Genomic DNA, 57671 nt, shown 5'->3' with positions numbered 1-57671 from the left:
CTCAGAGCATTGAGGACAACATCCGGGCACTAGCAGCCGCTACGGGTAAGCCAGTGGATGACATGGCCATTGCCGTCCTCGATAGACCACGACACGCGGCGCTCGTCACGCGCATCCGGGAACTTGGCGCCGCCACCCGACTGCTGAGCGATGGCGATGTCGCCGGCGGCATCATCGCCGCCACACCTGGCTCGCGTATCGACATGTGCGTAGGGGTCGGAGGCAGTCCCGAAGGCATCACAACCGCCTGCGCTGTGCGTGCGCTGGGCGGTTTCATGCAGGCGGTACTGGCACCGAGCGATGACTCCGAACGAGAGACCGCGGAATCGGCTGGCCTCGACACCCTGCGCGTCTACGGACTGAGAGACCTCGTCGCGACCGACAACACAATCTTCGTAGCCACAGGGGTGACGGACGGGGACCTGGTCGCCGGAGCAGCCCGTCGGGGAAGCAGGGTCCGCACCGAAAGCATCATCCTGCGAGGCCGGTCAGGCACGCTGCGTCGAGTCATCACCGACCACGCCCTGGACAAGTGGCAATGAGCTTCGGCTGCCCGGTGCCCCCGGTCGTCTTGGCAGACTGGGATGAGCCGCGACGCGGAGTCGACCTGCAACGCACGCGCGGCTTACTTAGCGTGTGAACCGCTCAGGCGCTGAGCGACGGATCACGGAGCGAATCGTTCGTCGATGCAAGGGGGGTTCACCATCCGCTTACGACGCAGCTGGGCCGACGCCTGCTGGACTCCCCCAGACACTCTCCTGCGCCCCACGCTAGGGCTCGCCGACGTCCAGCGGAGCGCTCGGCGGCTGAAGGTCGCCTCGCGGAGGCGCGACGTCGAACAACCACTCATCAATCACGTCAAAAGTCTCATCAACGATCGAGTGCGCCCAGCGTGCTCCGACTCGTTCTCGTCGAATGAGACCGGCCGTCCGCAGCTGCTCAAGGTGGAACGACGCCGCAAATCGGGTGATCTCCAACGCCGCGGCGAGCTGCATCACTCCAGGTGTCGCCTCCGACGCGCGGCGCGCTTCAGCGAGGGTCGCAACGATGCGAAGCCGGATAGGGTTCGCCAACGCACCGAAGACCCTCGTGAGCTCCTCCAGATCCTGCATGTCGCCTTACATGAAGAGAAGAGGTCGCCGGTGTCCACCCACCGGGGGTGCCGATCGAACCCCAGCATCTCTTTCGATCGGCCGATCACGTTCCGGCGAACGCTGGAGCTCACCCACCCGCGTAATCAATGCAGGTCGCCGTCCGCGCGTCGCGCCGTGATCAATTCGGGGTACATGACCTCTACCGCGCGGGACAGGTTCGCCCGAGTCGCGCGGGTGAAGTCGTCACCCAAAACCTCATACACGCCAGCTTCGAGTCCATCGTAAGTCGCCGCAACGATCTCCGAAGGCTTCGCCTTTTGCACGTCCCTTTCATGCTCAACCATCGGTGTATCCACCCACCCCATGAAGAGACTGAGCACGTGAGTGTTTTGCGACGCGAGTTCGAGTCGCAGCGCATTCGACGCGGACCATAGCGCCGCCTTTGACGCCGAATAGGCTCCGTTCGCGGCTCGCCAGCTCGCAGCGGAGTGCACGTTGACGAACGTTCCTCCCCCGTCGGCGGCGAGCACCGATGCCCAGCCGCGCACAACTTCGACCGCACCGAAGAAGTTCGTGTCAAAGATGCGACGGAACTCGTCTTGGTCTCCGTACAGGAGCGAGTCAATGGGCGGGTAGATCGCCGCGTTGTTCACGACGACGGTGGCGTCGGTCGAGTTGGCGACGGCCGCCGCGATCGATTTCCCGTCGAGCACGTCCAGGCTCAATGTTGCGACTCGCGAATCCGCCCACTGGCGAGGATTTCGCGCCGTCGCGTACACCTTCCGCGCGCCTCTCTGCAGGGCCTGCGCGACGAACTGACTTCCGAGGCCGCCATTGGCGCCGGTGACAACGACGGTAGCGCCGCCGAGAGACGTTGCACTCATCTGATGCTCCTTCGGCCCGCGTTAGGCCGCGTCAACCGTCACCTGGTGCAGCAATTTGACGGCCTGCTCCGTGTCGAGAATCTGCGCGACCATGGAGATCGCGTGGTCCAACGCCGCGGAGTGCCATTGAGCATCCATGCTGGAAGTCGCATCGCTGACAACGACGACGCGGAAGCCCTCGTCTGCCGCATGGCGCGCGGTGTGCTCGACAGACATGTTTGTCAGCGCGCCGGTGAGCACCAGACGTTCAACTCCAAGCGCATCAAGATGCGCCTGCAGGCCTGTTCCCGCGAACCCGCTCATTGTGGTCTTCGTGAGGACCAGCTCATCCTCGAGCGGTTCCGCACCGTACGCCGGCGCAGCTCCCCAAGTGCCGGCGATGTAACCGCCCGAGGCGGCGACTGCCTCCAGCAGCGGAGTGTTCAGTGTGGTGGGGTCCGCGTCGGGGTTCGCGAGGAAGTGGATGTGGATCACAGGGATACTCGCGGTGCGAGCCGCCTCGAGAAGTCGGGCGATGTTGAGCAGGAGCTTCTGCTGCACCGCGTGGACGGCGTTGCTTTCGAAGGCGCCGCCCGCTGAGACGGTGTCGTTCTGAACATCAAGAACGATGAGCGCTGTGTTGTTGGTCATGCTATTCACTTCCCGCTTGTCGAAATGGGTGCAGCAGCTGTAATGAATTCGGTCCCGACGCCGGCGATGGCATCGGCAGCATGCAGCGCATGCGCGACGGCGGTCAGCGTCGGATTTCCTGCGTTGGCGGCGCCGAGGACGGCGTTGCCGGCGACATGAATGTTCGTGTACTGCCAGAGGCGTCCCGTGGGGGACACCACACTGGTGCCGTCGTCGGATGGACCCATCCGGCAAGAACCCATGAGGTGCGTCGTGCCACCACGCGGCACCAGGGACGAGCCCCACCCCCACTCGAGTTCACCCAGTTCATCCGCAACGAGGAATTGCTCACCCAGGGCCCGCGCCGCGATCTCGCGATCACGCCGAGAGAACGAAATGGAACCGTCCGCGGTGGGCAACCCGCGATCATCCAGGTGCTGGAAGTCGAAGCGGAGCCTGTTTTCCGGTCGCGGCTCGATCGGGCAGAGTCCGAGGATGTCGGCGGTGTTGCGGGGGTCCACGTTGGGGGGCAGTTCGTCTGTGTACCCAAGGATGTGCCGCGTGAGCTGCGTCTGCCATGGGTGTGCCGCAGACGCCGGAGCCCACAACGCGAACGTCGGTCCGTCAACCTCATGATCAACCCTGAACTCGGGTTTCAGGCTGATCCGGGAACCGAAGATCACGTGCTCGGTCAGATAGGCGCCCAGCGCCTCACCGGCGTCCAGTCTGGATGCGGCAACGAGTTGAGCGCTGCCCACGGTTCCCGTCGCCACCACGATGTGGTCGGCGCTGAACGTCTCCACCTCGTTGGTTGCACTCGCGTATGCCTCGACGGCGACCGCACGGTCACCGTCAGTGACGATGCGTCGCACGATCCGGTTGGTCACGATCTCGACTGCGGCACCAGCACCGACCAGCAGATCGTCGGCACCGGAGAAGTGCAACTGCTTGCCGTCCCACACCGCGGCGATCGGCATGTTCTGGACCTCGCGGCCCTCAGGCAAAGAACCCACGGCACGCCGGAAGCCGTCCCGCAGCGACTCCGATCGCGGATCGCTGTCAGGCACCTCTTGCGAGACGTGCAACAGTCGCTGCGCCCTCGCGACAAGCGGGTTCCACTCTGCGAGATCCAGCCACTCGGGAAGTTCCGAAACGTCGTGAGTGGGAGCGTTGTTGGACCATGCAGTGAAGAGCCCCCCTACTGCGCGAATTGCACCCAGCCCGGGAAGCCCGCTCTGTGCCTGCGCGTCGCCGTTGAATGCGACATAGTTGCGGCTCAGATACTCGACGGCCTCCGGCATGCTCGCATCCATCGGGCGTTCGTTGCGTGAGTGAGTTCCCGCAGCTGTCGTGGCGATGGAGCCCGCCTCGAGCACCTTTACCGTCATGCCGCGACGGCCGAGCTCTCCTGCGACTGCCGCGCCGCCGGCTCCCGAGCCGATCACGATTACATCCGCCGTGAATCGACTCATCGCCGGGCCTCCTTGCATGTGGCCTTGGCCGCTCCCTGGAGCCGGTCGAATTGCTTCTCCACATTGCCTCACTTCGTTGTGTTTCAGACCGCGCTGCCGATTCAGGTGCACGACTCGCAGTGTCTGGCCTGGCACGCCTCGCTGGCTCCGCCTGGCCACCGCGTCACGGCACCGCCCGGGTTGACGGGCCGCGACGCGGCAGTAGGGCTATCAACCCATGCGGAACGGATCTCTGTTGATACCCGACGTCTCGATCCACACGGACTTGGCTTCGGTGTATTCGATGATGGCGTCGGTGCCGTTCTCACGGCCTACGCCGCTGCGCTTGGTGCCACCAAACGGAACACCGGGCGCCGAGACGCGATAGGTGTTTACCCAGACCACGCCGGCCTCGAGCGCCGCTGCAACCCGATGGACCCGACGGACATCGTTGGTCCAGAGACCGGATGCCAGACCATACTCGCTGTCGTTGGCCAAGCGCACCGCTTCCTCCTCGGTGTCGAAGGGCAGCACGATGACGACGGGGCCGAACACCTCTTCGCGAAGGATGTCCATCTCCGAGGTCACCCCGGTCAACACGGTGGGTCGGATGAAATTGCCGTCCAGGCCAGCGTCACGCCCACCGCCGCATTCGAACACTGCGCCCTGGTCGCGCGCGACCGTCAGCAGCTCCAGCACCTTGTCGAACTGCGCCTGAGTGGAGATCGGGCCCACATCAGTGGCGTCATCCTTCGGATTCCCGAGGCGGATGTCATTCGCCCGCTTCGAGAGCCGATCGACCACCTCCGCGTACAGCGGCCGCTCGACGTAGACGCGTGCGCCGGCGTGGCACATCTGCCCCGCTGCCGCGAACACTCCGGCAGTGATGCCGTTGACGACAGCGTCCACGTCGGAATCGGCAAACACCACCTGCGCAGACTTGCCACCAAGTTCGAGCGAAACCTGTGTCACGTTTTCGGCAGCGGCCTGAGCGATCGAGATTCCGGTTTCTGTCGAACCGGTGAACGCGATCCGTGCGATGCCAGGATGCGAGACAAGCGCGTTGCCGGTGGCGCGCTGCGCGCTCGCGACCACGTTGAACACTCCAGGCGGGAAGCCTGCCTCTTCGAACAGTCGCGCAAATGCGATCAGTGATGCGGAAGTGAATCTCGAGGGCTTTGCCACAATCGTGCAACCTGCGGCAAGCGCCGGAGCGAACTTGTACATGCCGAGAATCAGCGGCGCGTTCCACGGCAGGATCGCACCGACGACTCCAAGGGGCTCACGCAGGGTGTAGACGAAGTAGTCCGGATGGGCGTCGGGGATGGTCTGACCGTAGACTTTGTCAGCCAGCCCCGCAAAGTAGCGTAGCCAGACCGGCAGCAGACGGATCTGAGATTCCGCGTCTCGCCTCAGCTTCCCGTTGTCGCTGACTTCGATGTCCGAGATCAGATCGATCTCGCGTTCGACAATGTCAGCGAGCCGATTCATCAGCCTGCCACGCTCCGCCGATGGCATCTGGCCCCAGGCACCGTGGAAGGCGGCGTTCGCCGCGCGGACGGCGCGATCGACATCCTCGGGCTGGGCGTCGGCTACGGTAGCCCAGGGCTTGCCCGTGTACGGATCCTGAGTGAGGAACGTCCCACCACTGGCCGCTTCGACCTGCTGCCCATCAATGTAGAGGGGAAAGTGCGGCAGTTCGGTTGCTTCAACGGCGCTCATGCGTGGGCCGATCCAGCGCCGATGCCACGCACCCCTGCATCATCACTTGGAATGTCCCGGCCATCCAGGAGGAACAGCGGCCCGCTGACGTGGTTGTCGACGAGCTTCACATCGATATCGATGGGCACGTCGATGACGTAGGGGCCCGTAGCCGCCAGTGCACGCTGAATCGCTCCCTCAAGGTCTGACGCCGCCGCCACCCGCTCACCCTCAGCTCCGTATGCGCGCGCGATCGCCGCATAGTCGGGGTTGGTGAACTTAGTCCACGATCCCTTGCCGAACTTGCCGGTCATCATCTGCTCGTTCGCGTCGTAGCTGTCGTTGTTGAAGACCACGATGACAATGGGCAGCTGCTGTTCGACGGCCACACGAAGTTCATTCAGGTGGTACTGCGCGGCGCCATCTCCGGTTGACACGAACACCTTCGAGCCGGGCTCAGCGAGCTTGGCGCCGATGCCCATGGGAACAGCGGATCCCAGGACCGCCTCTCCGAACGAGAGCAGAATCCGCCGCGGCTTCGTCAGCACCGTTCCCTGAAGGTTCCAGCTCGAGTGGTTGCCGATATCGGTGACGAGAATAGAATCCTCGTCCATCACCTGAGTGATCTCCTTCATGATCCGCCACGGGTTGACGGGGAACCGGTCATCCTGGCCCTGCTCCTCGATGAACGAGAGCCATGCAACCTTCCGCTCGCCCACCGTCTCCACATACGCTTCCCGGCTCGCACGCAGACCGTCGGCTTCACCGGTCTCGATGAGAGCCGCGACGACGGCGTCCACGAACTCGCGCACGTCTGCGACGACCGGCACCGTCGGGAAATAGACCTCGCCGAGCCGCTGCACATCGACGTCCACGTGAATCAGCGTCTTGGGGAGCTGGGTGGTGAAGCCCTGCGAGATGCCCCAGTCGGACAGTCGCGATCCCAACACGATCGCGACGTCCGCTTCGGCGAGCGTGTCGTTCGCGCTCGTCCAGCCGGCTTGTCCCGCGGTTCCGATCACAAGCGGATGGGTCTCCGGCACCAGCCCCTGACCAGTGGTCGTCGAGATGACAGGGATGGAAGCCAGCTCGGCCAGCCGCGTGATCGCGTCGCCTGCCTCACTCGAGACAGCACCCCCGCCAACGATGATGACGGGCCGCTTCGCCGCGATGATGGCGTTGACCGACGCGGTGACGTCGTCCGCCGAAGGAACAGTGCGGGCAGGCTTGACCCAACCCTGCGGGATGTTGATCTCCCCGCGGTCCGCCGTCAGATCGAAGGGGATGTCCACGTACACGGCACCTGCGGGCCGGCCCTGCGCTGCCTGGAAGGCCTTGTGCAGCGTCTCACCGATCTTGTCGACCCGTTCGACACGCGCAGACCATCGGGTTACCGGGCCGAAGACACCGACCGGCACCTGCTGCAGCCCGTCGCGGCCGACGAGGTTGCTGTCCGCGTTCAATCCGATGTGCACCGAGGGGATCCTCGAGGAGGTTGCCTCCTGCAGCGCGGGAGGCAGCAGGAGCGAGCCCACCGTGTGCCAGATGCCGACTGCCGCGGGGCGGCCCTTCACGTAGTTGTAGGCGGTGACCATGTAGGCGCCTCCCAGTTCCGTTGCCGGATTCACGGTCGGCAGGCCCGACTCGGACACCGCGTGCGCGATCTCGTGAGTCGAGTGCCCGATGTAGCCGAATACCACCTCCGTCCCATAGCTGCGCAGCGTCTGGACAATAGCCTCAGCACCCGAAATCGACACCTTCATCTCCCTTGTTTCCACATCACGTTTCTTCGACCGCTGGTCAGCGGCCGACAAAATTCGCGTCGCGTTTCTCGCGGAATGCCGCGATGCCTTCCGCGGCGTCCTCGGTACGCCGGAGGATCTCGTTGACAGCCTGCTCCATGCGGAGCCCTGCCGCGAGATCGACATCTCTGGAGCGCACGGCGAGCTCTTTGGTGGCCTGCACTGCTAGCGGTGCGTTGCTCGCCACCCGCGCCGCGAGAGCCATTGCTTCGTCGACCAGAGTGTCCGGCTCGACGATCCGATTGATCAGCCCGTAGCGTTCCGCCTTGTCAGCGCCCCACAGATCACCGGTAAGCAGCAGCTCCATCGCAACCGGGTAAGGCAGCTGATCGAGCGCGCGCTGGGTGCCCCCGTTGCCAGCGATCACTCCTCGCTTGACCTCGCTCAGCCCAAACCGGGCGGAGGGGACGGCGAGGCGGATGTCGGTCGCGAGGAGCAAGGTCATGCCGCCGCCGACGCATATTCCGTTCACCGCGGCAATCACCGGCTTCCAGACCTCGAGGCCACGGTTGAGCAGCTGTCCTCGCTGAGTGGCCCAGAGTTCCGCGATCGGCTCCTCACGTCCGAGGAAGGTCTTGATGTCTGCGCCTGCGCAGAACGCCTTCTCGCCGGCACCGGTGATCACCGCCGCTCGGATCGCATCATCATCGCGAACACGTGTCCACGCCTCAGACAACTGCGCGTAGGCAGCCACGTCCAACGCGTTGAGTGCGTCAGGACGATTGATGGTGATGAGTGCGGTCCCGCCCACAACTTCCAGCTCGATCATGATCGGCTCAGTCTTCGTAGCGGCTCAGGAGCATAGCCAGTCCCTGACCGCCACCGATGCAGAGGGTGACGATTGCGGACTGAAGATCGCGGCGCACGAGGTCCTTGATGGCTCGAACAGTGAGGATCGCGCCGGTGGCCCCAACTGGATGGCCGAGCGCGATCGCGCCGCCGTAAGGATTCGTCTTCTCGGGGTCCAGATCGGCATCGCGGATCACAGCGAGCGCTTGCGACGCGAAGGCCTCGTTCAGCTCGACAACATCGACGTTCGCGGCCGAACGGCCGGTCTTCGCGAACAGTTTGCGCAGCGCGAGGGTGGGCGCATACCCCATGATCTCCGGTTCGAGCGCGGCGGTGGACACAGAATCAATCGCGGCGAGGGGTCGCAGACCATGCTCCTTCGCGTAACCCTCGCTTGTGACGACGAGAGCTGCGGCACCATCGTTGATCCCCGACGAGTTGCCAGCGGTCACCGTGCCGTCTTCTGCGAACGCGGGACGCAGCGTGCCAAGCTTCTCAAGCGTGGTATCCGGCCGCGGGTGCTCGTCAACATCCACGATGTGCGGGCGACGCCCACCAACTTCCACCGGCGTGATCTCCTCAGCGAACGCCGCGCGGGCGGCGTCCGTGGCGGCGCGCCGCTGGCTCTCGATGGCGAACTCATCCTGCGCGGCGCGACTGATGCCAAAACGCGTGGCGACAGCCTCCGCCGTCACTCCCATCAGCGAGTTGGTCCACGGGTCGGTGAGAACCGCTCTCGTCCCGTCAAGCAGGACGCGGTCGGCGAGGCGATAACCGTCTCTCGCGTTCTCGTCGAGGAAGGGCAGACGAGACATGCTCTCGTTCCCACCGGCGACGATGAGCTGAGATTCGCCCCAAGCGATCTGCATAGCAGCCGACCACACCGCCTGCAGACCACTTCCGCACAGTCGGTTCACGTTGAGCGCGGGGGTGTCGATGGGCAGACCCGCCGCGATCGCCACCCGGCGTGCGTTGTAGGCATCCTTCCCGACCTGGCCGACGCATCCCATGATGACCTCGTCGACGTTGTGTCCGACGACCCCGGCGCGCTCGATAGCTGCTCCGACGGCAATCGCGCCAAGCTCGTGCGCCGGTACGTCCTTCAGGCTTCCGCCGAATCCGCCGACTGGCGTTCGGGCACCGTCGACGATAACGACCCGTTCCATTTTGTTTCCTTCCAGCCTGCTCGACCGTTGTCAGGCCGCGCGGTAGTTCTCGATGACATTGGGAACGGCCAGCGGGGCGGCCGTCAGTTCCTGCACCTGTTCCGCCGTCACTCCCGGCACTGTCTCGGTGAGGACGAGCCCCTCTGCGGTGACGTCGATGACGGCGAGGTCGGTGATGATCCGGTCGACGATTCCCCGGCCGGTAAGCGGCAGGGAACACTCTTCGAGAATCTTCGGGCTGCCATTCTTTGTGACATGCTCCATCACGACAATGAGACGGCGCGCTCCCTGCGCGAGGTCCATTGCACCGCCCATGCCCTTCACCATGGCGCCGGGAACCATCCAGTTCGCCAGATCGCCGGCCACCGAGACTTGCATTCCCCCCAGAATTGCGAGATCGATGAGTCCCGCGCGGATCATCCCGAAGCTGAGCGAAGAGTCGCAGATGGAGCCGCCAGGGAGAAGAGTGACAGTCTCCTTCCCAGCGTTCACAATGTCGGCGTCGACCTCATCCGGGAGGGGGTACGGTCCGACGCCGAGGATGCCGTTCTCGGAGTGGAACACCACATCCGTCCCCGGCCGAAGGTAGTTCGGGATCAGTGTGGGAATGCCGACCCCGAGATTGACATACTGGCCAGCGCTGACTTCCAGCGCCGCTCTGGCTGCCATAGACGTTCGCGCGACTCGACGCGAGAGAATTTCGTTCTCCGGAGTGGTAAGTGTCATGGCGTTGCTCCCTCGACTCGACGGACAGTGAGACGCTCGATGCGCTTGTCTTCGCGCTGGACTTCAGTGAGCGGCACCACTCGGTCAACGTAGATACCCGGCAGATGAACCTCATCCGGGTCCAGCTCACCAGGCTCGACGAGTTCCTCAACCTCAGCGATCGTTACGCGACCCGACATCGCCACTGCCGGATTGAAGTTTCGCGCGCTGGAGTGGAACACAAGATTGCCGAGGCGGTCTCCCTTGCGCGCACGCACGAAAGCGAATGCCGCGTCAATCGGCGTTTCGAACACGCAGTCCACTTCTCGACCACGCAGTGCCAGCCGTCGTACTTCTTTCGCCGGCGAACTCACCGCGACAGACCCGTCAGCGGCGTAGCGCCAAGGCATCCCGCCGTCGGCAACCACCGTGCCAGCGCCGGTCGGCGTGAAGAAGCCGGGGATCCCGGCCCCACCCGATCGAAGGCGCTCCGCAAGAGTCCCCTGGGGCGTGAGTTCGACTTCGATCTCGCCGCCCAAGTACTGCCGTTCGAACTCCTTGTTCTCGCCGACATATGACGCGATCATTCTGCGCACGCGTCTGGCTTCGACGAGCAGCCCGAGCCCCCAGTCGATCGTTCCCGGGTTGTTCGAGACGATCTCCAGGTCGCCCGGGCCAGCATCAAGAAGGGCTTTGATCAGCACCGCAGGAATCCCATTGATACCGAAGCCGCCGAAGGCGAGAGTGGCCCCATCTGGTACGTCGGCGACAGCGTCGCCCGCATCCGGGTAGATCTTGTCCATTGGTGCTCCTTGATTCGATGTGTTCGGCTCGCCGCGGCGACGACGAGTTCGAGGCGTCAGATCACTCGGCGATCACTCAGCTGATCGCGTTGAGCCTCGTCGTATCCGAGAAGGTCGCCAAAGACCTCATCGTTGTGGGATCCCGGGTTCCACGGCCCGGACCATCGCACGGATCCGGGAGTGCGGGAGAGCCGCGGCGTGATCCCCTGGGCGATGAAGTCTCCGGTGTCCACCTCGTGGGTGATCAACGCTTCACGCGCGATGATTTGCGGGTCGTTGACGAGTTCGGCAATGGTGTACACCGGACCAGCCGCGATCTGACTGTCCTCGAGCATTTCCTGCAGTTGCGCCGCAGTGTGCTCCCCGGCCCACTCGCCCACGAGGTCTTCCAGCACCACCTGATGGCGCACGCGCGCTTCGTGGGTTCGGAAGCGCTCGTCAGTGATCAACTCCGGTCGGCCCATGGTGTCGCAGAGCCGTTCGAACATGCGCTGTTGGCTGGCAGCGATGACGAACCACAAACCGTCGGAGGTCTTGAACACGTTCGATGGAGCCACCCCGGGGATCCGGGTGCCGGTCGGCTGTCGCACAATCCCCAGGCGGTCGTACTCGGCGACCGCGCCCTCCATCATCGCGAGGCACGCTTCAACGAGTGACACGTCGATTTCTTGCCCGAGTCCACTTCGCTGACGCTCGTGAAGAGCCGCGAGGATCCCCTGTGACGCGAACACGCCCGCGATGGAATCGCCGAGGGACAGCCCGACGCGGGGTGGCGCCTGGTCGGGGTAGCCGTTGATGTAGCGCATCCCGCTCATCGCTTCGGCGACCGCCGCAAACCCGGGACGCCGACGATACGGTCCTGTCTGCCCAAAGCCGGAGATCCGAGCGAGAATGAGCCGAGGATTGATGGCGCTCAGGGTGTCGTAGCCCAGGTTCCAACGTTCGAGGGTCCCGGGGCGGAAGTTCTCCACGATGACATCGCTGGTAGCCGCGAGGTCCCTGAATACGCGTTGGCCTTCATCGCCGTGCAGGTCGAGGGTGACGAGCTTCTTGTTCCGGCTCTGGATCGACCACCAAAGCGAGCGCCCGTCCACCGAGCCCTGCCCCCACTCGCGGAGCGGGTCCAGGTTGTCTGGACCTTCGATCTTGATGACTTCGGCGCCCAGGTCGGCGAGCATTCGTGCGGCGAACGACGCAGCAACGATCGACCCCAGCTCCAGCACACGTACGCCATTCAAGGGTCCAGGTGCAGTGGTGTCGATCGCTGGAGGGGTTTCCTCGGCCTTGAGGCTCATGTGTCATGTATACAGCATCAAATACACAGAAACAACCCGGCTGAGTCAGAATGGAGCCATGAGCATCATTTCCACCGTGACCTTGAACGACGGCGCCTGGTTCCCCGAGCTGGGCCTGGGCACCTACGACCTGCGGGGCGAGGAGGGGATCGCGGCGATCGTCGCCGCGCTCGACTCCGGCTATCGCCTGCTCGACACCGCGGTCAACTACGAGAACGAACGCGAGGTCGGCGAGGCCGTCCGCCGCAGCGACGTCGATCGCGGCAAGGTGCTCGTCGCATCGAAGATCCCCGGTCGCCACCACGGCCGGCACGAGGCGGTCGATAGCATCAAGGGCTCGCTCGATCGGCTGGGCCTCGACCGCATCGACCTGCAGCTGATCCACTGGCCGAACCCCAGCGTCGGCAAGTACGTCGACACGTGGCGCGGTCTGATCGAGGCGCGCGAGCTCGGTCTCGTCCGTTCGATCGGCGTCTCCAACTTCACCGAGGACCAGCTCACCGAGCTCATCGAGGAGACGGGCGTCGTGCCGTCGGTGAACCAGGTCGAGCTGCACCCGTACTTCCCACAGGCGCAGCTCCGGGCATTCCACGCCACGCACGGCATCCGCACCGAGAGCTGGAGCCCGCTCGCCAAGCGCAGCGAGCTGCTGACCGAGCAGATCCTCACCGAGCTGGCGACGGTCCACGACGTGACGCCGACGCAGGTGGTCCTTCGCTGGCACACGCAGATCGGCAGCACGCCGATCCCCAAGTCGGCCGACGCCGACCGGCAGCGGGAGAACGCCGACGTCTTCGGCTTCACCCTCACCGACGACCAGCTCGCCGCGATCAGCGCGCTCGAGCGCGGTCGCCTGTGGGACGGCGACCCGAACACCCACGAAGAGATGTGACGGAACGGATGCTGCGACCCGGAGTGTGCGCGTGGAAGTCGTTGCAACTCCGACGTGCACGTCTGAGCTGATGCGCGGGCAGGGGCCTTGACCGTGCAACGTCGCGAGACGCGATGCAGCGCCGACGCGGGAAGCCACGCCGCTATCAGCAGGTGCAGGCACCCATCTCATTCGCACGGACCCGTTAGCGATCTCCGCCAACGCCCCGCCGCACTCTTCAGGGATGGTTATGAGGAAAGGTGGAGTCGCCAGGGATTTGCGACGGCGAGGCGCAGTAGTGCATACCTAATACGTCCGCCTATGATGGTGTCTACCTACCGAACACTAGGGGGAAATCGATGCCGCTCAGCGCACCTGGTTCCGGAGAGCCTATCGTTAAGCGCGCCAACGTCGCCGTTGCTGCCGCGCTTCGATTGGGCATCATCCGCGGCGACCTGGCCCCGGGCGAGGCAATCCTGGAAGAGGATGTGGCTGACACGCTCGGCGTCAGCCGGACTCCCGTGCGTGAAGCCCTCCTCCTTCTGGCGGGCGAACGGCTCGTCGATCTCGGAAACGTACGCGGCCAGCGCGCGGTTGTCCGAGACATGTCCACCGACGAGCTCGACGAAATCTACGCGATGCGCGCGATGCTTGAGGGCTACGTGGCTCGCAAGGCCGCCGAGCGCGTCACCCCTGCGCTCCTCCGCCAACTAGAGCAGAGCATCACGCGGATGTCTAAGCTCGCGGGCAACGTTCACGAGCTCATCGAAGAAAACCATCGCTTCCACACCGCGATACTGACGGCCTCATCGACCGATCGCCTCGCCTTCATCGTGGAGAACCTGCTGCAGATTCCGCTGGAGTACAAGCGGGACTTCTGGTTGGACGCAAGCTGCTTAGAGGTGGACATCCAAGGCCACCGGGATGTGCTGGCCGCCTTGCGCGACGAAGACGCCGCCGCGGCTGAGGCTGCGATGGCCAAGCACCTTCACGACGTGGGTGTGCTCACGCTCTCCAAGCGCACTGTTCCCGTTTGAGCTGGACATCCCTCCGGCTGTCGGCATAACGACACCGGCTCGCTGTACCAACTTGACGCACGTCGATGTATTACGGATGATGTATACGTAATTGTTCGCGTTCGACGACGAGCGTTCAGGAGATAGCGATGTCCATTACCACAGCGGATGCGCCCGAGTCGGTCGATCTCGACGTGCTCTGGCAGCCGATCAAGATCGGCACGTCCGTAGTCCTGCCTCACAGAGTCATCCAGACAGCCCACGACCAGAGTTTCGGCGGCGCTGACCTGATCCTCAGCGATAAGGCGATTCGTTACTGGGAGGACCGCGCGCGCGGCGGAGCTGCTCTCGTCATCACCGGCGCGCAGACAGTGCACCGGTCCGCCCTGGGCCACGTCGTCGGTGGTTCTGAAGGCTGGCGACCCGAGGCGCGAGAGCAATACCGCAAGCTCGCGAACACAGTTCACCCGCACGGCACCAAGGTGTTCGTTCAACTCGGACATTGGGGCGCCGAGGACATCGGCATGGCCCACCTTTGGAACTTCCGAGAACTCTGGGCTCCTTCCGACGTTCCGTCTCTCGACGCCGGCGAACACCCTCGACCGATCGAGGCCGAGGACATCGACGAGCTCATCGCCGGTTACGTAGCCACCGCACTCAACGCCAAGGAAGCGGGCATCGACGGCGTCGAGTTCCACAGTGGGCACGGGTATCTCGGCATGCAGTTCCTGTCGCCGTTGACGAACAGAAGAGACGACGAATACGGCGGGAGCACCGAGAACCGCTGCCGGTTTGCCCTCCAGGTTGCGCGCGCGATACGCGAGGCGTGCGGTTCCGAGTTCCCGCTGGGGATCCGTCTGTCGCTTGCGGAAGCCGCAACCGGTGGTATCGACCTCGCTGAGGGAGAACGGATCGTTCGCGTGCTTTCCGCGTCCGGGCTCTACGACTACTTCAACATCAGCGGCGGGGCCGCCGGACACGAGTTCATCGTTCCGATGACCAGCGAGCTGCGAGAGCAGTTCGTGCCCTTCGCTGAACTGGTCAAAAGCATCGTGGACGTCCCCGTCTTCATGGCCGGGCGCGTCACCGACATCCGACGCGCCGCAGCGTTGGTCGCCGAAGGACGCGTAGATGTCGTAGGGATGACACGCGCCCACATCGCCGACCCCGAGATCGTCGTGAAGGCGAAGTCGGGGCGAGTGGACGAGATCCGACAGTGCGCAGGCATCAACCAGGGATGCATCGGCCGAGTCGCTCTGGGCCGGGAGATGAGCTGCACACAAAACCCGACGGTCGGACGGGAGTCCGAGTGGGGCCTCGGGTCCCTCCAGCCCGTAGAGACACCCCGACGCGTGATGATCGTCGGTGGCGGACCGGCCGGACTGAAGGCAGCGGAGATTGCCGCCAGCCGCGGGCATCATGTTTCGCTCTATGAGGCGGGAGACGAGTTGGGGGGCCAGCTTCGACTCGCAGCCCAGCTCCCCAGCAGGTCCGAGTGGGGCGTGGTCATCGAGAATCTGATCCGTGCGATCGACCGGCACGGGGTGGAGGTTCATCTGGGCACCACCGTCACGGACGAACTGGTCCGTGAGGTCGCCCCGGACGTGCTCGTCGCCGCGACGGGCTCGGAGTTTGCCACCACGGGATGGTCTGCTGCGAGCGGTGACCGCGCCGGCATCCCCGGTCTAGAGAACACGTCCGTGTTGACACCTGAACAGGCCATCGAGGCGCCCAGCTCGGTAGGGCGGCGGGTCGTGATCGTCGATGAGACGGGAATGTACGCCCCTCTCGGGGTCGCCGAACTGCTCGCCGACCGTGGACACGATGTCCGCATCGTCTCGCGGAGGCTGGTGATTGGGGAGAAGGCCGCCGCAACGCTTGACCTCCCATACGTCTATCCACGGTTGGCTGCCAAGCATGTGACCCTTCAGCCGCAGTCGATGATCGATCGAGTACGTCCCAACGGCGCGGTCGCCATCAAGAGCCTGTGGGACGGAGAGGTCACCGAAGTTGACGTTGACACCGTGATCGTGATGATGGGCCGCAAGTCCGTGAACGGACTCTACAAGTCCGTGAAAGGCGAGACTTCACTCTCGGTGCATCGCATCGGCGACAGTGTCGCCCCCCGCGACGTCGATGCGGCCATCTTCGAAGGTGAGCGCTTGGGGCGCGCGCTCTAGCGCGGCCGGAAAGGCTTGATCATGACGGAACTCCTCGCAACGTGTTGGACACACGCCGGCCGGTCGTATCCGCTTCCTGGCCGCGATATCTCTCCACTTTCTGTGGAGTCCCGGTCAGAGGCTGTGGCAGCAGCGGGTTTCACGGGAATTGGACTGGATTATGGCGACTTGCGCGCATACTCCTCGACAAGCTCGCTGAAGGACCTGAAGCGGCTGTGGGATGACCTTGGGCTCGTCCACGTCGAATTGGAGTTGCTCACGGAATGGTGGAAGGACGACCCGGCGGAACGGGACGCCCTGGAACGCCGACGGTTCCTGCTAGACGCCGCTGAAACCCTTGGCGCGCACCACGTGAAGATCTGCGCCGAGTTGAGCCTGTCGGATGACGATTGGGTGGAGGCGTTCGATACCGAGCGCTTGGCTCCCAATCTCCATCGCCTCGCCGTTGATGCTGCAGACCGGGGCACTCGACTGGCGCTCGAGCCGATGCCGCTGACCAATGTGGTGACCATCCGTGAGGGTAGGCATCTTGTCGAGACAGCCGACCATCCCGCGCTAGGTCTCTGCGTGGACATCTGGCATGTGGAGCGCGGACGGTCGTCCTTGTGGGATGTCCGCAACCTCCCCGCTGAGCTCATCGTCGCGGTCGAAATCGACGATGCCGCCGACGAACGTGTCGGATCGTTCTTCGAGGACACCATTTACCACCGACGACTGCCCGGCGACGGGGACTTCGATATCCCCGGCTTCGTGAGCGCAATCCGTGCAACCGGGTACACCGGCCCGTGGGGTGTGGAGATCCTCTCCAATGCTCACCGCCTGCGCCCGCTGAAGAGAGCGGTTCAGGTCGCGTACGACACAGGGCGGCGCGCCGTGGATCCCGATTTTCACAACGAAACAGATTCTGGAGACTCAACGATCGTGAGGAACGCGTGATGGGCGGACGGCGCGCTGTCGTTCTGGGAGCGGAAGGGATGATCGGCACCTATATGCGCGACGCCCTTCTCGAGGATGGGTGGGACGTGGCTGGTGTCGCACGTCGCCCGTCGACCGTCAGCCACGAACGCTACGTTCACATCCGGGCAGACCTTCTTGATCCGTCTTCTCTGGCTGCCGCGTTCGGCGCGTTTCCGGACGCGACCCACGTGTTCTACGCCGGGTTCATCCTGGCTGAATCGAGGGCGGCTGAGGTCGGGCCAAACCTGGCGATGCTGGTCAACGGAGTGGAAGCGGTCGAGGCGAACTCTTCTGTACTCGAACACGTTTGCCTGTTCGAAGGGGGAAAGTGGTACGGATGCCACACAGGGCCCTTCAAGACACCGGCGTATGAGAACGACCCGAGGGTGATGCCCCCGATGTTCTATTACAACCAGGAGGACTACCTCACTCAACGACGCAACGACGGTGCCACATGGTCGTGGTCTTCGCTCCGGCCCGAGGGCGTGGGGGGCGTTGCGCTGAGCACTCCGCAGGGGCTTCTGACCGTCCTGGTGATGTACGCGGTCCTCTGCCGTGAGCTCGGGATTCCGCTGCGATTCCCCGGTACGCCGGAGGCGCGCGACGCGCTGTACGAGATGACAGATGGACGGCTGCTCGCTCGTGCCGCTATCCACACCTCGACAACCGCATCCTGTGCAGACCAGGCGTTCAATGTCACCAATGGCGACTCGTTCCGCTGGAACGACATGTTCGCCTACATCGCCTCCCTCCTCGGAATGGAATATGCCGGCACACAGACGCTGAAGCTCACCGAGGTGATGGCCGACAAGGGCCCGCTCTGGGACAACATGGTCGAACGGTATGGCCTCGCCCCCTACAAGCTTGAAGAGCTGGCGGGGTGGCAGATCGCGGATAACCTCCTCTACTGGGGCTGGGACAACGTTCGCAGCACCATCAAGCTACGTAAGACCGGGTTCCATGACTGCATCGATTCTCGGGAGATGGTACGCGACGTGGTCGAACGAATGGTCGAGCTCAAGCTCATTCCCCCCACGACCTGACCGCCGGCCATGAGTCGGCAGAACGTGATGTGGAACGGGACGTGCAATCACCTCTCGTTGTTGGATCGACTACGCGCAGCACGGCTCTCCGGCTGCGACGTTCTCTCGATGACGCCCGCGGACTACCACCACCAGTTATCGCAGGGCGTGTCGATCAGCGATATGAAGCGGATGGCGTCCGATGAGGGGGTCAGCATCAGTCATCTGGATCCGCTCGCGACGTGGGCGCCCGCGTGGATCCCTCCGCATGCCACGGACGAGATGGTGGCAGCCCTCGGAACCGGTGTCGACGACTTTCTCAGAATCGCGGACGCGCTCGAGTGCGAATCGTTCACAGCTATCGGCTCGTTCCCACACGGCGGTATCCATCTCGACGACTTGGCGGACTCTTTCGCTCGGCTGTGTCAGCTTGCATCCGGAATCAGAGTAGACCTTGAGTTCATCCCGGTGTGGGGGCTGCCGGACCTCGCATCGGCGTGGAGCGTCGTTCTCGCCGCGGGCGAGGCCAATGGGGGAATCCTGCTGGACTTCTGGCATTTCTTCCGTTCCGGGTCCTCACTCGAGCTCCTCACGTCCATTCCTTCCGATCGCATTCACTCGGTTCAGGCTTGCGATGCGCGCATGGTGCAGGCGGCCGGCCGTACCGACTGGGAAGACCTGCACGAAGACCGTCTGCCGCTCGGCGCCGGGGAGTTCCCTGTGGAAGCGCTGCTGTCGGTCCTTCACGAGATGGACGCGCTGCAGATCGTTGGCCCAGAGTACTTCTCGAGCCAAATGCGGTCGCTGTCCGCTGAGGGCGTGGCCGAGGTGGTTCAGACTACGTACTGGTCTGCCGTGACGCCCTTCGGGGTCGTGCCTTCGCGATGATGTACATCGATGGGGCCAGCTCACTGACCTGGAACGTTTGTTGACGCAGGAGAGGCCCCCGGGGGCGAGTTGGCGGTGTCTCGTTCCTCAACTCGATCACACGACCCCCCGGGCATGGTGTCCGGGTCGAACCTGATCATCCCCATGTGGTGCATCAGCCCATACTGGCGGCGGTGGGAGCTGTGCGGCGGGAGCGAGCCGCGGTTCGGGTCGAGCCACTTGTTGATCACCCCGCACCAGCTGGGCACGCTCCAGCGCGGTGGCGCCACCGTGGTACTCCGCGCATTTCAGGCTCGCGATCACCGCCAGCGCCTTCTCCAGCACCGGTTTGCGTTCCTGCAGCAGTCGATGCCTGTCGGCGGGGTTAAGCCTCGAGCCGAAGAGACTCTCCGAGGTCCGAGGTCCGAGGTCCGAGGTCCGAGGCCCGAGGCCCGAGGTGCACGGCAGCGGCCATTTGGCGTGCGCCGTTGACATTTGCCCGCCGTTCGTCGGCCGATGTCGTGCCAGACGAACCGTAGCTTCAGTACCAGGCGCCGCCCGGGCGTCAGTTTCGCACAGCGACGTCGGAAATCTGCTTGCAAGGCAGGGCTTGCACTCACGTCAACCGTGAGCCGAGAAAACCCGCAGGTTGCCCGTCCGCACGTCAAGTGAAGCACCGCGATGGATCAAACCTCGACGAAGGAGTCAACCTTGGAACACAGCACAGCGGTCTTCCGCAAGATCGCATTTGCCGTTGCCGCGGGCGTGCTCGCCGCGACCACACTCGCGGGGTGCACGTCAAACACCGCGGAAGCCGGAACCAGCACAGACGCGGCCGGCGTCTCCATCCAGTTCGTCAACCCGCTGCCGAACTACCCGGCGTGGCGGACGATCGGTGACTGCCTCGCCGACGAGGCGAAGGCGCAAGGGGTCGACTTCACGGAGAGCGGCCCGACCGGATCGGCCATGGACCCGACGACGATGATCAAGCAGATTCAGGGCGCCATCGCCAACAAGAAGAGCGCTATCCTCACGCTCCCCGCAAGCGACGCGTTCGGCGCCCTGCTCAAGCAGGCGCAGGAGGCCGGTATCACCACCGTGACCTTCTACGGTGACGGAACCGAAGAGAGCGGCGCCGACATCAACGTCGGAGTCGACTGGACGGAGCTCGGCAAGCTGTACGTCGACGCCATCGCCACGCTGCCCGGTGAGAAGAACGTGGGGCTGATCACGTCCGCTGACACGGGGATCGGCAAATCCTGGATGGATGGCGTGAAGGCAGCCGCTGAGGACGCCGACGACATCTCCATTGTCGGCGAGGTGTACACCGGCGACGACTCTTCGAAGGCGCTCGCGCAGGCGAACGCCCTGCTCACCGCCCACCCCGAGGTCAACGTGATCACGACCAACATGGGCACGGCGACCGCGGGTACTCTCTCGGCGCTGGCGGCTAAGGATCTGACGGGCGAGGTCGCCTTCCTCGGGAACGGTCCGGACAACGGCGGCAAGGAAGCGCTCTTCGACGGTTCGGAGTATCGACTGCTCATGCAGGATCTCTGCAGTGCCGCGACGAAGGCGCTGGACGCGACCATCGAGGCCCTGGAGAACGGCGATGAGCCGGGCGGAGAGCCGGTGATGATCCCGATGGGATTCATTATGGCCAGCACCGACGACTACGAGGATCTCCTGGCGAATAACTGGGGCTAGTGCCGTGGGGTGGGCACGGCTAGTCCCCGGGCCCGCCCCGTCTCCGCTCCACCAATCCAAGTAACCCAACCTGAGGCAACAACAATGTCCCCTGATCCCAAGCCGGAACCGTACACGAGCAAGCTCCCGCCGCACGCGACGATTGGCGCCGCCGCCCCGATTCTCGAACTGCGGGGCGTTCGCAAATCCTTCGGGCCCGTTGACGCCCTCCAGCACGTGGACTTCGCCGCGTACCCGGGCGAAGTGCACGCCATCGTCGGCGATAACGGCGCCGGGAAATCGACAATGATCAAGATCATCACCGGCATCCACCGCGGCGATGCTGGCGAGATCCTGATCGACGGGAAGCCGATGGAGCTCCGCCATGACGCCTCGGAGTCTCAGGAGCGCGGCATCGCCGTCGTCTACCAGGATCTGGCGCTGGTCGAGTGCCTCGACATCTCGACCAACATGGCCCTCGGCAACCTTCCTCGTCGGTGGGGAGTGGTTCTCGACCGCAAACGCATGGACCGTGAAGCCGCGACCGCTCTCCGCGACCTGAAGGCGCGCGTCGGCGACGTGCGCACCCCGGTCGGTCTCCTTTCCGGAGGGCAGCGCCAAGTCGTCGCGATCGCTCGAGCCGTCCGCATGGACAAACCGATCATCCTGCTTGACGAGCCCACCGCGGCGCTCGGCGTCCGCGAATCCGCCTACGTGGGCGACATGTTCGTCCAACTGCGCGAGGCCGGAAAGGCCGTGATCTGCGTCAGCCACGATCTCGAATTCGTGTTCAAACACGCCGACCGCATCACCGTTCTCCGCCTGGGACGGAGCATCGGAACCCGAAAGGTCTCGGAAGTCACCCGCGACGAGATCATCGCCATGATCACGGGTGCGACGCCCGGCGACTCGATGAAGGAAGCATCATGAGCATCACCCTCAACCCAGCACCGGAGACCGAAAAGGAGGCCGCGGACAACCGCGGCGCACGCATTGTCCGCGCAGTCCTCCTCCGTCAGGAGACGTGGCTGCTCGCCGTTGTCCTTCTCATCGCGGTCCTCACCACGCTGAAGAACCCGAACTTCCTGGACCCGGCGAACGTCACCGAGATCCTCCGCAGCAGCGTCATCTTCTTCATCATGGGGTGCGGTGCTGCACTGCTGGTGATCGGAGGCGGCCTGGACTTCTCGGTCGGCGCGGTGTTCACAATCAGCGCGCTCGTCGGCACGTCTCTAATCGCACAAGGGGTGTGGATCCCGATCGGAATCCTGGCGGCCATCGCCGTCGGCGCCCTGGCCGGCATCGTCAACCATCTCGTGGTGACGTACTGGCACGTCCCTCCCATCATCGCGACGCTCGGCACGTTCTTCATCGCTCTGGGGCTGAGCGCGCTCATCACCGGCGGTAACGACGTCGTACCCCTTCCGGCCGATTTCCTCAGGCTTGGGCAGGGATCGTTCCTATTTGTCCCGAACGTCATCTGGTATGCCCTCATCGTCGGCGCGATCTGCTGGTTCGTCCTCGAACGCACCAGGTTCGGCGTCAATGTGCGCGCCGTCGGCGGCAACCGGCAAGCGGCGATAGGCAACGGCCTCAAGGTCGTCCGCATCGACCTCACCCTCTACGTCGTCGCCGGTGTGACTGCGGCGATCGCCGGCATGATCTACTCGGCTCGTGTCGGCGCGGGCCAGGTCGAAGCCGGAGGGGCCCCGGTCACCCTGGTCGTCGTGACCAGCGTCCTGATCGGCGGCGTCAGCCTGCTGGGCGGTCTGGGGACGATCACGGGCGTCGCCGTGGGCGCGGTACTTCTGTCCACCATCGACAACGCCCTCGTGGTCGCGCAGATCCCGCCGCAGTTCAACAACATCATCGTGGGTGCGATCCTGATCGGCGCGGTCGCCGTCGACTACCTGCGCCGCAAGCAGCTCTACAAACCGCGGTAACGCAGAACATGCAGACGCTCGGCAGGGTTCCCTCCCTGCCGAGCGTCTGCGTGTTCTGCAATGATCACCCGTCGAGTTCCCCACGCGGTCCGTTTCACCGTCTCCGGATCGGTGCCGTCCGGGAAGCGCACGCGCGCAGCAGCCCGCTGGCGGCCTTCGCGTTCCTGGTGCAGCGTCAGCGCGAGCCAGGAGGGCAGCCGTGTCGCCATCGCTGAGGCCGCGGCGTGCCGCAGGTGTGCACCCGACGGAGGCGGCCGACTACACCGGACGCTCGGACGCGTCAGAGCCGGCCGCCGGAGTCGACCGACCACTCCGACGCCGTCATGTCCCGGAGCGGAACGTCCGCCAGAGCAGCAGGGCTAGCGCCGCACGCTCCCGACCGGACGCCGACGTCAGGTCGATGCCGATGAGTTCTCCGATCCGCTTGACGCGGGTCTGCAGGCTGCTGTGGTGGTAGTTGACTTCCCGGGCCGCGGCGCGAACGGAGTCGGCGTGCAGGAAGTGATCGAGGACGAGTATCGACTCGGCGCCGTTCGGCGCTGCGGCGACGTGTTCGATCCGGGCGACGTCGGGATGGGCGCCCACCACCGCGGAATCCAGTTTCCCGAGGAGCTGGATGACCCCGAGGCTGTCGGCGTTGAGCAGACGCGGCCAGCTCGCCCCAGCGCCTGCGAACCTGAGCGCCTCGCGCGCCCCGGTCCAGGACCGTGGCGCATCCAGCACGTCGACGATCGGTCCCGAGGCCCCTCGGCCCTTGAGATCGACGGGGGCCCAGTCAATCGGCTCTCGCGTGACGACGACCAGCAGGATGAGGTGCCGGGACAGCTCTGCGAGGTAGGTGGGTCGCAGCCACTGATTGCGCAGCCGCACCGGCAGGTCTTCGAGTTCGTCGTCCGCATCCGGCTCGAGCGCGACGAGCTGCACGGAACTACCGGCCTGCAGTCCCATGAGCTGTGCGGCACGGGACCGCTCTGCCTCGCTCGCGCGCTCATTGACGAGAAGTTGGGCAAGCGCCGGGTCTGAGAACCCGTGCGCGAGCTCGAACTCGGTGTTCGGACGCTCGCGGTCGATGACGGCCGACGCGGTCAGAGCGAACCGCTCGACGATGAACTCATCCAACTCCAGGGCGTCCCCGTCGCGCTCGAGCCATACCGTCCCGCCTTCACCGCTATCCGTGGCGAGCGGCGCGCGTACGCTCGGTCTGCCACCGGTGCCCAGCATCGTCCCCTCGGGAGCAAACCGGACGAAGAGGCCACGGTCGGGGAGTTGCAGACCAGCGGGGCAGTCCGCGATCAGGGCGGTCGCGCGGACCACCGATTCGAAATCCGGCTTGTTGCTACCCAGCTGGTCGAAGTACGCGACCACCCGTAGCGCTCGCTCGCCGGCCGCGTCGACGTTGAGCAACTTGAGCATGAGCCCCTGCACAGCTCGATGGTACGACCTGCCGAGCCAATTGGCGTGGCCAAGTGGCCGCCGGTTGGGTTCAATCCGCGCCAATTGGCTCCCGATGGGGCGGACGTCGACTTGCAGAATGGAGACGTGACGATCGATTCGCAACTGCGGCTGGACCCTGAGCTGGCGGCGATCGCGGTGCTGCTTCCCAACTTCGATCTCTCCGATGCTCCCGGGTCGCGTGTTCTCGAGGAACTTCTGCTTGCGCAGGGGCGCAAGCCGCTGGCCGGCGTCACGAGCACGGACACCGTCGTTCCGCGTCGTGATGCTGGCGAAATCCCCGTCCGCATCTACCGCCCGCCGATTCGGGGAGCGCTGCCGGCGGTTCTGTACTTCCACGGCGGTGCGTTCATCCTCGGCGGCCTGTCGACAGAGGATGACCGATGCGAGCTGTACGCGAGAGATGTCGAGTGCGTGGTCGTGGCGGTCGACTACCGTCTCGCGCCGGAGCACCCGTTCCCCGCTGCCTTCTTCGACTGCCTCGACGTTCTCCGGTGGATGCGCGACCACGCCGCACAGCTGCGGATCGACCCTCGGCGGATCGCGGTGGGCGGAAACAGCGCCGGCGGCGCGCTGGCCGCGTCGGTGGCGCTCGAGTCCCGTAAGGCCGACGTGCCGTCGTTGGTTCACCAGCTCCTGGTTAACCCGGTTCTCGACCACCGCAGCCGGACCAGGTCCATGCAGGTGTTCACGTCGACGCCGGCGTGGAGTCGCGACAACAACGTGCTCATGTGGGACAGCTATCTCGACGGCAAAGAGCCGACGGACGAGCGCGCGGTGCCCGCGCTCGTCACCGATGTCGTCGGAGCGCCGGCAGCGTCCATCTGGCTCGCCGAGTACGACCCGCTGCGCGACGAGGGCTACGAGTACGCTGCGCGGCTTATGGCGGCGGGCGTGTCGGTGGGACTGTGCCAGTACCCGGGCACGATCCACGGGTTCGACGGATACCGGATGACGAAGATCGGGCAACGCGCCCTGCAGGACCAAGTGACAGCGCTCCGCCGCGCTTTTCGCACTTGACATCCGACACTCGAACCTTGGCGCGCCGTCAACGCGCCATTCGGTGGTCTCGCGCAGGCCAATGCCCGCCGAACGGCGGGCGCCGCCGCACGCCATCCCCCCTACGGTCGAATGCAGAAGCTCTACCGCGCGATGTAGGAGGACGGGTGGCATTTCGGACGCTGGTCGATGGTGACCTAGCTGTATTGCTGGAGGATGCCCCACGGCATCTGATCGCCGACCTGGACCTCCCCGTCGAGCAACTGAGAGAGGGAGCACGGGCCGACAACGCCTGGTTGCGGGGCGAGATCGACGATTCGCTTTCCGGCGTCCGCTCCCGCGACGAGGTCCTCGACGGCGTTCCTGTGCGCTGGTACGGCCCAGACCTCACGGCGTCGGATGATGTGATCGTCTTCCTCCACGGCGGCGGCTGGATGGTGGGCGACCTAGATTCCTACGATCCCGACGTGAGGCGCCTTGCCAATCGGCTGGGTTGCTCTGTGGTCGCGGTCGACTACCGCCGAACCCCGGAGCATCCGTTTCCCGCCGCCCTCGACGACTGCGTCGCCGTCATCCGTCGAGTGGCGAGCATGCCCCACCGCGGTCTGGCAGTCGCCGGCGACAGCGCTGGCGGAAACCTCGCGTTGGGCGCCTGCGTCGCGCTCTCGGACGATGGAGGCATCGACGCCGCGCTGGCGTTGTATCCGGTGGTCGATCCTGGAGCCCTCGGAAACTCTTCGTACCTGATCAACGGCGCGGGCTTCCTTCTCACGACCGACGCGATGAGTCACTACTGGCGCCACTACATCGCGACCGAGTCTTCCTCGCGAGATCCGCGCCTGAACCTCGCCGTGGCTGACCTCGACGGGTTTCCTGCGACCGTTATCACGAGCGCCGACTACGACCCGCTTCGAGACGAGGCACGCGACTTCGCCACACGCCTCGCCGCCGCCGACGTCGACGTCACCTACCTGCCGCAACCTGGCCTGACGCACGGTTTCCAGCAGATGGTCCCACGGATCCCCGCCGCAACCCGTGCCCTCGATGCCGTGTACGACGCGTTGGCGGCGACCCTTCGACGTTCGGTCGCGCGTCGACCGGCCGCAGCACATGGCGATGCGGTAGGCGTGAGCCTGATCACCGCAGCTAGCTGAACAGACCCCACACGGCGGCGGCCCGGCAACGCGTCGTTCACGCCGGCGCTCAGGCAGCCGCGGCCGCCGGGGGCGCTTCGCCAAACGGCGGGAAATCGGACGGGTCTGCCGCCAGAGCGACATATCCGACCTCCCGACGGCCGCCTACCTTGATCACTTGCCAGTTCGATTTCGACAGAACGAGGTCTCATCGATGAGGACTATCTTCCCCGCCGGGCTCACGCCCGGACCGCAGTATGCACGTACCGATCTGAGGGTCGGGATGGTGCACTTCGGGCTGGGTAATTTTCATCGGGCGCACCAGGCGATGTACCTGGACCGGTTGATGAACGACGGTCAAGCGCTCGACTGGGCGATCTGTGGTGTCGGGGTGATGCCGGGAGACACCCGGATGCGCGACGCGATGCACGAGCAGGACAACCTTTACACGCTCGTGCTCAAGCACACCGACGGGTACATCGAACGGCGCATCGTCGGCTCAATCGCGGAGTACCTGTATGCCCCCGACGATCCGCAGGCGGTCATCGAAAGGCTCAGCGACCCGGCGACCCGGATCGTCTCGCTGACCGTCACCGAAGGCGGCTACAACATCGACCACCTCTCCGGCCGATTCGATCTCACCAATCCGCGCATAGCCTACGATCTCGCCCATCCCGACACACCCGTCACCGTATTCGGACTCGTCGTGGCGGCGCTGAGGCGACGGCGGGAAGATGGCACCCTCCCGTTCACGATCATGTCCTGCGACAACGTCCAGTCAAATGGCGAGGTCGCCAAACGGAGTTTCCTCGCGTTCGCCGCCGCGGTCGATCCTGGGCTCGCCGCCTGGATGCAAGACGAGGTGAGCTTCCCGAGTTCCATGGTCGACCGCATCACGCCGGCGACGACCGACGCCGACCGGGCGCTGGTCCGAGACCGCTTCGGAATCCCCGACGATTGGCCCGTCGTCGCGGAGCCGTTCGCGCAGTGGGTCCTCGAAGACAACTTCCCGGCTGGCCGCCCGCCGTTCCAGGACGCCGGCGTACAGCTGGTCGACCACGTCGAACCCTACGAATTGATGAAGCTGCGCCTACTGAACGCGTCCCACCAGGCGATGGCGTACTTCGGCGCTCTCCTCGGTTACAAGTACGCCCACGAGGCCGCCGCCGACCCGCTCATCCGCCGGCTGCTGCAGAGGTACATGGATGAAGAAGCGACGCCGACCCTGCGGCCAGTACCCGGAATCGACCTCGAGCAATACAAGGCCACACTGTTGGAGCGATTCGCGAACCCCGAGATCCGCGACACTCTCGAGCGGCTTTGCACGGACGCGTCGGACCGCATCCCCGTCTTCCTCCTGCCCGTGGTGCGAGAGAACCTGGAAGCGAATCGCTCGGTGGCGCTGTCCGCCGCGATCGTGGCGAGTTGGGCTAGATTTGCCGAGGGGACCGACATCCGCGGCGAGAAGCACACCCTCGTGGACCCGCTGGCGCAGCAACTGGCCGCCGCCGCACGTCGCCAACGAAGACGACCCCTCGCATTCCTCGAGCAACCCACGGTGTTCGGGGATCTCGTCGACGACTACGCATTCACAGCGCCATTCCTGGAGGCGTTGACGACGATCCACGCCGACGGCGTGCGGGCGGCGCTGCAGAGAATCGTCGGTGCGTCGTGACCAATTCAACAGCGGCGTGGGTGATCGGCGAGTCCGTCATCGACATCATGCGCACCTCGGACAGGATGACCAGCGCCTACGGCGGCAGCCCCCGCAACGTCGCATTCGGGCTAGCGCGCCTGGGAGTCCCCACCCGATTCAGCACCCGTATCGGACTTGACCGTGCGGGAGGTCACCTGCTGCGGGATCTGGAGGCCGCGGGAGTCCACGTAGCGGCCTCATCGCTGAGCAGTTCGCGCACGTCCACCGCGATCGCACACCTCGACGACGCCGGCGACGCCGCATACGAGTTCGACGTGGACTGGCAATGGCGGCAGGAGCCCGCCCCGACGGGCATTACGATCGCGCACACCGGCTCCATCGCCACGGCTCTCGCTCCGGGCGCCGAACAGGTGCTCGCAACATTCGCCGACCTGCGCGCGCGCGGTGCGGATGCCCCGCTGCTCTCCTTCGACCCGAACGTCCGACCTTCGCTCATGGACTCGGCGGCCCTAACACGAGAGCGGGTTGCCGCGTTCACCGAACTGGTCGACGTGGTGAAGATGAGCCACGAAGATGCCGCATGGCTGCACCCCCGAGCGACCGTGGACGAAGTCGTCGCCATCTACCTACAGGCGGGCGCTCGGCTGGTCGTGGTGACGCTAGGCGCCCGCGGCTGTGTGCTATCGACGCGCGGGGAGACGATCAGCATGCCCGCACTGCCTGTGCAGGTGGTCGACACGATCGGCGGCGGCGACGCGTTCATGTCGGGGATGCTCTACGCCCTTCTGCACGCCGACCTCCAGGGCGCTCTTCGCAGTGAAACGATGACGCCGACCCACGCAGATTACATCGCACGGACAGCGCTGGCTTCTGCCCGTGCCACCGTCGCCCGCGCCGGTGCAGTACCGCCGACGCTCGCCGAACTCGGACTCGATGCCCGCACTCCAGCCGAGTCGGCTGTCGGCTGAGGACCTTCGTACCCGGCCCTGATGGTTCGCACCGACCCACCCCGGTAGACGGAGGATCATAGCTATCAGTCCAGGCGCCGGCTAGTGATCCGCCATGGTGTGCAGCACCAGCCCGTGGCAGCGGAGCTCGCAACTGTTCGGGGTGAGAATCGTCCCGCGCTTCCGGCGTTGCCCATCCGGGAACACCGTGGAGGGGGCTGAACGGCCAGAGACCTTTTTCCTGGACCAACTCGGTCTGGGAACTGACGTCCGGCGAAGTGGGACTGCGGACCGCTTCGTCGGCGGCACTGATCGGAGAAGTCGTGGCGCGCGGGTAGCGGGTGGGGTGGTGCGTGCCCCCCGGACGCGCACCACCCCGCCCGTCACGCCCGGCGGCGTCAGCTGACGCCGCCCCCGTCTGGCTGCCGCCGGAGCCATCCCCCGCAGCTCGCGGAGCGGCCACACGTCCGGTTGCCAGTGCGGACTCCGGGAACACCGCTCGTGTCATCGCGGGGCGATCGAGGTCACTTACATCAGACTGATCTGGGCCGACGCGCTGCAGCGGAGTCCATGAACAACGCGTGACAACGGCGCTGATAACTGGGGAGGACCATGGCGAAGATACGGGTGCACGAACTCGCCACCGAGCTCAGCGTCGACGCCAAGGTCGTGTTGGATCGGCTGCGAGAGCTCGGCGAATACGTCAAGAGTCCCTCGTCGACGATTGAGGCGCCCGTCGCGCGAAAGGTGCGGGCGTCGTACGGTGCGACGGCGCCGCGTCCCGGAGCCCCGCGGCCGCCCGCGCTGCGCCGTGAACATCTCGATCCGCACGTGGATCGGCCAGGATTCGATCCCAGCGCACCCTCCGCGCGACAGCACGGGTGGAGGTCCGGTGCCGTGCCCGCACCGCAGCATCCGGACTTGCTAGCGAACATCGAACGCGTCCGCTACAAGTACCCGGCCCTCCGCGATCACATCGACGCGCTCCGCAGCCTGGGCTCCCAAGTGGTCTATGCAGGATTCTGTCGTCAGGACGGATTCCGCGATTGCGCCATCGTCCACGTCCGATTCAGTGGGGCGATCGAGGCGGTGTTCGGATTCACCCGGGACCTGATGATCTTCTACAGCCCCGACGAAGACATGCAGGGCCGCACCTTCCAGGCAGCGGCACGTGAGCTCGGCGCCGGCGGCCGCTCGGTCACGCCTGACATCTTCTTCATGTGGTCACCTGATCAACGACTGCGGATCAAGCTCAACGACTGGTCTCGGCCGGCGAAGCTCGCCATCCCACTGCTGATCGACGATGAGGACGAGCTCGCGCTCATCACGCTGCTGCGTGACTACATCTACGCACGAGACTTGTTCTACATGACCACACCGGTCTCCGGTGCAAGTTTCTTCGGCCGGCGGACGCTGCTGCAGTCACTGCGCGATGACGTGTTCAACCAGCGGGTCACCGGTGTGTTCGGGCTTCGCAAGTCGGGGAAGACGAGCATCCTGATGCAGTTGAATCAAGAACCGACATCCCATCGACCGGATCAAACAATGGTCGAGGTCAGCACAGCTGAGCCTGCCGGCACTGCCGTCATGCGCAGTCGCTATCGAAGTGGTGGTTCACCCGCAAGCCTGCACATCGACCTCGCCTCGGATCTCGTCGCTGGTGCACACCACAGCCGCGGAGTACTGAGGCGAACTCAGCCGATCCCCCGACGGCCAGCGTCAGAGCACGGGCCCGCTGCAGGTCAGCAACCTTGGCGTGGCATAGCGCCGCAGCGTCATCCCATGGCCATTGGATCCCGATCGGCACCGGTGGTCTCCAGCCACACCGACTTGACCTCGGTGTACTCGTGCATTGCATCCGTACCGTTCTCGCGGCCGATTCCGCTTCGCTTGGTCCCACCGAAGGGCACGGCTGGGGATGCGACGCGGTAACTGTTCACCCATACCGTGCCGGCTTCCAATGCCGCGGCAACACGATGGACGCGACGAATGTCATTCGTCCAAACCCCAGAAGCGAGTCCGTACTCGCTGGTGTTCGCCAACTGCAGGGCTTCCTCTTCGGTGCTGAAGGGCAGGATGATCACCACCGGCCCGAACACTTCCTCTCGGAGAATGTCCATCTCGTCGGATACGGCTGTCAGAACAGTGGGTCGAATGAAGTCGCCCTGCAGTGTGTGATCGCGTCCTCCGCCGCACTCAACGACCGCGCCCTGCGCTCGAGCAGTCTCCAGCAGCGAAAGCACCTTCTCGAATTGCGGTCGCGTGGAGATCGGCCCTACTTCGGTCGCGTCGTCTTTCGGGTCTCCCAACCGGATTCCCTCGGCTCGCTTTGTCATTCGCGCGACCACTTTCGGGTAGATCGCTCGGTCGACGTACACCCGCGCCCCCGCGTGGCACATCTGACCTGCGGCCGCGAATACTCCGGCGGTGAGTCCTTCAACGACAGCGTCCAGGTCGGCGTCGGCGAAGACGAGCTGCGCGGACTTACCGCCCAGCTCGAGGGACACTTGTTTCACGGAGGCAGCTGCAGCCTTGCTGATGGCGATGCCAGTCGCTGTCGAGCCCGTGAAGGCGATCCGCGAGACTAGGGGGTGCGTTACCAACGCAGCTCCGGTCTCTCGGGAAGAACTGGCGACAACATTGAAGACGCCTGGCGGGAACCCGGCTTCTCCGAAGAGTCTTGCCAATGCGATCATGGACGCCGGAGTGAACTCGGACGGCTTTGCCACGAACGTGCACCCGGCGGCCAGGGCGGGCGCGATCTTGTACATGCCGAGGATCAGCGGCGCGTTCCAAGGCAGCACCCCGGCCACTACGCCCAGCGGTTCTCGAAGCGTGTAGACGAGGTGGTCCGGGTGAGCATCCGGAATCGTCTGCCCGGAGATCTTGTCGGCGAGGCCTCCGAAATACCGGAGCCAGACCGGCAGCAGTCGAATCTGCGACTCCGCGTCGCGACGGAGTTTTCCGTTGTCGCGAACCTCGATTTCAGCAAGGGTTTCCACGTCTCGTTCGACGAGATCCGCCAGTCGTACCATCAGTCGACCACGGTCTGCACCGGGCATTCGTCGCCAAGTGCCCTCGAACGCGGACCGGGCGGCACGAACCGCACGATCCACGTCTTCGGGTCCGGCGTTAGAGATCGTCGCCCAGGGAGCGCCGGTGTAAGGGTCGGTCGACTCGAACTGAGCGTCACCGTCTGCCGGCACTTCTCGACCGTTGATATAGAGCCCGAAATGGGGCATTCTCAACCTCTCCGCAAACCCACGGTTACGCGTGTAGCTGTGACGCCACTACGTGCTGACCTCATTACTGTCTGGCGTGCTCAGCCGCCATCGCTGCAGCTCTGCTGGGTCGCGGACGTCGACTGAGGTCGAGACCCAGGGAGGCGCGGCGTCGCACGCTCTTCTGTCGGATACCCCAGACGACCGCAACGAGGATGATCGCAGCGCCCTTGATCGGCATTTGGAGGAACGCGTCCAGGCCCGTCAAGTTCATGAGATTGCCGAGAACCACCACAATCCCGACGCCGGCGAGCAGGCCACGAACGTTCCCTGCACCGCCGAGGATCGCAACCCCGCCAATCACCACCACAGCAAGCGCATCCAATTCCAGCCCCACGCCGCTGCTGGGGAGGCCTGCTCCCAAGCGTGCTGACAGGTGGAAGCCTGCAAGGCTCGCGAACATCCCGGAGGCAACGAACGCTGTCGAGACCACCAGGTTCGTGCGAATTCCGGACAGCCGCGACGCCCGGAGGTCTCCGCCCACGGCATACATGTGAAGCCCAACGGGTGTGCGTTTCAGTGCGAGACCGACGATGCCGAACACAACAAGCATGAGCAGGAACACCGTAGGAACGCCGAGAATGGTGGCGCTGTCCAGGCCCTGGAACGGCTTCGGCACGGGACCGATGCTATTCGGGTAGCGCCACACGATGATGCCGCGGAGAACGCTTGCCATGGCAAATGTGGCCAGCAGCGACGGCATCCCGAATCGGACCAATAGCGCGTTGACCAGACCGATGACGGCTCCGAGCGCAAGGGTCGCCGCGAGCGCGAGGGGCACGGGTACTCCTTGCATGAGGAGCTCAGCGCTGACCAGGTTGGATAGCCCGGTGATCGCCCCCACGCTCAGGTCGACATTGCCGGTGAGGACGACCAGCATCTCTCCAAGTCCGACAAGCCCTACGGTGACGCTCTGTCGGGCAAGGTTCTGGAAGTTCTCGGCCGAGAGAAAGCGTTCCGACCCGATCGACGCCAAGACGACGAGGGCGAAGAACGCGAGCCACGGGACAAATGAGCGGTCGGAGACGATCGCCTGCAGCGCAGACCGCCAGCCCGACCCCTTGGCGTCGCGAGGATTGACCACAACCGTGTTGGTCGTAGTGAGCAGCGGCGCCTCGGAATGCGAGGCCTCGTACACTGCCGCCTCCGAGACTTCGCTGTCGAACGAAGCTGCCGTGCGACCGTGATTCAGTACCTCGACGCGGTCACAAAGCCCCGCTATCTCGCGGAGATCGGTGCTCACGACCAGCACGCCTGCACCGCGGTCAGCCTCGGCGCGGATCAGTTGATAGAGCTCCTGCCGAGCGCCGACGTCCACGCCGCGTGTGGGTTCCTCCAGCACCAGGAAATCCGCACGCCCGTCGATGTTGCGCCCGACAAGGATCTTCTGCTGATTGCCGCCGGAAAGGAGAGCAATGTCCTCGGTGATATCGCCCGCCACGCCGAGACGACCGGACCATGTGGAGGCCAGGCGCGACTCGCGAACCCTGCTGAGGAAACGAAAGCCCAGGTTCCACGATGCCAAGCGGAGGTCGTGAACGGTCAGATTCTCGATGCCGCTGCGGCCAAGTGCGAGGCCCTCTCCCTTGCGATCGCCCGGAGCGAACCGCACAACCCGGCCACTGCGGCTGATCGTTCCGCCGGTAGGTCGAAGCACTCCAGCTGCGACGCGGCCGAGTTCGCGGTGCCCGGACCCGAGTAGACCGGTGACCCCGACGATCTCACCACGGCGGACGGCCAGGCTTGCCTTGCTCAGCCGCCGACCATAGGACACCGCGTCCGCGCGGAACACCTCTTCCTGCGCTGCGGTGCCGCTCGCGCGGTCAGGAAACAGCTCTTCGACTGGCTCGCCAAGCATGGCGAAGACGATTTCGCTGGCGCTGGACTTTTCCATGGACGTGCAGAGCACCACGTGGCCATTTCGAAGCACCGTTACACGATCCGCGAGACGCTCGATCTCGGTCAGGTGATGTGACACGTAGATGATCGCCAGACCCTCATCGCGGAGCTGTTCGATCACGGTGTAGAGCCGCAGTCGCTCGGTTTCGGTCAACGCCGCGGTCGGCTCGTCGAGAATCAGCACGCGGGCGTTCTGTGCGAGCGCGGCGCAGATCTCGATCGCCTGACGCTCGGCGACGTCGAGGCGGAACACGGGTGTGTCCGGGTCCATGTGCAGGCCCAGCCGGGCCAGCAGGACCTTCGACTGTCGGAGCATCGCCTGTCGGTCGAGCTGACCGGCGCGGCGCGGCTCGCGTCCGAGGAATAGGTTCTCGGCCACCGAGAGGTTCTCGATGACGGACAACTCTTGATGCACGATCGCGATACCTCGGTCGCGGGCATCGCGCACGGACTTGACCTCGATGGGTTCCTCGCCGAGCAGGATGGTGCCAGAGTCGGGCCGCACCTCGCCAACGAGAGTCTTGAGCAGCGTGCTCTTGCCCGCGCCGTTCTCACCCATCAAGGCGTGCACCTCGCCGGGGCGGACCGTAAGGTCCACCCCGTCGAGGACAACTGCTTGCCCGAACCGCTTCGTGATGCCCACCATCCGCACTGCGGGCGGCGTGGCTTCCGGCGCGGCCGAGACCGCACCCGTCAGTTCACTGAACACGGCTCTTCTTCCTTCTACTCAGGACTTGCAGAACGGGTCGAACTCGCACGGCATGTCGTTGTACCACCACTCGTCGGGCCGGTCGTCGTTCGCGTAGTCGCTGATGTTCGCGGAGAAGTCCTCCGGCGCCGCCCATCGGGCGACCTCGGTGGTCTTCATGACTTCCTCGCCGCGAAGGATCTTGGCGGCGGTGTCGACGGCGACGGCGCCGATCGAAACGGGGTAGGGCACCGTCATCGACGGCAGGTTGTTGTTCTTGTGGATCAGCATCCAACCGTTCGCGTCGTCACCGACCCACGCCTTCATCTGATCGACGAGCCCCGCGTCCTGGACCCCCTGGAAGACACCGATTCCAAGGTTGCCGCTAATGCCCAGCACTGCGTCGAGATCGGGGTGCGCCGTCAGAATGGCGGCGGTCATCTGGCGACCCTTGGTGGCGTCGTACTCCGCGTACTGGGTGTCGACGACCTCGATGTCCGGGTAGTTCTCGAGCACCTTCTTGTACGCGGTCTCAACGGCCACGGTGTGCCCGGTTCCAGGGATGCCCGAGACGATCGCGATCTTGCCCTTACCGCCCAGACGCTGGGCGACGTACTCCATCTGGTACGCGCCGAGTTCCGGGGCGTTCAGTGAGACGAAGGTGGTGTAGTCGTCGCAGTCGACTTCTCGCTCCTGGATGACGACGGGAATCCCCGCTGCCTCCGCCTTCGCGATCGACGGGCACAGCGCCTTGACGTCGGTCGCGGACAGGATGATCGCATCGACCTGCTGGGTGATCAGGTCGTCCATGTCGGCGATCTGCTTGGGCGTGGAGTCGTTCGCGTTCGTGTAGACCAGTTCAGCGTCTGGAATCTGGCTGATGGCGTACTCGGTTTCCGCCTTAGTCATGACACGCCACGAGTTGGAGAGCGAGGCGTCAGCGTATCCGATGACCAGCGGCTCACCCTCCGGCTTGACGAACTTGCTGGTGTCCACGACTTCGTCCGACCCCGCCTCGGGCTCGAGCGTCGGCGGCACGAAGTCCGCGTAGTAGTCCTCCGTCGGCTTGTCGTCAGCTGCCTGTGAGCTGGTCGTGCATCCTGCCAGCGCGACGACGCTTGCTAGCGCCAGTGTCAGCGCCGCAATCCGGGTTCCGTTCATTGTGCTGTGCCTCCTTGTAGTTTCTCCGTTGATAACTGGAGTCGGTGTTCTGATCGGATGCGCCGACGCACCCGCCACTTCCCGAATGCGGTACGCAAACGGTCGTATGCGAGAACGGCGACGATGATGATGAGCCCGCGGCCGACGTCCTGCGCTTCGAACGGCAGCCCGGCCACGATGAGAAGGTTCAGGATGACGCTCAGGGCGATAGCGCCGGCGGCGGCGGAGATCACACTGCCGCGGCCACCGGTAAGTGCGACGCCGCCAAGAACTGCCGCCGCGATTGCGACGAGCTCCATGCCGGTACCGATGTCCCCTCGCACCGATCCGGTCCAGGCGGCGTAGTACACGCCTGCGAGGCCGGCGAACGCACCGTTGACGGCGAATGCGGCGATGAGCGTGCGGTTCGCGTGCAGTCCCGCGAGAACAACCGCCCGCGGGTTGGCGCCGGTGAGCACGAGTCGGCGGCCGAAGACCGTGCGGTGGGCGAGGACATATGCGATCCCGACACCGAAGATGACCACGATCAGGACGCCGACCGCAAAGCCTCCGATTCGGGTTCCGGTGAGCCACGCCGTGAGCTCGTCCGGGATCCCGGATGCCGGGGCACCACCAGTCCAAACGTTGATCATGCCGCGAATGACCAGCATGCTTCCGAGAGTCACGACGAAGCTGGGAATGCCGAACGCTACGGTGACGACACCGTTGAACAGTCCCAGGAGCATGGCCACCAGAATGGCCAGCAGCGCCACAGGCACCGCCAGCGCTGCATCGTGATTCATGAAGTTGCCGCAGATCACGGCGCTGAAGCCCACGATCGATCCGACCGACAGGTCGATCTCACGTCCGAGAAGCACAAACGTCTGTCCTACCGCGAGCAGGATTGCGGGCGCGGCTCCGACGAGGATGTTGTTCAGGTTGCCGGGCGACGCGAAGTTCGGGTTGACGAATGCCCCGACCACGAGCAGCACAACCAGCAGATACCACACGCCTTCGATTGACGGGAAGCGGCGCTTCGCCTTCGTGGGGCTCGTCGAGACGTCCTGAGGACGTTCCGTCGTTCCCATGGCGCTCGTGCTCATTTGCCTGACCTCACTGTCGGGTTCGGGACCTTCAACGGTTCCCGCATTTGCAATGCTGTATTATAGATACACCAAAACGAGTGGGTTCGCCAGCCCTAGTTACGCGGATCTGATGATGGAGGCTGCATGCTCCGCAACGGCGACGATCGCTGCGTGAGGGTTTCCCCGAGGGACCATCGGTAGCACCGAAGCATCCACGACACGCAGTTGGCGGACTCCCATCACACGCAGTTCCGCGTCGACGACACGGCCCATGCCCGCGGTGCCCGAGGCGTGGAAGAACGACATCGTGTGGCGCCGCGTGAAGGCATCAAGAGTTGCATCATCGTCCGAGGCCGGCACCTGGAGCGGGTCGCTGCAATAGCCCTGCAGCTGCGGCTGTCGGGCGATATCCATCGTGAGACGAATGCCGTCTCTCATGACGCGGCGGTCCTCGTCGTGCTCCCAGTAATTGCAGCGGATGCGGGGCTTCTGCGTCGGGTCTGCTCCGGCCAACCGGACCGTCCCTCGAGCTTGCGGTTGGAGGACGCAGGGAGCGAGCCAAATTCCGTGCCCGCTGACAGCGACCCCACCCTCGTCGATGTCGGGGAACGGGATGCCGTGGATCTGCACATCGGCGAGCCCGTCGCCGGGGGTCACACGGGCGAACGCTGCCGCTTCTGCCCGATTGGATGCCAGCGGCCCGCTGCGCGTGCGTTCATACTGCGCGAACGCACCCGGGTCGGTGAAATCTGGGGATCCTGCCAGCGTCGACGCCCACGTCAAGGGGACAGCGGGATGGTCGCTCAGATGTGACCCGACCTCCGTGTTGTCGATGAGTACGTCAATTCCGACCGAGCGCAAGTGATCGGCCGGCCCGATGCCGGAGAGCTGCAGAAGCTGTGGGGAGGCGTAGGCTCCCGCGCTCAACACGACATCCCGCTCGACGTACAGTGTCTGACGCTCGCCGAAGCGGACGAAGGTGACGCCCACCGCTGTGTCACCTTCGACTTCGATGCGATGTACGAGGGCATCGGTGAGTACCGTGAGGTTGGGGCGATCCGCGACAGGGTGGAGATATGCGTCTGCCGACGACCATCGTTGCCCATCTCGCTGAGTCAGCTGGAACGCTCCCGCTCCGACCTGGCTTGGCCCGTTGAAGTCGTCGTTCCGTGGCAGGCCGGCCGATACCGCGGCGTCCACAAATGCTCGCATCGCGATATTGCCAGAGCGCCCGTCGGACACGTGCAGCGGCCCAGAGTCGCCATGAAGCGATGACGCGCCCCGCTCGTTACTCTCGGCCCGCACGAATTCGGGCAGCAGCGCAGCCCAGTCCCATCCCGGAATCTTCCAGTCGTCGAAATCCTGAGCCGCCCCCCGGATGTAGATCATCCCGTTAATCGACGATGACCCACCCAAAGTCTTGCCGCGTGGCAAGAGCAACCGACGACCGTCACAGCCTTGTTCAGGCAGGCTGACATAGTCCCAGTCGATCTCGCTCGATGCGTGCGTCGTGTAGGCAGCGGGTAGACGGATGTCAGCGCGGTCATCCGGCGGACCCGCCTCAAGCAGCAGAACCGACGTGTCCGGGTCTTCACTCAGCCGGCCCGCAAGCACGCAGCCAGCACTGCCCGCCCCGATGATGATGTAGTCATACGTCTGCCTCGAGAGCAGACTCCGCACGGCGATCATTGCGGCTCTCGCGTCTCGCCAGGCGCGGCGGACAGGTGCTCGGCGCGGGATTGACGCGACAGCACGGACCGCGCGTGATTGAGCACCGGTGAGTCGACCATCCGCCCGCGGAACTCGAACACCCCGTGGTTACCCTCCGCGGCCGCGATCACTGCGCGGGCCCACTCGACTTCATCGACGGTTGGCGTGTAGGCATCACGAATGACCGCCACCTGCGACGGGTGGATGCACGCGCTCGCAACGAACCCGCTGGCAGCGGCATCTTCCGCCTCTCGGCGCTGACCATCGATGTCGGCGATGTCGAGGTACACAGTGTCAATCGCCCACTTACCGAACGCTCGCGCTGCGATGAGAACGCTGGAGCGTGCATGCTTGGCGATGTCGCGATACTGCGTGTCGGGGAACTGAGTCGACGTCCCACCGATGGCGCCGAGAAGATCCTCGACACCCGCGATCATGGCGACGGTGTTGCTCGCGGAGGCGATCTCTCCCGCGTTGAAGATGCCCAGCGGTGTCTCGCACACGGCAATCACCTCGAACGGTTCGAGCAGCTCCACGTCGGCGCGGGTTTCCGCCTTCGGCAGCATCACCCGGGTGTACGCCGTCGAGCGCAGGGCTTCGAGGTCCGCTTCGAACCAGGGCGTCGTCACCCCGTTCAACCGAACCACCGTCCGCGCAGGATCGAGCGGGTGAGCAAGCATCGCCTCGCGACCTAGAGACTTATCGGCAGCGGCGACCGCGTCCTCCATGTCGATCACTACCGTGTCGGACCGCTCAATGGCCTTGATGTACCGGTCGGGACGATCTGCCGGGACGAAGAGGAGCGCGGGCCCCGGTCGGGCGGAAGTGGGTTCGCTAGTCATTGTCCTCTCCTTGCGCCCGCGGCTCGCGATGTAGCAGCACGACCTCGCCATCGAGCATCATGTATCGTGTATACAGCATAAGAGGGTGCTGCGCGAGGGCGGACACTTCGCGACGACGCGAGCACGGGATTCAGGAAGGCTGGGAACCGCATGAACCGCTCGCTGGCTCACGTCTCGGACTCGGATACGCTGGCTGCTATCGATCCTGCGCTCGTCGCCGCGCTTGAGGAAGTGGGTGCGGAGCTCGGGCTCCGCGCTACCGATCGACTCGCCGGGGCGCACGACGCATCGCACTATCAACTGACACCACGCGCCGTCGCGACAGCACATAGCATCGCCGACGTCGCGCGTCTTTTCACCGCGAGCCGACAGCTTCGGGTGCCCATAACGTTCCGCTCGGGCGGCACGAGTTTGTCCGGTCAGGCCGGAACGGACGGGATCCTCGTCGAGACGCGGAAGAACTTCCGCCGCATCGACATCTCCGACGAGGGCACCCGCGCCCGAGTTCAGCCGGGCGCCACGGTGCGGGCCGTCAACGCGCGCCTCGCGCGCCACGGGCGCAAACTCGGGCCCGACCCGGCGAGCGAGATCGCGTGCACCATCGGCGGCGTCGTGGCCAACAATTCTTCTGGCATGTCGTGCGGTATCCACGCGAACACGTACCAGACGCTCGAGTCGGCCGTTCTGGTGCTGCCCACGGGCACTGTGATCGACACCGCGGATCCGGCAGCGGACGCAATCCTTCAGGAACGAGAGCCGCAAGTTTATGTCGGGCTCGAAAGCCTTCGCGACCGCATCCGCGGGAACGCGGAATCGGTGACGACCCTGCGCAGGCTCCACTCCATCAAGAACACGATGGGTTATGGGCTGAACTCGTTCCTCGACCACCAGCGGCCGATCGACATCCTCGAGCATCTGGTGATCGGCTCGGAAGGCACGTTGGCGTTCGTCGCTGAAGCGACGTTCAAGACGCTGCCGGTGAAGCCCCATGTCGCGACCGGACTGCTCATCTTCGCAACGTTGGCAGACGCCACGACCTCGCTTCCGGCTCTGGTAGCGGCTGGCTTCGCGACTGTAGAACTGATGGATGCAGCTTCGCTACGCGTGGCCCAGGAGGATCCCGAAGCCACAGCCGAGCTCAAGGAACTGACAGTCCAGAACCATGCCGCGCTGCTCGTGGAGTACCAGGAGGAAACTCCTGGCGCCTTGGAACAGCAACTGGCGGAGGCGCAACGCCTGTTCGCCCGTCTGCCGCTCGTCACCACCGGACACATGACCACCGACAGTGCAACGCGAGCGCAACTATGGCACATCCGGAAGGGCCTGTTCACCGCCGTGGCCGGCGCCCGCCCCTCAGGGACGACCGCGCTGTTGGAGGACATCGCGGTGCCCGTGGAACGACTCAACGAGACGTGTGAACGGCTGACCGGGCTGTTTGACCGATACGCCTATGAAGGCAGCGTCATCTTCGGTCATGCAAAGGACGGGAACATACATTTCCTCATCAACGAGCGTTTCGACGACCCTGAGCGGCTCGCCCGATACGAGGCCTTCACGGAAGACTTGGTCGATCTCGTGCTCTCCGAGGGCGGCACTTTGAAGGCCGAGCACGGCACGGGCAGGATCATGGCGCCCTACGTCCAGCGCCAGTATGGGGACGAGCTGTACGAGGTGATGTGGGAACTGAAACGGCTCCTCGATCCCGATCTGCTCTTGAACCCTGGCGTCCTGCTCACCACCGATCCGCGCGAACACACCAAGAATCTCAAGACGGCGCCAACTGTAGAGGCGGAAGTCGACCGCTGCGTGGAGTGCGGGTACTGCGAGCCGGTCTGCCCGTCTCGTGATCTCACTCTCACACCGAGGGAGCGAATCGTGCTTCGCCGCGAACTGCAGCGCGCAATCGATCGCGGGGACGACCGCCTGGTACGGACTCTACGCAAAGAGTACGCATACGACGGAGTGCAAACCTGCGCCGTGGACGGCATGTGCCAGACAGCGTGTCCTGTTCTGATCAACACTGGCGACCTGGTGCGTCGACTTCGCGCTGAGCAGCAGCCAGGGATCGTGCAGGCAGGCGGCAAGGTGGCAGCGAAGGAGTGGGGGGCAATCACGCGGGCCGGCGGCGCTGCCCTGTCCTTCGCGAAATCCATGCCGGCTGCGCTGCCGCACCTCGCGACCCAGGCCGCGCGCAGCGTCCTCGGATCCGACGTTGTGCCGTTGCACACACCCGATCTCCCCGGCGGCGGTGCACCGCGAAAGACCTTCACGCATCCCGATGCTGTCGCCGTCTACTTCTCGTCGTGCACGACCACGATGTTCGGCCCGGTCGGTGAGGACGGCGTGTCCGAATCCTTCATCCGCCTCTGCGAACGGGCCGGCGTCGCCCTCCGTACTCCGGAGGATCTCCCCTCGCTGTGTTGCGGAACACCGTGGAAGTCCAAGGGCCTCACCGATGGTTACGCCGTAATGAAGGACAAGGTCGCGTCTTCCCTGTTTCTGGCGACCGGTGGCGGCCGCCTCCCCGTTGTGTGTGATGCCTCCTCGTGCACCGAGGGTTTGCAGATCATGCTCGAGGCCGCCGCGAAGCACAACATTCGTGTCATCGACGCCGTAGCGTTCGTCGACGAGTTTGTCCTCTCCGAGCTTCCCGAGGGGCAGAAAGTCGGCTCCGTCACGATCCACCCGACGTGCTCGTCGACCCAACTCGGCATCAACCCCGCGCTTCAGCGCGTCGCGGCCGCCGCCGCCCAGACCGTCGTGATTCCTGACGACTGGGGATGCTGCGCGTTCGCCGGCGATCGTGGCATGCTCCACCCTGAGCTCACGGCGACCGCATCCGCCGCCGAAGCGTCGCAAGCTATCGCCGCGGCCTCAGAGTTCCACGCATCCCTTAACCGCACCTGCGAACTCGGAATGACTCGCGCCACTGGCCACGACTACCGCCACATTTTGCAGGTGCTGGACGACACGCTTCGCGACGCAACCGTCTGAGTCGGCAATCTCTTTCCGCCCTCGCGCACACCCCGCCTAGTTGGAGACCCTGATGAGCATTTCCCCCCATGCGTCCGTCGTCGCTCTGGCGACATCCGTGCCCCACATCTCACACTCCGCGTTCATCGCAGCCGGCGCACGCATCATCGGAGCAGCCGCCATCTCTGAGAAAGCCAGCATCTGGTACAACGCCGTGCTTCGCGCCGATGGAGGACCCATCTCCGTGGGTCCCCGCGCGAACGTCCAAGACGGCGTCGTGGTTCACACTGATGAGGGACATCCCGTGGTGATCGGCGCCGATGTGTCTATCGGTCATAACGCCGTTCTACATGGATGTGTCATCGGAGATGGGGCTCTCATCGGGATGGGTGCCACAGTTTTGAACGGATCCGTCATCGGCCCGGATTGTTTGGTGGCCGCAGGTGCCGTGGTCTTGGAAGGGACCATGATCGCGGAGGGATCGCTGGTGGCGGGCGTGCCCGCAAAGGTGCGCCGCCCGCTAACGGATGTTGAGAGACAAGGGCTTAGGACCAACGCAAGCCTCTACCTGCGGCTGGCATCCGAGCACGCCCTCACCATGTGAAAAGGATGTGCCGCGAGCCGACGAACTCCTTGCTCGCGATAAACGGAAGCCATCTCATCTCAACGGCGGGCCGCCTCTCGGCTGCTCGAGCACCTAGCGGTATCGCGTCCGCAACCGCCGCCGAGCTTCACGCTCGGACTCCGACCGTTCCAGCGATGGTGTGCTTATGTAAGCGGGTCGCCGTTGGGTTGCATGACGAGCCAGACGCCGCCATTGAGGTACGCGTTCTGTCCATGGTGCTCGCCCGGCGTTCTATCCACCGCATAGCGATAGAGAGGCCAGCCCCCGTATGTGACGACCGCCCCGCCTGACGGGTTGGGCAGAGTGTCGATGAGGTGGGCGTCGACGCCGTCGTCGGCAGAAGGGAGTTCCCCCTCGGTAGCCGTCAGTGGGGGCCAGTTCGAGGCACAGGTGAAGGTGCAACTGACCGTCTCATGCTCGTCCGGAACGAAGATGTAAAGCACGTTTCCTTCGCCGTCAACAAGGATGTCGCCGAGTTCGTCAGTCTTGAGCACGGAGAGTTTTGCCGCACGGGCCGCAGCTGCGTTCTGCGTCTGCTCGCCACTCGGGACGCAGGCGGTCAATGCGAAGACCAAGAGGACAGCGAGGGCGGCCGCAATGGACTTGACCGTACGATTTCGCATACTTACAGTCTAACTGCAGGAGCACTTACAGTTCTTCTGCAAGTCATCTCGCCTGCAATACAGGTGATTGGAGGGGTCTTCATGGCTGGCCACGAAGGGGGCAGTGAAATCGACGCACGTTCCATGGCGAACGCGCCGGACTTCGTTGCGCCGGTCGCGATCACCAAACGCTGCCGCGTCGCGAGTCAGGGCGACATCAGGCGCGAAGCTCGCAATTCGCGGAGCACGGGGACAAGCTGATGAGCCAACCTCGACAGAGCCGCCGCGGGTTCATCCTCAGTGGAGTTGCGACAGTGGGCGCCGCAGCGGCAGGGGTGGCCGTCGGCAACCAGCTCTCACACATCGACGCCCTTCCGGCGGCGATGACCTCGCCGTCTTCTCCGCCAGACCAGCCGGATGCGGTGGAGTTCTATGGGCCACACCAAGGAGGTATCGCGGACGCCACTCCGACACATGCGTCGTTCTTGGCATTCGACCTCGTCGTTGGAGCCGGCCGCACGCACATGGCCGCGGTGTTGAAACGGTGGACGGAGCTTGGCGCCGCGCTCGCCGTGGGCGACACCTCCCTAGACCCCTCACTCGTAAGCGCGGGCTCGCAGTCGGCCTTGTTCACTCTCACAGTTGGCGTTGGTGGATCGGCGCTCGACCGCATGGGAATCCCTCGACCAGCCGCACTGGTTGACCTTCCGCTCTTTCCCGGGGATCAGTTGGACGACACTGCCAGCCACGGCGACTTCTTTGTGCAGTTGTGCGCCAACGATGCCGTGTACCTGGGCGGCGCGATTCGAGCTGTCCGGGCGGCGGCTTCGGGGGTCCTGGCCCCTAGATGGCAGATGAACGGATTTCGCGGTGCGCATTCAGCAACTTCCTCCGCGAACGGCCGAAACCTGATGGGCCAGATCGACGGCACCAACAACATTGCCGTCAGCCGTCGGTCGACGGGCGCACCGGTCTGGGTTGATGCGGATACTCCCGCGTGGATGACCGGCGGATCGTACGTGGCAATCCGCCGCTTCCGGATGCTCCTGGACAGCTGGGAACAAACGACTTCCGAGATCCGTGACCGTGCCGTTGGTCGACACTTGGCGACGGGTGCACCGCTGGGCGGGACCGCGGAGTTTGAACCAGTCGACTTGGCCGCCACAACCAGCGGGGGCGCGCCTCTGATACCCGCAGACGCACACATCCGCCTGGCCGCACCTCGCCGCGGAGCTGGCGAGGAACTGCTTCGCCGGTCCTATTCGTACTCGCACGGGCAGTCGACTCCCGGCGGGGAAGATGCCGGCCTGATCTTCGTGTCCTACCAGCACGACCCGAGGTCCAGCTTCATCCCTGTCCAGCAGCGCCTAGCAGAGTCCGATGCGCTCAACCAGTTCACCGTGGCCACATCCAGCGCGCTATTCGCAGTTCTTCCCGGAGCGACCAAGAAGGGCGATTGGCTCGGCCAGGCCCTACTCAGCTGATCCGGCTGCCCCTCGACTGCGCCACATGTACTCCCCCACCGATGACAGAGCCCGGCCTAGCTCCTGGTGGTACTCATCTGCGGAGAAAGCATCTCGGTCAAAGCTTGCGATGATTCCGTTGGCTTGGCTAAGCGCGTCCCGTCCACGCGGAGTCAACTCGATCACTGCGGCCCGCCCTTGGTCAACAGAACCGACGGTCGCGACGTATCCCTCCGCGACCAACCCATCCATGATCGGATGAAGGCTTTGCACCTTGATGCCGGCGCGACGCGCCAGCGCACTATAAGAAATGCCGGGCTCCCTGCTGAGATGCCCCAGCAGTCCCAGTCGCCGCATCGACAAGCCCAGCGTCTTGAGAGCGGCCTCGACCTGCGCCTCGAGCCGGCGCCCTTGCAAGATCATGACCATCGTCGGGCTGCTCGCCGGATACCGCTGGCTTGCATCGTCGGCATTGCTCACTGTGTGACGTCCTCCACCTCACCGAATCGACTTAGTATAGGGACGCTTACAGGTAGACTGTAGGTGGAGGCGCGTCCTCGCAGTTCCTGTCCTGATCTGCCTCTGGCATAGCTACTGCGTCGCTCTGGGAAGGGACAAAGTCAGTGACCACCAATTGCGCCGCGGTTCGCTCGGACCGCCACGCCGTGTCGGCCGCATCGCCATCAAACCTGCGAGCGAGAGTCCGTGCGTTCGTAGTCCTCACCAAGCCCCGGGTGATGGAGCTCTTGCTCGTCGTGACCGCACCGATGATGTTCCTCGCCGGACAGAGTCTTCCGGATCCCTGGCTGTTCCTGGGCACGCTCATCGGAGGCGCGATGAGCGCCGCTGCTGCGTCGTCGTTCAACATGTATCTCGATCGCGACATCGACGCTCAGATGCAGCGAACCGCGAGCCGTCCTCTCGTGACGGGCGAGATCACGCCGCGAGCCGCTCTTGTCTTCTCGTGGACGTTAGCGGTGATGTCCACGGTGTGGCTCTGGCTGCTCATCAACGCGGCAACCGCAGCTCTCTCGGCGTTCGCGATCTTCTTCTACGTCGTGGTGTACACAATGATCCTCAAACGTCGCACGACGCAGAACATCGTCTGGGGTGGAATCGCCGGCTGCTTCCCCGTGCTCATCGGCTGGGCCGCAGTGACCGGCTCGGTCGCCTGGCCCTCCGTCGCGCTGTTCCTCGTCGTCTTCTTCTGGACCCCCGCGCATTACTGGCCGCTGTCTATGCGGTATAGCGAGGACTACCGCCGCGTCGGCGTACCGATGCTCGGCGCAGTCCGCGGCGGTCGGCAGGTTGCCGGTCAGGTCGTGGTTTACACATTCGCCACAGTGGCCTGCTCACTGGTGTTGATTCCCATCGGGCGCATGGGGCTGATCTATACCGCGGTGGCCATCCTGGCTGGTGGCTACTTCGCGGCAGAGGCGGTCTTCCTGCTGGTCGCGTCAAAGGATCCACGTAGACAACCCCGTCCAATGCGGGTGTTTCATGCGTCGAATGTCTATCTCACCGTGCTCTTCGTCGCGGTCGCAATCGACTCGCTAGTGCACGTGTGGTGAACCCACCGACGACCGGTACGCAAAGGAAGGCCTCATAATGACCGCCGACAACAAGTTTGAGATCAGCGTCAAGGGAATGAGCTGCGAGCATTGCGAACACGCAATCACTAGCGAGCTCTCACTGGTGGATGGAGTTGACGCGGTTCGCGTCGACATTCCTCGAGGCCTGGTGTGGTTCTTCACAGAGGGTGGATCGCCGTCCGAGGAAACGATCGCCGCGGCAATCGACGATGCAGGCTTCACGCTCCTCTCGGGGCCATCACGGGCGGCATGACGAACGATCGGCTCGCCGCGCGGCGCGTTCACCTGGCAGAGGACCGTCCAGTCACCAGCCGAAGTCGCGCATTGATCGCAGTCGTCCTCGCTCTCGGGGCAGTGCTGGGTTTCGGCGTTCCGCTACTCACGGTGGTCATCGCCGGTTCGGAGCCGTATCAACGTATCCATGTTGGTTTCCCTGGCCTTGGAGTCGCCCTCAGCGCCGCAGCGGTTACAGTCGTGGCAGATCTGGCTGCGATCGTGACGGTCGGGTCCCTCGCCTGTCTGCTATTTCTGCAGGAACGGCGCAAGCAGACCGCGTCGTACGCCGAAGGGAGACTGGAATGGAGCCTTCTACGGGCAGGAGCCAGTGTGTGGTCTCTCGCTGCCGCCGTCATGATCCTCGTGGAATTGTTCGACGCAAACGGCGTTTCGCCTGCCGACCTCACCCGCGGCTTGACGATCGAATCATCGTTGAACGGCGGCTTATACGCATTCAGATACCTGTACGAGGCTAGCCAGCACCCACAGTCCTGGACAGTTGCGTTCGTTGCCGCTTCGACGGTGGCGATCGTCAGTCTGTTCGCGGAGTCGTGGACCAGTCTGTTGTTCGCCCTCTGGGCGAGCATCATCGGGGTGCTTGCACCGATCGTCGTCGGACAGATCCTCGTCGGCCCACAGCACGACTTCGGTAGCGATGCCGGTGCCGTGCAGACCGTCGCGATGGCTGTTGCGCTCGGACTAATCGCCGTCAGCGCCATCCGTCTGGCCACTGGTCGGGTGTTGCGGGCGGGCACTATCAAGCGCTTCTTCCTGATCCTGACCGTCGCGGTCAGTCTGGCAACAGCAGCGGACGTGGTGCTCGCTTTGTTCAAACTGCAGGGGCCCGTGGCGCTGGTCTCGGCGACCGCGTGGCAGATTGCTGCGCGCAGCCTCGGGCTCGTGGGCCTGGGCACACTGCTTCTGGTTGCCGTGGTGAGTTGGCGTCGGCGGAACCTCACCGATCGCCGTATCGCGCGACTTGTCGCCGCTGCCGTGTTCATGACGCTGTGGTGGGTGGCGTGGTCGGTGTCGATGACCCGAATCCCTCCGCCGCAGTACTTCGTTCCAACGAGCATTTCGCAGAACTTTCTCGGCTTCGACGTCGTGGACTCCCCGAGTGTGCAGGTGCTTCTTACTCACTGGCGACCCAACCTGCTGTTCGTGGGCTTCGGCGTGGCCGGGGTTGGTGTCTATCTACTCGCCGTCCGGATACTGCGCCGACGCGGCGACCGCTGGCCAGCCGGTCGAACCGCCGCCTGGATCCTCGGATGGACGGTTGCGGTCGCTGCCACCAGTTCCGGTTTTGGGAAGTACTCGGGTCCCGACTTCGGGGTGCACATGATTGTCCACATGGCGCTCAATATGCTCGCCCCACTCCTGCTGGTGCTGGGCGGAGTGGTCACGTTGCTGCTTCGCGCTACGTCCGCCAGCGGGCCTGGCCCCGCCGGCGTGCACGAGTGGATCACCAGCGTTCTGCACTGGCCGCTACTGCGTTTTCTATATCATCCCCTACTGGTCTTTGCCTTGTTCGTGGGCTCGTATTACGCCCTCTACCTCACTGGGCTGTTCGAGCAGATGGTCCGCTATCACTGGGCACACCAGTTAATGAACATCCACTTTCTGCTTGTCGGTTACCTGTACTACAGCCTCGCGGTCGGGATAGACCGTCCGCCCCGCCCGTTGCCGCATGTCGGCAAGCTGGGATTCGTGCTGGCCGCGATGCCGTTCCACGCCTTCTTCGGCGTCATTCTGATGACCAGTACAGTCATCGTCGCCGAGAACTTCTACCTGTACTTACGGTCGCCCTGGGCTGATCTGCCTGCCGCGCAGTACATGGCGGGCGGGGTTGCGTGGGCCGGCGGGGAGATCCCGCTGATGATCGTCGTGGTCGTGCTGGGCGTCCAGTGGGCTCGGCAAGACGAGCGACAAAGCAAACGAACCGACCGCCACCTCGACACGGGGCTGGACGACGAGTTTGAGGAGTACAACCGCATGCTCGCTAGTCTTTCCGCTCGACGATCCCCACTCGACCGGCACGTGCCGGCATCGCTGACGACGACGGGCGAGGCGGGCAAGTGAGCACACTCGACACACTGGCCCTCGAGTACACCGAGCTCGACATATCAGGGATGACCTGCGCGGCGTGCGCACACCGCGTTGAGAGGGCGTTGAACAAACTCGAGGGCGTGCACGCCAGTGTCAACTACGCCACTGAACGCGCGCTGGTCAGCGCCGCGACGGTGGACGACGAGACGCTGATCGCGCAGGTCCAAGGCGCGGGCTATGGCGCGCACGTACACACTCCCGACGACGACGAATGGTCTCGACGAGCCGCCGAGATGAGAGTGACGTCGCTGCGACGCCGCCTCATCATCGCCGCGCTCCTCACGATTCCGCTCATGGACGTCACTATTGTTTTCGCTCTCGTGCCCGGATGGCGGTTCGCTGGCTGGGAAGCGTTGTGTCTGCTTCTAGCTCTACCGGTCGTGACATGGGCGGCCTGGCCCTTCCACCGCGCAACGTTGCGCAATCTTCGCCATCGAACCGTGAGCATGGACACCCTCGTGTCGTTAGGGATCGCGGTTGCGTTCGCGTGGGCTGTCATCACGCTTTGGCTCGGGCTAGACGGGCCAACCTACTGGATTGGTTTCGGGAAAGCTCCTGACGGAGCAGATGCGATGTATCTGGACGTCGCAGCGGGAATGACGACCCTACAACTTGCGGGCCGCTACTTCGAGTCCCGCTCTCGTCGGAAGGCGGGGGACGTGCTCGGGGCGCTCAGCCACCTCGCTGTGAAAGAAGCCCGGGTGCTGCGCGATGGAGTCGAGACAATTGAACCGATCACCGCGCTGCGCGTGGGCGACACTTTTGTGGTGCGTCCGGGGGAAACCGTTCCAGCTGACGGTCAGGTAGTTGCGGGATCTGCCTCGGTAGACGTGAGCATGATGACTGGGGAACCCATCCCCGCGGAGGTCGTGCCCGGTGAGGGTGTGCTAGGCGGGACCATCAGCATCGACGGCCGGCTCCAAGTGCGCGCCACGTCTGTCGGAGCCTCCACGCAACTTGCCCAGATGGCCGCATTGGCAGAGCAAGCTCAGTCCCGAAAAGCCAACAGCCAGGCGCTCGTCGATCGGATCACGGTCTACTTCGTTCCAGGAGTCATCGGTCTGGCGCTGGCGACTTTCATGTTGTGGACGCTGTTCGGGGCCCCCGTACAGCAGGCGATCGGCATCGGGATCTCGGTGCTCATCATTGCGTGCCCGTGCGCTCTGGGACTCGCCACGCCCACGGCACTGATGGTCGGTGTCGGTCGCGGTGCGAGTCTGGGGATTCTCATGAAGGGGCAGCAGGCGCTGGAAGCCAGCGGCCGTGTCACCCATGTCGTGCTTGACAAGACCGGCACGGTGACCACGGGACAGATGATCGTGCAAGACATCGTGTCGGTGTCCGGCCAAGAACCCGGTGACATCCTGGCGATGGCCGCCGCGGTCGAGCAGGGTTCGGAACATGCCATTGGTCGCGCGATCCTGTGTCACGCGCGAGCCCTGAACATCCGCGTGCCGCCGTTGACGGCCTTCAGTGCCGTACCCGGTCGTGGAGCGACCGCGACCGTCGAGGGGTACCGGGTGCTGGTCGGGAACGCCCGGTTGCTTGAGGACCACGGCATCTCCACAGCCATGGCGGCCCAGGTCGTCGACCAGGCCGCGTCCAGAGGCTACGCGGCTGTCTACGTAGCGGCCGACGACCTCCTGATCGGGATGATCGTCGTTTCCGACAGCATCAAATCAGACGCCAAGCAGGCGATCGCCGCCCTTCACTCGCAGAACCTCGAAACCATCCTCCTCACTGGGGATACCTCGGCAGCCGCACATCGCACGGCCTCGGCGCTGGGCATCGGCCGTTTTGTCGCGGAAGTGACACCGCCGCAGAAGGCGGAGTACATCCAAGGCCTTCGTGAGCAAGGAAAGTCCGTCGCGATGGTGGGAGACGGCATTAACGATGCGGTCGCCCTGTCTAGTGCAGACTTGGGGCTCGCGATCGCTACGGGTACCGACATCGCGATGCGGTCCGCAGACGTGATCCTGGTACGTGAGGACCTCTTGGCGGTGCCCGACGCCATCGGCCTTGCCAGAAAGACCCTGCGGACCATTAGAGGCAACTTGATATGGGCGTTTGGCTATAACCTGGCTGCGATTCCTTTGGCTGCCGCGGGACTACTCAATCCACTGATCGCCGCGGCCGCTATGTCGTTGTCGTCCGTCCTGGTCGTTCACAACAGTCTCCGTCTCCGCAACTTCAGATCTCTACTTTCGCGAACGCCCCGCTGATCACCGCGGCGCATCGCCCGAGCAGCTCGACGCGGCAACACTTCAGGTGCCGGCACTGATAGGAGCCGGCGCATGAGGACACGGCAGACTGCATCGCACTGCCGCCCGAGGGGACCGGACACCAGTGCGTGAGCAAACTGCCGGGCCCTTCCGGCCGTCTCAGGAAAGGCGTCCAGGGTGCTTGCGCTCGGCGGCGCCGATGTACAGCTGCTGCGGGCGGCCGATCTTGGTCTGCGGGTCGCTCGCGGCCTCACGCCACTGCGCGAGCCAGCCGGGCAGACGCCCGATGGCGAACAGCACCGTGAACATGCGTGTCGGGAAACCCATCGCCTTGTAGATCACGCCGGTGTAGAAGTCGACGTTCGGGTACAGGCGGCGGTCCTGGAAGTACGCGTCGTTCAGCGCGATCTCCTCGAGCTCCTTCGCGAGGTCCAGCAGCGGGTCACTCACACCGAGGGCCGACAGCACCTCGTCGGCCGACTCCTTCACCAGCTTCGCGCGCGGGTCGTAGTTCTTGTAGACGCGGTGCCCGAAGCCCATCAGCTTCACGCCGTCTTCCTTGTTCTTGACCCGCTCGACGAAGCGCTGCACGCTCTCGCCGGAGTCGCGGATGCGCGCCAGCATGTCGAGGACGGCCTCGTTCGCCCCACCGTGCAGCGGTCCGTAGAGCGCATTGATGCCGGCGGAGATCGACGAGAACTGGTTCGCACCGGTCGAGCCGACGAGGCGCACGGTCGAGGTCGACGCGTTCTGCTCGTGGTCCTCGTGGAGGATGAGCAGGCGCTCGAGGGCACGCGACATCACGGGGTTCACCTCGTACACCTCCGACAGCACGCCGAAGTTGAGCTTGAGGAAGTTGTCGACGAACCCGAGCGAGTTGTCGGGGTACAGGAAGGCCTGGCCGATGCTCTTCTTGTGCGCGTACGCCGCGATCACGGGCAGCTTCGCGAGCATGCGGATCGTGTTCAGCTCGACGTGCTCGGGGTTGTTGGGGTCGGACTGGTGCTCGTAGTAGGTCGAGAGCGCGGACACGGCCGAGGACAGCACCGACATCGGGTGCGCGGTGTGCGGCAGCGCAGAGAAGAACCGCTTGAGGTCCTCGTGCAGCAGCGTGTGCCGACGGATCTTCTCGTCGAACTCACCCAGCTGGTCGGCGGTGGGGAGCTCGCCGTAGATGAGCAGCCACGCGACCTCGAGGTACGTGCTGTTCTTCGCGAGCTGCTCGATCGGGTAGCCCCGGTAGCGCAGCACGCCCTCGTCGCCGTCGATGTACGTGATCGCGGACTTCGTCGCCGCAGTGTTCACGAAGCCGTAGTCGAGAGCCGTGTAGCCGGTCTGGCGGGTGAGGGTGGAAAGATCCACGCTCGGTGTGCCGTCAGTACCCCGCAGGAGCGGGAACTCGGCGGTGCTGCCACCGATCGTGAGGGTGGCCTTCTCGTGCTGGGTGCCCGCGTCGCTCACGGCGCCTCCTCGCGATTTCTGGTCGTACCGGGGGTGTCGTCCAGTCCTGTGCGGCGCCATGGAGAGGGCTGCAACAGAACAACAGGAACGAGACGGAAATGGGACCTATCGCACCTGTGCGACCGAGCCGACCATTAGCATGAACTCCCCTCAGCCTATATTTCTAATGCTGTATACGCAATTCGTAGCCGAAAACCCTTGCTCTCGCGGCCAAGCTCACACCCCGAGACGACCTCGACCGGCGGCTCGTCGACCACATGCAGGTAGACTGTAAGTCGCAGTATCTCTTCGCCAACTGAAGCCTCCCACCAGACGCACTCGGCAGGCTTCGGGGTTCGTGCCGACCGGCCCCGCTCTGCCTCACGATGAGGAGTCGATGAGAGACGCAACAGGATGTGGCGGATAACCCCGGGAGCTGGCGAGAAGCCAGCTCCCTCCCCGGCGGAGGCAGAATGTTCAATTCACGACCCACACCCACACCGGCCAGCTCATCGCGCAAGCCGTCGGGGCACGCGAGCGGTATAGGAGCGGGAGGCCCAACAACGCCGCCGGGGATGCTGAGGCGGTCAACGACCGCGCCCGCCGAGGTCGCCCGCATTCAGCGACGTACCGTAAGGATCCTCGCGAGCGCCCAGGTGCTGGGAGGGGTGGCGTTTGGAGCAACATTATCGCTGGGGGTGTTGCTGACCGCCGCCGTCGCTGGCGACGACGCGCTCGGCGGCCTCGCTACTGCGGCCCTGGGGATCGGTACGGCCGTCCTCGCTATCCCGTTGGCGGGGATGGCACGCCGGTATGGTCGGCGCTGGAGTCTAACAACGGGAATGTTGGCCGCACTAGCAGGCGTAGCGCTCGTGGTGGCCGCGACCGCCATTCATTCGCTTCCTCTTCTGCTCCTCGCCTTTGCTCTCGTCGGAGGAGGCCAGGCGACCAATCTCCAGTCGCGGTTCGCGGCAACCGACCTCGCGACCCCGCTCGACCGTGGACGCTCGCTCTCACTCGTTGTGTGGGCGACCACCATCGGAGTTGTCCTAGGGCCGAATCTGATCGCGCCCGGTGAAGCGCTCGGCAGACTCGTCGGCATGCCGCCGCTGACCGGCCCGTACCTCTTTACGATTGTCGCGCAGCTCCTCGGCGTCGCTGTTTATGTGGTTGGGCTCCGTCCCGACCCGCTACTGCTCGCACAGCGCCTCACTGCGCAATCCTCCGCCTCGGCACGTGCTGAGATCGCGCGGACTGATCGGCCAGTCGTCGCGCGCTACGCGATCTTCACGTTGGCCGCCGCGCACGCGGTCATGGTCGCGCTGATGGCAATGACACCCGTCCACCTTCAGCACCACGGCGCAACGCTCCCCATCATCGGGCTCACCATGAGCCTTCACGTCGCCGGAATGTATGCTGCGTCACCGGTGTTCGGCATACTCGCGGATCGCTGGGGTCGTCGAGCGACCATCACGCTCGGACAGGGCCTGTTGGCCGTCTCGCTCGTCACAGCGTGGTTGGGTGCAGACGACATGGTGGCCATCACCGTGGCACTCATCTTGTTGGGGCTGGGGTGGAGCGCATCCACCGTTGCCGCATCCGCGCTCCTCACGGAAGCCTCGGCGGAGGGTCTGCGCACCCGCCGCCAGGGTGTGAGCGACGCCGCAATGAGTATGGTCGGTGCCGTCGGGGCCATCGTGGCTGGCTTTGTGCTTGCATGGATCGGCTACAGCGGACTTGCCTGTAGCGCGCTTGCGCTCGTCGCGCTTCCGGTCGTACTGATCCCGCTCGCGCGGACACCCCGCCCCTAGGTGCGCCCAGCCCAGAGACGTCGCCTGAATTGGCCCCTGAGGAACCGGATCGGAGCGCGAAGTTCTGCTGTCGACCGCATGGTCCGCACAGCGGCCGAGCGGTCTTCCAACCGTCACCCAATCGGTTACCGTTCGCGGGCGACTCGACGCGCTCGGGCGTTTGCCTCGGCGACTCGATCGGTCATGTCGGTGTAGAACTCGTCCTGCGGGCTCTTGATACCGAATCCGCGGCCGAGATTCTCGAGGAACCCGCACCAGTGCCATCCAATAATCCACGGCTCGGCAAGCGCACGGGCCAAGCCTTTCGCGTAGTCGTCCCCGCGCTCCGATTGGGTCCGCATGTCGCTCGTGCGGTGCGGGTTTAGCACGGTGGGCATCCAATTGCCGATATCTGCGATAAGTACCGGCTTCCCGGTGGCATCGTGAAGAGCGCGCAGGACACGGATCATCTCGTCGTGCTCGGCGTCCGTCTTCCCCGTGAAGTATTGCACCGACAGCACATCGACGAACGGCACCATCGCGCGCAGCACTGGCCCGGGAACGCCCTTATTGCCGTTATAGCGGTCGCCGAGAATCAGGTGGTTTGGATCGTAGCGGCGCACAGCACGGGTGATCACTTCGTAGTATCGCGTGGCAACTTCGAAAAGCTTGGCGTCGTACCGCTGCGCGTTGAGGTTCTCAAAACCCGGCCAGAAGCGCCCCGACGCGTGCGGGATCCATGAGGGGATGTCAGCCAGAAAGTACCCGATGAGGTTGCGGCTTTCCACGTGGTCGGAGGCCATTCGGCGGGCGATCCAGTCAGCGTACTTCTCGAACTCGGGGCTGAACACGTCACGATAAGCGGGGTGCCCGTTCCAGTCCTCTATCTCTTGAGCGCGAATCTGCACCACGTAGGGCATCCCGGCGCTGGCCAACAATTCGTCGGGCCACGGTGTGGAGTTACCGAGGTCGAACGGTGCGCCGAACCAGTCAACATCTCCTTCGCCCCAACTGCCGCTGACGTACTGCACTGTCCACCCGATCGTGTTGAAGTTCAGGTGTGCGAGATCGCGCACGACACCCTGCGTCCATGCGCGGCGCGAGCCGTACCTGCGGTCGAAGATCTCGACGTTGTGCGGGTAGCGGAGATCGCTGTCGTCGGCGTGGTTCACCGCCAGTGATACGAACGGATCACCAACGGGATCACGGAAGACCCACGCCCCCCGGTCGGTGCGATCGACGGTGAAGTATCGGTAGTCTGGCATGATGGGCGATTGCTCCTGGGTCCTATTCACTTTCGCCCCGTGGAGCGAGCGGACGTCACGCCGCGCGACTCCAGCTGCGGCCAGTATGTTTCGTCGATGACACGAGCGACTTCCGCTGGCGTGAGTCCCACCATTTCCCGCGAGAAGTATTCCGGCCCGGCCACGCTGAGGGCGTCCATCTGAGCCAGTGCGTCGAGCAACTCGCCGAACGGAAATTGGCCTTGGCCGAGTGGCGTCCGGTCTTCGAGCAGGTCCTGCCACTCGGAACGCCCGCGTCGACGAGCCAACGCGGCGTCGCACGCCTGCACTGAATGGATCTTCTCAGCGGGAATCGAACGCAACAGCGACAGGCTTGAGTGCGAGCGGTAGAAATGCCAGAAGTCGATGAGCAGCCCACCGTTGGTCTGGTCAGCATCCTTCACGACCTGCCAGGCGCTTTCCAGATCGGGCAGGCCCCAGATTGGGATGAACTCCAGGTCAACACGGAGCCCGCGGGCGCGCTCACACAGCCGTGTGAACGCCTCGGTCACCTCGTCGAGGGGCACTGCGCCGGACGAGAAGCTGCAGATTGCGGTGATCGACTCACAGCCGAGCGTCTCGGCAATGTCGAGGAAACCATCAACCGGCGTGCCAAGCGCCGAGACCATGTCGTCCGTGGCGTCGGGCGGGCGCCAGGCCGGCGCCCATGTCGCGAGCGGATCGAGGTGCGTGAGCCGCACGCCCTCATCGTCTGCCATCAGCCTCATTTCTGCGGTGGTCAACCCGCGGTCTAGATGCTCGGCGTACGTCGCCGGTGTGATCGACATCACATCGCACCCGGATAGCCGTGCCGCCACCAGCTGGTCCGCGAAAGATAAATGTCGGCACGTGCCCTCCCACATCACGCTCTGCCGGCCGACCCCGTTCATGCCGCGCCTGCGTATCGCGTGACGAGGCGCTCTTCAGACTGGAGATCCAGATCCTGGCGCGGTTCCCGGGCGCGTTTGCGATAGGCAGCCGGGCTTAGGCCCATTTCCCGCGAGAAGTGATGCCGCAGTGTCGACGATGTGCCGAACCCGCACAGGTGCGCAATTAGTTCCATCGTGAAGTCGGTGGTCTCAAGCAGCCGCTTCGCCTCGCCGATCCGCTGGATCGTGAGCCAGCGCAGGGGTGTCATCCCCACTTCGGCCACGAACCGACGCGCAAACGTGCTTGGCGCCCACCCCGAGTGCTCGGCCATCTGTCCGATCGTCAACTTCTCCGACAACTGACTCACCGACCAGTCCAGAGTGTGAGAGAGACCGGTGAGCCCCGACCTCACACGTGAGCGCTCGAGCATCGGCGCTTGATCGCCCGCGCGGTGCGGCCCGACCACCATCCGCTCGCCGATACGGGTGGCCGTCTCGGCATCGACGTCGAGGCACACGAGGTGGATGCATAGGTCCAGGCCCGCACCGACACCCGCGCACGTCGAGACGCCCCGGTCTTCGATGTAGAGGACGTGGCGATCCACCGTCGCTGCCGGGAAGCGCTTGGCAAGCCGGTCAAGCTCGAGCCAGTGCGTAGTCACACGGCGTCCGTCCACGAGCCCCGCAGCCCCTACGGCGAAGGCGCCTGTGCACAGCGCCACGATCCTCGCGCCGCGATCGTGCGCGTCGCGCAAC

46 protein-coding genes and 1 pseudogene (2 of these 47 only partly in view) are annotated in these 57671 nt (G+C 64.6%); 23 read left to right on the top strand and 24 right to left on the bottom strand.

What is annotated here, in order from left to right:
• Nucleotides 1-542, top strand: the 3' portion of a protein-coding gene (gene glpX, locus J2Y46_RS05275; protein WP_310240768.1) for a class II fructose-bisphosphatase. The gene continues 442 nt to the left of window position 1, outside the view; 542 of the gene's 984 nt are visible here — the last part of the coding sequence; the start codon falls outside the window, past its left edge; its stop codon occupies nt 540-542.
• Nucleotides 543-770: 228 nt separating this feature from the next.
• Here glpX and J2Y46_RS05270 read toward each other — a convergent pair whose 3' ends face one another.
• The 11 genes from J2Y46_RS05270 to J2Y46_RS05220 all read right to left on the bottom strand — a co-directional run bounded on the left by J2Y46_RS05270 (nt 771) and on the right by J2Y46_RS05220 (nt 12299).
• Nucleotides 771-1112, bottom strand: coding sequence for a metalloregulator ArsR/SmtB family transcription factor (locus J2Y46_RS05270; protein WP_310240766.1), 342 nt, complete (start codon nt 1110-1112; stop codon nt 771-773).
• A gap of 125 nt (nt 1113-1237) precedes the next feature.
• Entirely contained in the window at nt 1238-1978 is a 741-nt protein-coding gene (locus J2Y46_RS05265) for an SDR family oxidoreductase (protein ID WP_310240764.1), read from the bottom strand.
• Nucleotides 1979-1999: 21 nt separating this feature from the next.
• On the bottom strand, nt 2000-2608 hold the full coding sequence (locus tag J2Y46_RS05260; RefSeq protein ID WP_310240763.1) for a cysteine hydrolase: 609 nt from the start codon (nt 2606-2608) through the stop codon (nt 2000-2002).
• Between the two features lie 5 nt (nt 2609-2613).
• The gene (locus J2Y46_RS05255; RefSeq protein ID WP_310240760.1) at nt 2614-4059 is read right to left on the bottom strand and encodes an FAD-dependent oxidoreductase; all 1446 of its coding nucleotides are present in this window, start codon (nt 4057-4059) and stop codon (nt 2614-2616) included.
• Between the two features lie 210 nt (nt 4060-4269).
• The gene (locus J2Y46_RS05250; RefSeq protein ID WP_310240758.1) at nt 4270-5760 is read right to left on the bottom strand and encodes an aldehyde dehydrogenase; all 1491 of its coding nucleotides are present in this window, start codon (nt 5758-5760) and stop codon (nt 4270-4272) included.
• On the bottom strand, nt 5757-7502 hold the full coding sequence (locus J2Y46_RS05245) for a thiamine pyrophosphate-binding protein (RefSeq protein ID WP_310240756.1): 1746 nt from the start codon (nt 7500-7502) through the stop codon (nt 5757-5759). The genes J2Y46_RS05250 and J2Y46_RS05245 overlap by 4 nt, the downstream gene beginning before the upstream one ends.
• A gap of 37 nt (nt 7503-7539) precedes the next feature.
• Entirely contained in the window at nt 7540-8310 is a 771-nt protein-coding gene (locus tag J2Y46_RS05240; protein WP_310240754.1) for an enoyl-CoA hydratase/isomerase family protein, read from the bottom strand.
• Nucleotides 8311-8317: 7 nt separating this feature from the next.
• Nucleotides 8318-9496, bottom strand: coding sequence for a thiolase family protein (locus J2Y46_RS05235; protein WP_310240752.1), 1179 nt, complete (start codon nt 9494-9496; stop codon nt 8318-8320).
• Nucleotides 9497-9526: 30 nt separating this feature from the next.
• A complete protein-coding gene (locus tag J2Y46_RS05230; RefSeq protein WP_310240750.1) occupies nt 9527-10222 on the bottom strand; it encodes a 3-oxoacid CoA-transferase subunit B in 696 nt (231 codons plus the stop codon).
• On the bottom strand, nt 10219-11004 hold the full coding sequence (locus J2Y46_RS05225) for a CoA transferase subunit A (protein ID WP_310240748.1): 786 nt from the start codon (nt 11002-11004) through the stop codon (nt 10219-10221). The genes J2Y46_RS05230 and J2Y46_RS05225 overlap by 4 nt, the downstream gene beginning before the upstream one ends.
• A gap of 56 nt (nt 11005-11060) precedes the next feature.
• A complete protein-coding gene (locus tag J2Y46_RS05220) occupies nt 11061-12299 on the bottom strand; it encodes a CaiB/BaiF CoA-transferase family protein (protein WP_310240746.1) in 1239 nt (412 codons plus the stop codon).
• 58 nt (nt 12300-12357) lie between these two features.
• Here J2Y46_RS05220 and J2Y46_RS05215 point away from each other — a divergent pair, with 58 nt between their 5' ends.
• The 9 genes from J2Y46_RS05215 to J2Y46_RS05175 all read left to right on the top strand — a co-directional run bounded on the left by J2Y46_RS05215 (nt 12358) and on the right by J2Y46_RS05175 (nt 22841).
• Nucleotides 12358-13191 carry an aldo/keto reductase gene (locus J2Y46_RS05215; protein ID WP_310240743.1) on the top strand — a complete coding sequence of 278 codons (834 nt, stop codon included), beginning with the start codon at nt 12358-12360 and terminating at the stop codon, nt 13189-13191.
• A gap of 338 nt (nt 13192-13529) precedes the next feature.
• Nucleotides 13530-14207, top strand: coding sequence for a GntR family transcriptional regulator (locus J2Y46_RS05210; RefSeq protein ID WP_310240742.1), 678 nt, complete (start codon nt 13530-13532; stop codon nt 14205-14207).
• A gap of 128 nt (nt 14208-14335) precedes the next feature.
• A complete protein-coding gene (locus tag J2Y46_RS05205; protein WP_310240739.1) occupies nt 14336-16366 on the top strand; it encodes an FAD-dependent oxidoreductase in 2031 nt (676 codons plus the stop codon).
• A gap of 21 nt (nt 16367-16387) precedes the next feature.
• The gene (locus tag J2Y46_RS05200) at nt 16388-17302 is read left to right on the top strand and encodes a sugar phosphate isomerase/epimerase family protein (RefSeq protein WP_310240737.1); all 915 of its coding nucleotides are present in this window, start codon (nt 16388-16390) and stop codon (nt 17300-17302) included.
• Complete coding sequence (locus J2Y46_RS05195) at nt 17302-18366, top strand: SDR family oxidoreductase (RefSeq protein WP_310240735.1); 1065 nt, start codon at nt 17302-17304, stop codon at nt 18364-18366. The genes J2Y46_RS05200 and J2Y46_RS05195 overlap by 1 nt, the downstream gene beginning before the upstream one ends.
• 9 nt (nt 18367-18375) lie before the next feature.
• Complete coding sequence (locus J2Y46_RS05190) at nt 18376-19233, top strand: sugar phosphate isomerase/epimerase (RefSeq protein WP_310240732.1); 858 nt, start codon at nt 18376-18378, stop codon at nt 19231-19233.
• Nucleotides 19234-19893: 660 nt separating this feature from the next.
• A complete protein-coding gene (locus J2Y46_RS05185) occupies nt 19894-20919 on the top strand; it encodes a sugar ABC transporter substrate-binding protein (RefSeq protein WP_310240730.1) in 1026 nt (341 codons plus the stop codon).
• Nucleotides 20920-21135: 216 nt separating this feature from the next.
• The gene (locus J2Y46_RS05180; protein WP_310240728.1) at nt 21136-21828 is read left to right on the top strand and encodes an ATP-binding cassette domain-containing protein; all 693 of its coding nucleotides are present in this window, start codon (nt 21136-21138) and stop codon (nt 21826-21828) included.
• On the top strand, nt 21825-22841 hold the full coding sequence (locus J2Y46_RS05175; RefSeq protein ID WP_310240726.1) for an ABC transporter permease: 1017 nt from the start codon (nt 21825-21827) through the stop codon (nt 22839-22841). The genes J2Y46_RS05180 and J2Y46_RS05175 overlap by 4 nt, the downstream gene beginning before the upstream one ends.
• Nucleotides 22842-23162: 321 nt before the next feature.
• Here the strand turns inward: J2Y46_RS05175 and J2Y46_RS05170 are convergent, their stop codons facing one another.
• Entirely contained in the window at nt 23163-24266 is a 1104-nt protein-coding gene (locus tag J2Y46_RS05170) for a helix-turn-helix domain-containing protein (protein ID WP_310240724.1), read from the bottom strand.
• Nucleotides 24267-24299: 33 nt separating this feature from the next.
• On the opposite strand from J2Y46_RS05170, the gene J2Y46_RS05165 reads away from it, so the two are divergent.
• From J2Y46_RS05165 to J2Y46_RS20670, 5 genes and pseudogenes are all read left to right on the top strand, one after another.
• Nucleotides 24300-25313, top strand: a complete 1014-nt coding sequence (locus J2Y46_RS05165; protein ID WP_310240722.1) for an alpha/beta hydrolase — start codon at nt 24300-24302, stop codon at nt 25311-25313.
• Between the two features lie 146 nt (nt 25314-25459).
• Entirely contained in the window at nt 25460-26446 is a 987-nt protein-coding gene (locus tag J2Y46_RS05160) for an alpha/beta hydrolase (protein WP_310240719.1), read from the top strand.
• A gap of 262 nt (nt 26447-26708) precedes the next feature.
• Nucleotides 26709-28100: a mannitol dehydrogenase family protein gene (locus tag J2Y46_RS05155; protein ID WP_310240717.1), complete on the top strand. Its 1392-nt coding sequence runs from the start codon at nt 26709-26711 to the stop codon at nt 28098-28100.
• The gene (locus J2Y46_RS05150) at nt 28097-29050 is read left to right on the top strand and encodes a PfkB family carbohydrate kinase (protein ID WP_310240715.1); all 954 of its coding nucleotides are present in this window, start codon (nt 28097-28099) and stop codon (nt 29048-29050) included. The genes J2Y46_RS05155 and J2Y46_RS05150 overlap by 4 nt, the downstream gene beginning before the upstream one ends.
• 591 nt (nt 29051-29641) lie before the next feature.
• Nucleotides 29642-29737: pseudogene (locus J2Y46_RS20670) on the top strand (translation initiation factor IF-2 N-terminal domain-containing protein); the annotation flags it as partial.
• Between the two features lie 1067 nt (nt 29738-30804).
• On the opposite strand, the gene J2Y46_RS05140 reads toward J2Y46_RS20670, so the two are convergent.
• The 6 genes from J2Y46_RS05140 to J2Y46_RS05115 form a co-directional block, all read right to left on the bottom strand.
• Complete coding sequence (locus tag J2Y46_RS05140) at nt 30805-32271, bottom strand: aldehyde dehydrogenase (protein ID WP_310240713.1); 1467 nt, start codon at nt 32269-32271, stop codon at nt 30805-30807.
• A gap of 64 nt (nt 32272-32335) precedes the next feature.
• Nucleotides 32336-34918 carry an ATP-binding cassette domain-containing protein gene (locus J2Y46_RS05135; protein ID WP_310240711.1) on the bottom strand — a complete coding sequence of 861 codons (2583 nt, stop codon included), beginning with the start codon at nt 34916-34918 and terminating at the stop codon, nt 32336-32338.
• Between the two features lie 18 nt (nt 34919-34936).
• Nucleotides 34937-36058: a substrate-binding domain-containing protein gene (locus J2Y46_RS05130; RefSeq protein WP_310240709.1), complete on the bottom strand. Its 1122-nt coding sequence runs from the start codon at nt 36056-36058 to the stop codon at nt 34937-34939.
• Entirely contained in the window at nt 36055-37140 is a 1086-nt protein-coding gene (locus J2Y46_RS05125; protein WP_310240707.1) for an ABC transporter permease, read from the bottom strand. Before J2Y46_RS05125 ends, J2Y46_RS05130 begins: the two co-directional genes overlap by 4 nt.
• A 99-nt stretch (nt 37141-37239) precedes the next feature.
• The gene (locus J2Y46_RS05120) at nt 37240-38811 is read right to left on the bottom strand and encodes a GMC family oxidoreductase N-terminal domain-containing protein (RefSeq protein ID WP_310240706.1); all 1572 of its coding nucleotides are present in this window, start codon (nt 38809-38811) and stop codon (nt 37240-37242) included.
• Nucleotides 38808-39674, bottom strand: a complete 867-nt coding sequence (locus tag J2Y46_RS05115; RefSeq protein ID WP_310240704.1) for a CoA ester lyase — start codon at nt 39672-39674, stop codon at nt 38808-38810. Before J2Y46_RS05115 ends, J2Y46_RS05120 begins: the two co-directional genes overlap by 4 nt.
• A 150-nt stretch (nt 39675-39824) precedes the next feature.
• Here J2Y46_RS05115 and J2Y46_RS05110 point away from each other — a divergent pair, with 150 nt between their 5' ends.
• Both J2Y46_RS05110 and J2Y46_RS05105 read left to right on the top strand, forming a co-directional pair.
• A complete protein-coding gene (locus tag J2Y46_RS05110; RefSeq protein ID WP_310240703.1) occupies nt 39825-42668 on the top strand; it encodes an FAD-binding and (Fe-S)-binding domain-containing protein in 2844 nt (947 codons plus the stop codon).
• A 52-nt stretch (nt 42669-42720) separates the two neighbouring features.
• The gene (locus J2Y46_RS05105; protein ID WP_310240701.1) at nt 42721-43251 is read left to right on the top strand and encodes a gamma carbonic anhydrase family protein; all 531 of its coding nucleotides are present in this window, start codon (nt 42721-42723) and stop codon (nt 43249-43251) included.
• Nucleotides 43252-43415: 164 nt separating this feature from the next.
• Here the strand turns inward: J2Y46_RS05105 and J2Y46_RS05100 are convergent, their stop codons facing one another.
• Nucleotides 43416-43895, bottom strand: coding sequence for a hypothetical protein (locus tag J2Y46_RS05100; RefSeq protein ID WP_310240699.1), 480 nt, complete (start codon nt 43893-43895; stop codon nt 43416-43418).
• Nucleotides 43896-44209: 314 nt separating this feature from the next.
• Here J2Y46_RS05100 and J2Y46_RS05095 point away from each other — a divergent pair, with 314 nt between their 5' ends.
• Nucleotides 44210-45358: a Dyp-type peroxidase gene (locus J2Y46_RS05095; RefSeq protein WP_310240697.1), complete on the top strand. Its 1149-nt coding sequence runs from the start codon at nt 44210-44212 to the stop codon at nt 45356-45358.
• On the opposite strand, the gene J2Y46_RS05090 is transcribed toward J2Y46_RS05095, so the two are convergent.
• Nucleotides 45347-45817, bottom strand: coding sequence for a MarR family transcriptional regulator (locus J2Y46_RS05090; RefSeq protein WP_310240695.1), 471 nt, complete (start codon nt 45815-45817; stop codon nt 45347-45349). The genes J2Y46_RS05095 and J2Y46_RS05090 overlap by 12 nt on opposite strands.
• A gap of 185 nt (nt 45818-46002) precedes the next feature.
• Here J2Y46_RS05090 and J2Y46_RS05085 point away from each other — a divergent pair, with 185 nt between their 5' ends.
• From J2Y46_RS05085 to J2Y46_RS05070, 4 genes are read left to right on the top strand one after another with little or no spacing between them, the layout of a single operon-like run.
• The gene (locus J2Y46_RS05085) at nt 46003-46908 is read left to right on the top strand and encodes a heme o synthase (RefSeq protein ID WP_310241098.1); all 906 of its coding nucleotides are present in this window, start codon (nt 46003-46005) and stop codon (nt 46906-46908) included.
• 37 nt (nt 46909-46945) lie between these two features.
• Complete coding sequence (locus J2Y46_RS05080) at nt 46946-47182, top strand: heavy-metal-associated domain-containing protein (protein ID WP_310240694.1); 237 nt, start codon at nt 46946-46948, stop codon at nt 47180-47182.
• Nucleotides 47179-49284, top strand: coding sequence for a cytochrome c oxidase assembly protein (locus tag J2Y46_RS05075; protein ID WP_310240693.1), 2106 nt, complete (start codon nt 47179-47181; stop codon nt 49282-49284). The genes J2Y46_RS05080 and J2Y46_RS05075 overlap by 4 nt, the downstream gene beginning before the upstream one ends.
• Nucleotides 49281-51533: a heavy metal translocating P-type ATPase gene (locus tag J2Y46_RS05070; RefSeq protein ID WP_310240692.1), complete on the top strand. Its 2253-nt coding sequence runs from the start codon at nt 49281-49283 to the stop codon at nt 51531-51533. The genes J2Y46_RS05075 and J2Y46_RS05070 overlap by 4 nt, the downstream gene beginning before the upstream one ends.
• Nucleotides 51534-51692: 159 nt before the next feature.
• On the opposite strand, the gene J2Y46_RS05065 is transcribed toward J2Y46_RS05070, so the two are convergent.
• Nucleotides 51693-52994, bottom strand: a complete 1302-nt coding sequence (locus J2Y46_RS05065) for a citrate synthase (protein WP_310240691.1) — start codon at nt 52992-52994, stop codon at nt 51693-51695.
• 452 nt (nt 52995-53446) lie between these two features.
• Between J2Y46_RS05065 and J2Y46_RS05060 the strand changes: the two genes are divergently transcribed.
• On the top strand, nt 53447-54784 hold the full coding sequence (locus J2Y46_RS05060) for an MFS transporter (protein ID WP_310240690.1): 1338 nt from the start codon (nt 53447-53449) through the stop codon (nt 54782-54784).
• Nucleotides 54785-54909: 125 nt separating this feature from the next.
• Here J2Y46_RS05060 and J2Y46_RS05055 read toward each other — a convergent pair whose 3' ends face one another.
• The 3 genes in view from J2Y46_RS05055 to J2Y46_RS05045 are tightly spaced (at most 26 nt apart) and all read right to left on the bottom strand, a layout consistent with a single transcriptional unit that may run on beyond the window.
• Nucleotides 54910-56028 (bottom strand): agarase, encoded by a 1119-nt coding sequence (locus J2Y46_RS05055; protein WP_310240689.1) that lies wholly within the window; start codon nt 56026-56028, stop codon nt 54910-54912.
• Between the two features lie 26 nt (nt 56029-56054).
• Complete coding sequence (locus J2Y46_RS05050; RefSeq protein WP_396653150.1) at nt 56055-56909, bottom strand: sugar phosphate isomerase/epimerase family protein; 855 nt, start codon at nt 56907-56909, stop codon at nt 56055-56057.
• Between the two features lie 23 nt (nt 56910-56932).
• Nucleotides 56933-57671, bottom strand: partial view of a helix-turn-helix domain-containing protein gene (locus J2Y46_RS05045; protein WP_310240688.1) — the 3' portion only. The gene runs 278 nt beyond the window's last position; only the last 739 of its 1017 coding nucleotides appear in the window; the start codon falls outside the window, past its right edge; its stop codon occupies nt 56933-56935.

Source organism: Microbacterium sp. BE35, assembly GCF_031457705.1.
Lineage (GTDB): Bacteria > Actinomycetota > Actinomycetes > Actinomycetales > Microbacteriaceae > Microbacterium > Microbacterium trichothecenolyticum.
This window is presented reverse-complemented; position numbering and strand designations above follow the sequence as displayed.

Excerpts from the sequence above, each read along its gene's own strand:
- J2Y46_RS05130 (WP_310240709.1), bottom strand. The coding sequence starts at position 36,058 with ATGAACGGAACCCGGATTGCGGCGCTGACACTGGCGCTAGCAAGCGTC.
- J2Y46_RS05100 (WP_310240699.1), bottom strand. The coding sequence starts at position 43,895 with ATGCGAAATCGTACGGTCAAGTCCATTGCGGCCGCCCTCGCTGTCCTC.
- J2Y46_RS05245 (WP_310240756.1), bottom strand. The coding sequence starts at position 7,502 with ATGAAGGTGTCGATTTCGGGTGCTGAGGCTATTGTCCAGACGCTGCGC.
- J2Y46_RS05215 (WP_310240743.1), top strand. The coding sequence starts at position 12,358 with ATGAGCATCATTTCCACCGTGACCTTGAACGACGGCGCCTGGTTCCCC.
- J2Y46_RS05270 (WP_310240766.1), bottom strand. The coding sequence starts at position 1,112 with ATGCAGGATCTGGAGGAGCTCACGAGGGTCTTCGGTGCGTTGGCGAAC.
- J2Y46_RS05265 (WP_310240764.1), bottom strand. The coding sequence starts at position 1,978 with ATGAGTGCAACGTCTCTCGGCGGCGCTACCGTCGTTGTCACCGGCGCC.
- J2Y46_RS05175 (WP_310240726.1), top strand. The coding sequence starts at position 21,825 with ATGAGCATCACCCTCAACCCAGCACCGGAGACCGAAAAGGAGGCCGCG.
- J2Y46_RS05115 (WP_310240704.1), bottom strand. The coding sequence starts at position 39,674 with ATGACTAGCGAACCCACTTCCGCCCGACCGGGGCCCGCGCTCCTCTTC.
- J2Y46_RS05220 (WP_310240746.1), bottom strand. The coding sequence starts at position 12,299 with ATGAGCCTCAAGGCCGAGGAAACCCCTCCAGCGATCGACACCACTGCA.
- J2Y46_RS05075 (WP_310240693.1), top strand. The coding sequence starts at position 47,179 with ATGACGAACGATCGGCTCGCCGCGCGGCGCGTTCACCTGGCAGAGGAC.
- J2Y46_RS05240 (WP_310240754.1), bottom strand. The coding sequence starts at position 8,310 with ATGATCGAGCTGGAAGTTGTGGGCGGGACCGCACTCATCACCATCAAT.
- J2Y46_RS05060 (WP_310240690.1), top strand. The coding sequence starts at position 53,447 with ATGTTCAATTCACGACCCACACCCACACCGGCCAGCTCATCGCGCAAG.
- J2Y46_RS05210 (WP_310240742.1), top strand. The coding sequence starts at position 13,530 with ATGCCGCTCAGCGCACCTGGTTCCGGAGAGCCTATCGTTAAGCGCGCC.
- J2Y46_RS05140 (WP_310240713.1), bottom strand. The coding sequence starts at position 32,271 with ATGCCCCATTTCGGGCTCTATATCAACGGTCGAGAAGTGCCGGCAGAC.
- J2Y46_RS05200 (WP_310240737.1), top strand. The coding sequence starts at position 16,388 with ATGACGGAACTCCTCGCAACGTGTTGGACACACGCCGGCCGGTCGTAT.
- J2Y46_RS05225 (WP_310240748.1), bottom strand. The coding sequence starts at position 11,004 with ATGGACAAGATCTACCCGGATGCGGGCGACGCTGTCGCCGACGTACCA.
- J2Y46_RS05250 (WP_310240758.1), bottom strand. The coding sequence starts at position 5,760 with ATGAGCGCCGTTGAAGCAACCGAACTGCCGCACTTTCCCCTCTACATT.
- J2Y46_RS05105 (WP_310240701.1), top strand. The coding sequence starts at position 42,721 with ATGAGCATTTCCCCCCATGCGTCCGTCGTCGCTCTGGCGACATCCGTG.
- J2Y46_RS05255 (WP_310240760.1), bottom strand. The coding sequence starts at position 4,059 with ATGAGTCGATTCACGGCGGATGTAATCGTGATCGGCTCGGGAGCCGGC.
- J2Y46_RS05190 (WP_310240732.1), top strand. The coding sequence starts at position 18,376 with ATGAGTCGGCAGAACGTGATGTGGAACGGGACGTGCAATCACCTCTCG.
- J2Y46_RS05155 (WP_310240717.1), top strand. The coding sequence starts at position 26,709 with ATGGTGCACTTCGGGCTGGGTAATTTTCATCGGGCGCACCAGGCGATG.
- J2Y46_RS05205 (WP_310240739.1), top strand. The coding sequence starts at position 14,336 with ATGTCCATTACCACAGCGGATGCGCCCGAGTCGGTCGATCTCGACGTG.
- J2Y46_RS05185 (WP_310240730.1), top strand. The coding sequence starts at position 19,894 with ATGGATCAAACCTCGACGAAGGAGTCAACCTTGGAACACAGCACAGCG.
- J2Y46_RS05055 (WP_310240689.1), bottom strand. The coding sequence starts at position 56,028 with ATGCCAGACTACCGATACTTCACCGTCGATCGCACCGACCGGGGGGCG.
- J2Y46_RS05120 (WP_310240706.1), bottom strand. The coding sequence starts at position 38,811 with ATGATCGCCGTGCGGAGTCTGCTCTCGAGGCAGACGTATGACTACATC.
- J2Y46_RS05230 (WP_310240750.1), bottom strand. The coding sequence starts at position 10,222 with ATGACACTTACCACTCCGGAGAACGAAATTCTCTCGCGTCGAGTCGCG.
- J2Y46_RS05050 (WP_396653150.1), bottom strand. The coding sequence starts at position 56,909 with ATGTGGGAGGGCACGTGCCGACATTTATCTTTCGCGGACCAGCTGGTG.
- J2Y46_RS05125 (WP_310240707.1), bottom strand. The coding sequence starts at position 37,140 with ATGAGCACGAGCGCCATGGGAACGACGGAACGTCCTCAGGACGTCTCG.
- J2Y46_RS05080 (WP_310240694.1), top strand. The coding sequence starts at position 46,946 with ATGACCGCCGACAACAAGTTTGAGATCAGCGTCAAGGGAATGAGCTGC.
- J2Y46_RS05235 (WP_310240752.1), bottom strand. The coding sequence starts at position 9,496 with ATGGAACGGGTCGTTATCGTCGACGGTGCCCGAACGCCAGTCGGCGGA.
- J2Y46_RS05260 (WP_310240763.1), bottom strand. The coding sequence starts at position 2,608 with ATGACCAACAACACAGCGCTCATCGTTCTTGATGTTCAGAACGACACC.
- J2Y46_RS05110 (WP_310240703.1), top strand. The coding sequence starts at position 39,825 with ATGAACCGCTCGCTGGCTCACGTCTCGGACTCGGATACGCTGGCTGCT.
- J2Y46_RS05195 (WP_310240735.1), top strand. The coding sequence starts at position 17,302 with ATGGGCGGACGGCGCGCTGTCGTTCTGGGAGCGGAAGGGATGATCGGC.